The 56,880-nt window shown below is 64.7% G+C and carries 55 protein-coding genes and 1 riboswitch (2 of these 56 only partly in view); of the genes, 36 read left to right on the top strand and 19 right to left on the bottom strand.

The window, feature by feature from the left end; translation table 11 throughout:
- The 3 genes in view from CH291_RS00615 to CH291_RS00605 are tightly spaced (at most 52 nt apart) and all read left to right on the top strand, a layout consistent with a single transcriptional unit that may run on beyond the window.
- A protein-coding gene (locus CH291_RS00615; RefSeq protein ID WP_373455096.1) for a sensor histidine kinase crosses the window boundary here: on the top strand, positions 1-1,249 show its 3' portion. The gene continues 104 nt to the left of window position 1, outside the view; 1,249 of the gene's 1,353 nt are visible here — the last part of the coding sequence; the start codon falls outside the window, past its left edge; the stop codon is at positions 1,247-1,249.
- Positions 1,246-1,893: a response regulator gene (locus tag CH291_RS00610; RefSeq protein WP_068051262.1), complete on the top strand. Its 648-nt coding sequence runs from the start codon at positions 1,246-1,248 to the stop codon at positions 1,891-1,893. Before CH291_RS00615 ends, CH291_RS00610 begins: the two co-directional genes overlap by 4 nt.
- 52 nt (positions 1,894-1,945) lie before the next feature.
- Complete coding sequence (locus tag CH291_RS00605; RefSeq protein WP_094686458.1) at positions 1,946-2,950, top strand: MerR family transcriptional regulator; 1,005 nt, start codon at positions 1,946-1,948, stop codon at positions 2,948-2,950.
- 150 nt (positions 2,951-3,100) lie between these two features.
- On the opposite strand, the gene CH291_RS00600 is transcribed toward CH291_RS00605, so the two are convergent.
- Positions 3,101-4,330 (bottom strand): serine/threonine-protein kinase, encoded by a 1,230-nt coding sequence (locus tag CH291_RS00600; protein WP_094686457.1) that lies wholly within the window; start codon positions 4,328-4,330, stop codon positions 3,101-3,103.
- 199 nt (positions 4,331-4,529) lie between these two features.
- On the opposite strand from CH291_RS00600, the gene CH291_RS00595 reads away from it, so the two are divergent.
- The 4 genes from CH291_RS00595 to CH291_RS00580 are packed head-to-tail and all read left to right on the top strand — an operon-like array spanning position 4,530 to position 8,235.
- Positions 4,530-5,342: a hypothetical protein gene (locus tag CH291_RS00595; protein ID WP_179272074.1), complete on the top strand. Its 813-nt coding sequence runs from the start codon at positions 4,530-4,532 to the stop codon at positions 5,340-5,342.
- A complete protein-coding gene (locus CH291_RS00590) occupies positions 5,339-6,928 on the top strand; it encodes a DNA polymerase Y family protein (RefSeq protein WP_094686456.1) in 1,590 nt (529 codons plus the stop codon). Before CH291_RS00595 ends, CH291_RS00590 begins: the two co-directional genes overlap by 4 nt.
- Before the next feature lie 22 nt (positions 6,929-6,950).
- Complete coding sequence (locus CH291_RS00585; protein ID WP_373455095.1) at positions 6,951-7,715, top strand: alpha/beta fold hydrolase; 765 nt, start codon at positions 6,951-6,953, stop codon at positions 7,713-7,715.
- Between the two features lie 10 nt (positions 7,716-7,725).
- The gene (locus tag CH291_RS00580) at positions 7,726-8,235 is read left to right on the top strand and encodes a hypothetical protein (RefSeq protein ID WP_094686455.1); all 510 of its coding nucleotides are present in this window, start codon (positions 7,726-7,728) and stop codon (positions 8,233-8,235) included.
- A 9-nt stretch (positions 8,236-8,244) separates the two neighbouring features.
- Here CH291_RS00580 and CH291_RS00575 read toward each other — a convergent pair whose 3' ends face one another.
- A complete protein-coding gene (locus tag CH291_RS00575) occupies positions 8,245-10,245 on the bottom strand; it encodes an SDR family oxidoreductase (protein ID WP_094686454.1) in 2,001 nt (666 codons plus the stop codon).
- A gap of 34 nt (positions 10,246-10,279) precedes the next feature.
- Positions 10,280-12,409, bottom strand: coding sequence for an MMPL family transporter (locus CH291_RS00570; protein WP_094669641.1), 2,130 nt, complete (start codon positions 12,407-12,409; stop codon positions 10,280-10,282).
- A gap of 124 nt (positions 12,410-12,533) precedes the next feature.
- On the opposite strand from CH291_RS00570, the gene CH291_RS00565 reads away from it, so the two are divergent.
- The 6 genes from CH291_RS00565 to CH291_RS00540 all read left to right on the top strand — a co-directional run bounded on the left by CH291_RS00565 (position 12,534) and on the right by CH291_RS00540 (position 20,146).
- Positions 12,534-15,809, top strand: coding sequence for an error-prone DNA polymerase (locus CH291_RS00565; protein WP_094686453.1), 3,276 nt, complete (start codon positions 12,534-12,536; stop codon positions 15,807-15,809).
- 77 nt (positions 15,810-15,886) lie between these two features.
- Positions 15,887-16,855 carry a siderophore ABC transporter substrate-binding protein gene (locus CH291_RS00560; protein ID WP_094639165.1) on the top strand — a complete coding sequence of 323 codons (969 nt, stop codon included), beginning with the start codon at positions 15,887-15,889 and terminating at the stop codon, positions 16,853-16,855.
- 33 nt (positions 16,856-16,888) lie between these two features.
- Complete coding sequence (locus CH291_RS00555) at positions 16,889-17,857, top strand: ABC transporter permease (protein ID WP_068051775.1); 969 nt, start codon at positions 16,889-16,891, stop codon at positions 17,855-17,857.
- Positions 17,844-18,863: an iron chelate uptake ABC transporter family permease subunit gene (locus tag CH291_RS00550; RefSeq protein ID WP_256980677.1), complete on the top strand. Its 1,020-nt coding sequence runs from the start codon at positions 17,844-17,846 to the stop codon at positions 18,861-18,863. The genes CH291_RS00555 and CH291_RS00550 overlap by 14 nt, the downstream gene beginning before the upstream one ends.
- Entirely contained in the window at positions 18,860-19,618 is a 759-nt protein-coding gene (locus tag CH291_RS00545) for an iron ABC transporter ATP-binding protein (RefSeq protein ID WP_094686452.1), read from the top strand. Before CH291_RS00550 ends, CH291_RS00545 begins: the two co-directional genes overlap by 4 nt.
- A 27-nt stretch (positions 19,619-19,645) precedes the next feature.
- Entirely contained in the window at positions 19,646-20,146 is a 501-nt protein-coding gene (locus CH291_RS00540) for a metallophosphoesterase family protein (RefSeq protein ID WP_094686451.1), read from the top strand.
- 15 nt (positions 20,147-20,161) lie between these two features.
- Here the strand turns inward: CH291_RS00540 and CH291_RS00535 are convergent, their stop codons facing one another.
- Positions 20,162-20,887, bottom strand: coding sequence for an SDR family NAD(P)-dependent oxidoreductase (locus CH291_RS00535; RefSeq protein WP_094686450.1), 726 nt, complete (start codon positions 20,885-20,887; stop codon positions 20,162-20,164).
- 78 nt (positions 20,888-20,965) lie between these two features.
- On the opposite strand from CH291_RS00535, the gene CH291_RS00530 reads away from it, so the two are divergent.
- Together CH291_RS00530 and CH291_RS00525 are read left to right on the top strand one after the other, a co-directional pair.
- Positions 20,966-21,805 (top strand): helix-turn-helix transcriptional regulator, encoded by an 840-nt coding sequence (locus CH291_RS00530; RefSeq protein ID WP_094686497.1) that lies wholly within the window; start codon positions 20,966-20,968, stop codon positions 21,803-21,805.
- A 120-nt stretch (positions 21,806-21,925) separates the two neighbouring features.
- Positions 21,926-22,855, top strand: a complete 930-nt coding sequence (locus CH291_RS00525; RefSeq protein WP_094686449.1) for an SDR family oxidoreductase — start codon at positions 21,926-21,928, stop codon at positions 22,853-22,855.
- A gap of 13 nt (positions 22,856-22,868) precedes the next feature.
- Here CH291_RS00525 and CH291_RS00520 read toward each other — a convergent pair whose 3' ends face one another.
- The 3 genes from CH291_RS00520 to CH291_RS00510 form a co-directional block, all read right to left on the bottom strand.
- On the bottom strand, positions 22,869-23,822 hold the full coding sequence (locus CH291_RS00520; RefSeq protein ID WP_094686448.1) for a methyl-accepting chemotaxis protein: 954 nt from the start codon (positions 23,820-23,822) through the stop codon (positions 22,869-22,871).
- A gap of 168 nt (positions 23,823-23,990) precedes the next feature.
- Positions 23,991-26,252, bottom strand: coding sequence for an HNH endonuclease signature motif containing protein (locus CH291_RS00515; protein ID WP_094686447.1), 2,262 nt, complete (start codon positions 26,250-26,252; stop codon positions 23,991-23,993).
- Between the two features lie 302 nt (positions 26,253-26,554).
- The gene (locus CH291_RS00510) at positions 26,555-27,109 is read right to left on the bottom strand and encodes a DUF6764 family protein (protein ID WP_179276408.1); all 555 of its coding nucleotides are present in this window, start codon (positions 27,107-27,109) and stop codon (positions 26,555-26,557) included.
- A 217-nt stretch (positions 27,110-27,326) separates the two neighbouring features.
- On the opposite strand from CH291_RS00510, the gene CH291_RS00505 reads away from it, so the two are divergent.
- Entirely contained in the window at positions 27,327-27,668 is a 342-nt protein-coding gene (locus tag CH291_RS00505; RefSeq protein WP_094686446.1) for a DUF4349 domain-containing protein, read from the top strand.
- A gap of 103 nt (positions 27,669-27,771) precedes the next feature.
- Here CH291_RS00505 and CH291_RS00500 read toward each other — a convergent pair whose 3' ends face one another.
- The gene (locus CH291_RS00500; protein ID WP_176460460.1) at positions 27,772-28,236 is read right to left on the bottom strand and encodes a tRNA (cytidine(34)-2'-O)-methyltransferase; all 465 of its coding nucleotides are present in this window, start codon (positions 28,234-28,236) and stop codon (positions 27,772-27,774) included.
- A gap of 33 nt (positions 28,237-28,269) precedes the next feature.
- Here CH291_RS00500 and CH291_RS00495 point away from each other — a divergent pair, with 33 nt between their 5' ends.
- Genes CH291_RS00495 through CH291_RS00485 form a run of 3 tightly spaced genes read left to right on the top strand, consistent with a single transcriptional unit; the run spans position 28,270 to position 30,120 of the window.
- Complete coding sequence (locus CH291_RS00495; RefSeq protein WP_094639027.1) at positions 28,270-28,878, top strand: pentapeptide repeat-containing protein; 609 nt, start codon at positions 28,270-28,272, stop codon at positions 28,876-28,878.
- Positions 28,879-28,934: 56 nt separating this feature from the next.
- The gene (locus CH291_RS00490; RefSeq protein WP_094686445.1) at positions 28,935-29,792 is read left to right on the top strand and encodes a bifunctional methylenetetrahydrofolate dehydrogenase/methenyltetrahydrofolate cyclohydrolase; all 858 of its coding nucleotides are present in this window, start codon (positions 28,935-28,937) and stop codon (positions 29,790-29,792) included.
- Between the two features lie 10 nt (positions 29,793-29,802).
- Positions 29,803-30,120 (top strand): DUF3017 domain-containing protein, encoded by a 318-nt coding sequence (locus tag CH291_RS00485; RefSeq protein ID WP_094639035.1) that lies wholly within the window; start codon positions 29,803-29,805, stop codon positions 30,118-30,120.
- 34 nt (positions 30,121-30,154) lie between these two features.
- On the opposite strand, the gene metX is transcribed toward CH291_RS00485, so the two are convergent.
- Positions 30,155-31,303 carry a homoserine O-acetyltransferase MetX gene (gene metX, locus CH291_RS00480; RefSeq protein ID WP_373455099.1) on the bottom strand — a complete coding sequence of 383 codons (1,149 nt, stop codon included), beginning with the start codon at positions 31,301-31,303 and terminating at the stop codon, positions 30,155-30,157.
- Complete coding sequence (locus CH291_RS00475; protein WP_094639025.1) at positions 31,297-32,646, bottom strand: bifunctional o-acetylhomoserine/o-acetylserine sulfhydrylase; 1,350 nt, start codon at positions 32,644-32,646, stop codon at positions 31,297-31,299. The genes metX and CH291_RS00475 overlap by 7 nt, the downstream gene beginning before the upstream one ends.
- A 172-nt stretch (positions 32,647-32,818) precedes the next feature.
- A riboswitch (SAM riboswitch) is annotated at positions 32,819-32,941 on the bottom strand.
- 355 nt (positions 32,942-33,296) lie between these two features.
- Here CH291_RS00475 and CH291_RS00470 point away from each other — a divergent pair.
- A complete protein-coding gene (locus CH291_RS00470) occupies positions 33,297-34,436 on the top strand; it encodes an MFS transporter (protein WP_068051784.1) in 1,140 nt (379 codons plus the stop codon).
- A gap of 12 nt (positions 34,437-34,448) precedes the next feature.
- Here CH291_RS00470 and CH291_RS00465 read toward each other — a convergent pair whose 3' ends face one another.
- On the bottom strand, positions 34,449-35,495 hold the full coding sequence (locus tag CH291_RS00465; RefSeq protein WP_094686443.1) for an ABC transporter substrate-binding protein: 1,047 nt from the start codon (positions 35,493-35,495) through the stop codon (positions 34,449-34,451).
- Between the two features lie 170 nt (positions 35,496-35,665).
- Here CH291_RS00465 and CH291_RS00460 point away from each other — a divergent pair, with 170 nt between their 5' ends.
- The 9 genes from CH291_RS00460 (at position 35,666) to yhjD (ending at position 43,620) form a co-directional block, all read left to right on the top strand.
- Positions 35,666-36,340 carry a response regulator transcription factor gene (locus CH291_RS00460; protein WP_068051735.1) on the top strand — a complete coding sequence of 225 codons (675 nt, stop codon included), beginning with the start codon at positions 35,666-35,668 and terminating at the stop codon, positions 36,338-36,340.
- Positions 36,337-37,311: a HAMP domain-containing sensor histidine kinase gene (locus CH291_RS00455; protein WP_068051732.1), complete on the top strand. Its 975-nt coding sequence runs from the start codon at positions 36,337-36,339 to the stop codon at positions 37,309-37,311. The genes CH291_RS00460 and CH291_RS00455 overlap by 4 nt, the downstream gene beginning before the upstream one ends.
- An 88-nt stretch (positions 37,312-37,399) precedes the next feature.
- Positions 37,400-38,830: a DUF4153 domain-containing protein gene (locus CH291_RS00450; protein ID WP_094686442.1), complete on the top strand. Its 1,431-nt coding sequence runs from the start codon at positions 37,400-37,402 to the stop codon at positions 38,828-38,830.
- Positions 38,831-38,870: 40 nt separating this feature from the next.
- Complete coding sequence (locus tag CH291_RS00445; RefSeq protein ID WP_068051721.1) at positions 38,871-39,155, top strand: DUF6412 domain-containing protein; 285 nt, start codon at positions 38,871-38,873, stop codon at positions 39,153-39,155.
- 62 nt (positions 39,156-39,217) lie between these two features.
- Complete coding sequence (locus CH291_RS00440; RefSeq protein WP_068051718.1) at positions 39,218-39,556, top strand: DUF6412 domain-containing protein; 339 nt, start codon at positions 39,218-39,220, stop codon at positions 39,554-39,556.
- 63 nt (positions 39,557-39,619) lie between these two features.
- Positions 39,620-40,522, top strand: a complete 903-nt coding sequence (yidC, locus tag CH291_RS00435; RefSeq protein WP_094686441.1) for a membrane protein insertase YidC — start codon at positions 39,620-39,622, stop codon at positions 40,520-40,522.
- 132 nt (positions 40,523-40,654) lie between these two features.
- The gene (locus CH291_RS00430; protein WP_373455098.1) at positions 40,655-41,401 is read left to right on the top strand and encodes an exodeoxyribonuclease III; all 747 of its coding nucleotides are present in this window, start codon (positions 40,655-40,657) and stop codon (positions 41,399-41,401) included.
- 74 nt (positions 41,402-41,475) lie between these two features.
- Positions 41,476-42,516: a tryptophan--tRNA ligase gene (gene trpS, locus CH291_RS00425; protein WP_094639022.1), complete on the top strand. Its 1,041-nt coding sequence runs from the start codon at positions 41,476-41,478 to the stop codon at positions 42,514-42,516.
- A gap of 84 nt (positions 42,517-42,600) precedes the next feature.
- Positions 42,601-43,620, top strand: a complete 1,020-nt coding sequence (gene yhjD, locus CH291_RS00420; protein WP_094686494.1) for an inner membrane protein YhjD — start codon at positions 42,601-42,603, stop codon at positions 43,618-43,620.
- Here yhjD and CH291_RS00415 read toward each other — a convergent pair whose 3' ends face one another.
- Complete coding sequence (locus CH291_RS00415; protein ID WP_094686440.1) at positions 43,621-44,931, bottom strand: D-alanyl-D-alanine carboxypeptidase family protein; 1,311 nt, start codon at positions 44,929-44,931, stop codon at positions 43,621-43,623.
- A 255-nt stretch (positions 44,932-45,186) separates the two neighbouring features.
- Here CH291_RS00415 and CH291_RS00410 point away from each other — a divergent pair, with 255 nt between their 5' ends.
- Complete coding sequence (locus CH291_RS00410) at positions 45,187-45,597, top strand: hypothetical protein (protein ID WP_094686439.1); 411 nt, start codon at positions 45,187-45,189, stop codon at positions 45,595-45,597.
- 36 nt (positions 45,598-45,633) lie between these two features.
- Here the strand turns inward: CH291_RS00410 and CH291_RS00405 are convergent, their stop codons facing one another.
- From CH291_RS00405 to CH291_RS00395, 3 genes are read right to left on the bottom strand one after another with little or no spacing between them, the layout of a single operon-like run.
- Positions 45,634-46,296, bottom strand: a complete 663-nt coding sequence (locus tag CH291_RS00405) for a response regulator transcription factor (RefSeq protein ID WP_094686438.1) — start codon at positions 46,294-46,296, stop codon at positions 45,634-45,636.
- Positions 46,281-47,750 (bottom strand): sensor histidine kinase, encoded by a 1,470-nt coding sequence (locus tag CH291_RS00400; RefSeq protein WP_094686437.1) that lies wholly within the window; start codon positions 47,748-47,750, stop codon positions 46,281-46,283. Before CH291_RS00400 ends, CH291_RS00405 begins: the two co-directional genes overlap by 16 nt.
- Positions 47,751-47,774: 24 nt before the next feature.
- Complete coding sequence (locus CH291_RS00395; RefSeq protein ID WP_068051693.1) at positions 47,775-48,095, bottom strand: hypothetical protein; 321 nt, start codon at positions 48,093-48,095, stop codon at positions 47,775-47,777.
- Between the two features lie 118 nt (positions 48,096-48,213).
- Here CH291_RS00395 and CH291_RS00390 point away from each other — a divergent pair, with 118 nt between their 5' ends.
- The 4 genes from CH291_RS00390 (at position 48,214) to CH291_RS00375 (ending at position 52,390) form a co-directional block, all read left to right on the top strand.
- Entirely contained in the window at positions 48,214-49,215 is a 1,002-nt protein-coding gene (locus CH291_RS00390; RefSeq protein ID WP_094686436.1) for a substrate-binding domain-containing protein, read from the top strand.
- 29 nt (positions 49,216-49,244) lie between these two features.
- Positions 49,245-50,303, top strand: coding sequence for an ABC transporter permease (locus CH291_RS00385; RefSeq protein ID WP_094669656.1), 1,059 nt, complete (start codon positions 49,245-49,247; stop codon positions 50,301-50,303).
- A 2-nt stretch (positions 50,304-50,305) separates the two neighbouring features.
- Entirely contained in the window at positions 50,306-51,088 is a 783-nt protein-coding gene (locus CH291_RS00380; RefSeq protein WP_068051706.1) for an ATP-binding cassette domain-containing protein, read from the top strand.
- Positions 51,089-51,184: 96 nt separating this feature from the next.
- Positions 51,185-52,390, top strand: coding sequence for an acyl-CoA dehydrogenase family protein (locus CH291_RS00375; protein ID WP_068051685.1), 1,206 nt, complete (start codon positions 51,185-51,187; stop codon positions 52,388-52,390).
- Positions 52,391-52,452: 62 nt separating this feature from the next.
- Here the strand turns inward: CH291_RS00375 and CH291_RS00370 are convergent, their stop codons facing one another.
- The 4 genes from CH291_RS00370 to sdhC are packed head-to-tail and all read right to left on the bottom strand — an operon-like array spanning position 52,453 to position 55,867.
- Complete coding sequence (locus CH291_RS00370) at positions 52,453-53,235, bottom strand: succinate dehydrogenase iron-sulfur subunit (protein WP_008718029.1); 783 nt, start codon at positions 53,233-53,235, stop codon at positions 52,453-52,455.
- 1 nt (position 53,236) lies between these two features.
- Positions 53,237-54,988: a succinate dehydrogenase flavoprotein subunit gene (gene sdhA, locus CH291_RS00365; protein WP_032397463.1), complete on the bottom strand. Its 1,752-nt coding sequence runs from the start codon at positions 54,986-54,988 to the stop codon at positions 53,237-53,239.
- Between the two features lie 16 nt (positions 54,989-55,004).
- Positions 55,005-55,457, bottom strand: a complete 453-nt coding sequence (locus tag CH291_RS00360; protein WP_032397462.1) for a succinate dehydrogenase hydrophobic membrane anchor subunit — start codon at positions 55,455-55,457, stop codon at positions 55,005-55,007.
- Complete coding sequence (gene sdhC, locus CH291_RS00355; RefSeq protein WP_082898767.1) at positions 55,457-55,867, bottom strand: succinate dehydrogenase, cytochrome b556 subunit; 411 nt, start codon at positions 55,865-55,867, stop codon at positions 55,457-55,459. Before sdhC ends, CH291_RS00360 begins: the two co-directional genes overlap by 1 nt.
- Positions 55,868-56,132: 265 nt before the next feature.
- Between sdhC and CH291_RS00350 the strand changes: the two genes are divergently transcribed.
- Positions 56,133-56,546: a cytidine deaminase gene (locus tag CH291_RS00350; protein ID WP_094669665.1), complete on the top strand. Its 414-nt coding sequence runs from the start codon at positions 56,133-56,135 to the stop codon at positions 56,544-56,546.
- On the top strand, positions 56,539-56,880 hold the start of the coding sequence (locus tag CH291_RS00345) for a thymidine phosphorylase (protein WP_068051666.1). Its footprint extends 942 nt past the window's final position; only the first 342 of its 1,284 coding nucleotides appear in the window; the start codon lies at positions 56,539-56,541; the stop codon falls past the right edge of the window. The genes CH291_RS00350 and CH291_RS00345 overlap by 8 nt, the downstream gene beginning before the upstream one ends.

Here is a 56,880-nt window from a genome sequence, read left to right as displayed (position 1 = left end):
TGCAGGCTCCGCTCCTGCCCCCTATCAACGACGCGGCGGCGGACGCATCGTCGGCGGCGTCGCAGGCGGTCTCGCCGATCATCTCGGCGTCGACGTGTTCAAGGTTCGGGTCGCATTCGCACTGCTCGCGGCGTCCGCCGGTGCCGGAATTGCCGCCTACGGACTGATCTGGATGTTCACGCCCGCGGGCGAGGACACTGCGCACCCGAGTGCCGCCGAACGTCAGCGTGCGCTCGGGTTGGCTGCCATCGGTCTCGGCCTCGCCGTCGGGCTCGCCTGGCTGCTCAGCGGCACAGCTGCTTCGGTCATCGTGCCGGTCATCGTCGTGGTGATCGGTGCTGCCCTGGTATGGCGCGAGTTCGACTCGGAGGGGCCGCGAACGGCTCTGGGGCTCCCCAAGCATCCGACCGTGTTGAGTTGGGCGAGGGTCGTCGGCGGAGCGACGTTGATCGTGCTCGGTCTCGCCGTGGTCGTGCTCGCCCGGGTCGATCTGGCGGCGCTGCGCTCGTCCCTGCTGGCGGTGGTGGTCACTCTCGTCGGCGTCGGCCTGTTGACGGTTCCCATCTGGCTGCGCACCTGGCGTGCGCTCGGTGCCGAGCGGTCTGCGCGCATCCGCAACGACGAACGCGAGGAAATCGCGTCGCACCTGCATGATTCGGTGCTGCAGACACTTGCCCTGATCCAGAAGCAGTCCGATCATCCACAGGAGGTGATGCGGTTGGCGCGCGGCCAGGAGCGTGAACTACGCAAATGGCTGTTCGACGGCGGCGACACCGACAACTCGAACTTGTCCGATGCGCTCGAGACAATCTCCGGCGAGGTCGAGGATCAGCACGGTGTCACCGTCAGACCGATCACGGTCGGTGACGTGCAACTACTGCCCGACGACGTCGAATCCGGCCTGTCCAGAGAAAGTTTCACGGCTCTGCTGGGTGCAACCCGAGAAGCATTGGTCAACGCGGCCAAGCACTCCGGTGAGACCAATATCGACCTGTACGCCGAAACCGAACCGGACCAGGTCAGTGTTTTCGTTCGCGACCGCGGTGCCGGATTCGACGAGTCCGCGGTACCCGAGGATCGACAGGGCCTGGCGAAGTCCATTCGGGGACGTATCGAGCGTCGCGGCGGCACCGTGCAGGTACGGTCGACCGTCGGCAAGGGAACCGAAGTGCGAATCTTCATGCCGCGCAACGGTGCCTCCGTGACCACGGAATCATCCGAATCCACTCAGCAGGAGCAGCCGACGTGACCGAACCTTTCCGCGTTTTCCTGGTCGACGACCATGCGGTGTTCCGTTCCGGTGTGCGAGCCGAACTCGGCCGCGAGGCGGACATCGAGGTCGTCGGGGAAGCGGGAGGCGTCGCCGAGGCGGTCTCGGGAATCGAATCGACCAAGCCGGACGTGGTGTTGCTCGACGTGCACATGCCCGACGGCGGCGGCGTGGCCGTGTTGAACCGCATCTCCGAGGGGCCGGTGTGTCTCGCCCTGAGTGTGTCCGATGCCGCCGAGGACGTCATCGCCGTCATCCGCGCCGGGGCGAGGGGATACGTCACCAAGACGATCTCCGGCTCGGAGCTCGCCGACGGTGTTCGACGCGTCGCCGGGGGAGATGCCGTGTTCAGCCCTCGCCTCGCCGGGTTCGTCCTCGATTCGTTCACCGGTCGCAGTGCCGCCCCGGAGCCCCCGCTGGATCCGGAACTGGATTCGCTCACGCCCCGCGAACTGGAGGTGCTGCGGTTGTTGGCGCGCGGGTACACCTATCGTGAGATCGCCGAGGATCTGTTCATCTCGGTCAAGACCGTCGAGACGCATGCCTCGAACGTTCTCCGAAAGACTCAGCAGTCCAACAGGAATGCGCTCACCAGATGGGCGCACAAGCGTCGAATCGACTAGGTGACCGGATCTCGCTTGACCTTCGACCTACCCGAAGCCTCAGGATTTCCCCATGACTGATTCGGCCGAAGAATTCCTGACCATCGGTGTGTTCGCTCGCGCGAGCGGGCTGACCCCCAGTGCCCTTCGCTTCTACGACGACTGTGGATTGCTCGTGCCGGCATCCATCGACGCCAGGTCCGGTTATCGCTACTACACCCGAGCACAAGCGAAGCGAGCGAACATCATCCGCCAACTCCGCGAGATCGGGATGCCACTCGATAAGGTGGCCTCCGCCCTCGACGGCGACGGAGCTGCAGCGGTGGAGATGGTGGATCGGCACGTCGACGAGCTTGCCGCACGCGCCCGGGCAGCGGCCGAGGCTGCGGTGTCCATTCGCCGATTGTTCGACGAAAAGTACTGCACAGCAACGGTATCTGCCGCCGACTTCGCGTCGGCGGTGGAACAGGTCGCGTCGGCGGCCGGAACGAGCGAGGAGTTCCCGGTGCTGCGGGGCGTGTTGGTCGAGGTGGACGGTGGCACTGTCACGCTCACCGCGACGGATCGGTATCGACTCTCCACCCGCAGCCTCGTCGCACAGAGCTCGCCCGGGGCATCCTGGTCGCGTATCGCAGCGGTCGGCTCCCTCGGGTCTCTACCCGCGTCGAGGAACTGTGCGTTGACGGCAACCGACGCGATGATGCTCGAGTCCGAAGGCGTCCAACACACCGTGGATCTTGTCGACGGCGACTTCCCCGACTGGCGGACGATCGTCGACGGTCTGGCTCCGACCGCGACGCGGGTTGTGGTGCAACGAGATTTCGTTCCCCTCGACAGCGGCACGCTGCGGATCGACGCAGGCCCGGACGGCCTGACGGTCGAGGGTGTTGTCGTCCCCGCACGGGTCACCGGTTCCGAGATGACGGTGTTCTTCGATGCGGCCGTCCTGCAGGCTGCCGTCGCGTCGGCCGTCGGGCCGGACCTGATGCTCGATATCGCCGCGCCGGATCAGCCGATGCTGGTGCGGTCGGCAGTCGACGGCGCTCTGACGACGCTGGTGATGCCGGTTCTCGGCTGAGCCATGGGTGACGTGCCCGAAAGTTCTGGGCTACATCGTTCTGGGCTACATCGACTTTCGATGGCGGGTACTTGCCGATCCCCATCGTCGACGCGTGGTTGCGGGTGCTGTCGGGGCGGGGAAATCCGATGCGGAGATCGGTGCCGAGGGTCAGATCACAAGCATGATCACCAGAACGAGAACGATCACGACGGCGAGCACGAGTCCTGCGAGGATCGCGGTCGACGGAATCGACGTTCGGTCACCGATGACGTCCTCGATGCGCATCAGAACGTCGTCGATCGGGTTCTTCTTCTTTTTCGGCAGGTCGAACGGTGGTGGCGAATACGTGGACGGGACCGGATTGGCTTGGCTCTCACCGGGTTGCACGGCCGGTAGGCCCGCGATGGTTCTTCCGAATTCCCGCGACGGACGGCGAGATTCGGAGACCGGTGTCGAGCGCCTGGCCCATGCCGGGACCACACCGTCCGCAGATGTCAGCGGCGCCCCGCGCAGTTGAGCTATGGTGCCGCGCTTGCTGATCGCGGCGACGATGATCTCGTCGCGGGCCTGCGCCATGGTGGGGCGTCGGGCAGGATCGGGCCTTAGCATGTGCAGCAACGGTCCCGTGAGATCGCCACTGCGGGTGGGAGCGATGATCTGCCCCTTGGCAACTCGGTGCAGCAGTGCGATCGAATCGTGATCGATGTCGAACGGCGGTTTGCCTTCCATGGCCGTGTACAGCGTTGCGCCGAGGGAGAACACGTCGCTGGCCGCGGTGGGGTCCTGTCCGCGCGCGACCTCGGGTGCGAAATAAGCCGGGGTACCGGTGATCACGCTGTCGTCGGCTTCTTCGACGTCTCCCTTGGCGCGGGAGATACCGAAGTCGCTGATCTTGACGATGCCCAGATCCTTGCCGCGATCGGCGATCAGAATGTTGCCCGGCTTGATGTCGCGGTGCACGATTCCGGCCTCGTGTGCCTCGGTCAGTGCATCGGCGATCTGTGCGCCGATCTGTGCGACCTCGAACGGTGGTAGCGAATCGGTGGTGCCGAGGGCCTGCGCGAGACTGCGCGAGGACAGGTATTCCATGACCAACCACGGCTCACCGTCGACGAGAGCGACGTCGTGCATCGCGATGGCGTGCGGGCTGGAGAGTCGGGCAGCGATGCGACCCTCGCGCATGGCCCGGTTGCGTACTTCCTCGGCCTGCTGAGGGGTCAGTCGAGTGGTGGACGTGACCTGCTTGACGGCCACCTGACGGTGCAGAAGTGTGTCGGTGGCGAGCCATACCGCGCCCATGCCTCCACCGCCGAGTTTGCCGGCCAGGCGGTATCTGCCTGCCAGGAGGTAGTCGGGCCCGACGCCCCGTCGAACACGCTGCTGATCCGTCACGTCCACAGGTTAGTTGACGATGGCGGGACGTGCCTGCAGCCACGGAAGGGAGGCATCTACCAGGGGCTTCGGCATCACCTTGACGAGTTGCCGTCCGAGCGGCTTTACTGAGTGCAGATCGAAATTGTGTTCGAATGCGCCACTTCCCGCGTCCGTCGAACACCGAAGTTTCGGCTCGATTTTCTACGCCGCGAAGGGGAGTGACATGACTGTATCGGGAGCTTCTGTCACGCCGGATGTGCTCGACGGGTTGTCGCTGCCGGAGCGCGTGGCGTTGCTGCGTAGCCGGATGGCTGCCGTGCCTTCTCGGGGCGAAACGGCGTCGGTGCGCATCGAGAATTCGGACCCTGTCGAGCCCGTGATTCAGGAACCGTCGACGCAGCGTCCAACCCGTCAGCGGCCCGTTCTGCCGGTGCCGTCCGCGCTGATCGAGGTACTACCGCACGGCGGCCTGGTGCGTGGAACGGTGGCCTCGGTATCCGGTGCCGGCTCGCTCCTGATCGGGTTGGTGGCTGCGGTGACCGGTGCCGGTGGGCATGTCGCCGTCATCGGGCAGCCCCGTTTCGGGATTCTGGCCGCGGTCGAGATGGGTGCACAGTTGAGCAAGCTTGCCCTGATTCCCGATCCCGGTCCCGATCCGGTGGAAGTGGCGGCAATTCTGCTCGACGGTGTCGACCTCGTCGTGCTCGGTCTCGGGGGTCTGTCGGTATCGCCCACTCGGGCCAGGGCCGTGGTGGCCAGAGCGCGTAGCAAGGGCTCGACGCTGCTGGTGACCGATGGGCACTGGGACGGGGCAGAGTTACGACTGGACGCATCGGTCCACGGATACGACGGCCTCGGTACGGGCCGGGAGCTGGGTCGCGGCAGACTGCGCGGCGTCCGTTTGTCGGTGTGCGCTCGCGGCAAGGCGATGCGGCCCCGCACCGTTCGACTCGACCTGCGTTCGGAGAACGGCCGCATCGAGTGGCATGCCGAGGGGCGCGAACAGAATCCGTTGTCGATCGCGGTCTCGACATGAGCATCGACCGCTCCAGCCGTGTTCATGCCAACCGTGTTCTGGCACTGTGGTGCCCCGATTGGCCTGCCGTTGCAGCAGCTGCCCAGGCCGATCTCCCTGCGACGCATCCTGTGGTCGTCACCTCGGCCAATCGGGTCGTCGCGTGCTCGGCGACGGCACGCGCATCAGGCATCAAGCGTGGCCTGCGCCGTCGGGAAGCGCAGGCACGGTGCCCGGAAGTGCATGTCGCTCTGGCCGATACCGATCGTGATGCGCGACTGTTCGAGCCCGTGGTCTCGGCGATCGCCGCCATCGCACCGGGAGTGGAAGTGCTGCGACCGGGCCTGCTTGTTCTTTCTGCCCGCGGCGTCGGACGGTATTTCGGTACCGAGCATCGGGCCGCGGAACGGCTGATCGACGAAGCGTCGGCTGCCGGTGTTGAATGTCAGATCGGTATCGCCGACGAGCTGTCCACCGCGGTCGTCGCCGCGCGGTATGCGCAGGTGGTGCCGCGCGGCGGGGGTGCAGGCTTTCTCGCGCCGTTGCCGGTGGCGGAACTCTCGGCGGAACCGAGCATGTCTGCTGCCGATCGCGGTGAGCTGGTGGATCTGTTGCGGCGCTTGGGTCTACGAACCATCGGCGACTTCGCTGCACTGTCTCCGGGGGATGTGGCGTCCCGGTTCGGTACCGACGCGGTGTTGGCGCATCGCAGTGCGCGAGGCGAGCCCGAGCGTCCGCCGTCGGCCAGGGCTCTTCCACCCGACCTGGATGTGGAGTACCTGTGCGACCCGCCGATCGATCGGGTCGACGCCGCTGCCTTCGCCGGGCGCGGCCTGGCCGAGCAGCTGCACACCAAGCTTGCCGCCGCTGCCGTTGCGTGCACTCGGCTGCTGGTGCATGCCAGTACCGGTAACGGTGAGAGCCTGTCGCGGATCTGGCGCTGCGCGGAGCCGTTGACGCCGGAAGGAACAGCCGATCGTGTGCGGTGGCAACTGGACGGCTGGATCACCGGGCGCAGCGAGAACAAGCCGACGTCCGCGATCACCGTGCTGCGGCTCGAACCGATCGAAGTGGTGGCCGCAGGTGAGCTGCAACTGGGTTTGTGGGGCAGTGTCGGCGACGAGGACGAGAGGGCGCGTCGGGCGTTGGTGCGCGTGCAGGGTCTGCTCGGTGGCGAATCGGTGCTCGGTGGTGTGCTCAGTGGTGGTCGTGGGCCGGCCGAGCGGATCACGTTGCGTCCGCTCGGCGACGAATTGGTGCCGATATCCGATCCTTCGGCTCCTTGGCCGGGACGGCTACCCGAGCCTGCTCCGGCGGCAGTGATCGAGACACGTCCGACAGTGACGTTGATGAATCGAGCAGGAACCGGAATCGGCGTCACCGATCGTGGGGTGTTCGATGCGCCCCCGTCGCGGTTGCGCTGGGGCACCAAGGAATGGGAGTTGACGGGTCTGGCGGGACCGTGGCCGGTGGACGAGCGGTGGTGGGACAGTGGCCACGCGGCGACGGGTCCGACGGCGCGAGCCCAGGTGGTGCTCGACGACGAAAGGGCCTTGCTGCTGGTCTTCGACGAGGGTCGGTGGCGGGTGGAAGGAATCTACGAATAGCGGCACCGCTACCGTCGAAGGAATGCAGATGATGTCCGAGACGGTCGACCTCGATGGCGTCGATATCGCGTATCGCTCGTTCACCCCGCTGGGGCACGCGAACTCGAATGCGGCACCGGTGATGCTGGTGCACGGCATGGGCGGTGACAGCACAACCTGGGATCGGTTCACCCGTGCACTCACCGCGCAGGGCAGCCGGGTGATCACCGTCGATCTGCGCGGACACGGCAAGAGCGCGCACACGTCCACGTACGAGTTCGATTCCTTCGGGGCAGACCTGCTGGCGCTGATCGACCACCTCGGGCTGAACGAAGTCGATCTCGTCGGACATTCCCTCGGCGGATACGCGGTCTCGCTCGTTGCGCAACGTCGCCCGCAGCTCGTTCGTCGTCTGGTACTCGAAGAGCTGCCGATACCGATCAGGCCGGGGGACGCTCCGCCGACCCTGACCGGCAAGATGCCGTCGATCACCGAGCTCTGGCACGCAGCGACCAGCGTCGTTCTGCATCCCCGCGCGGTACTCGCCTTCGATCGCTCGATGACCGCCACTGCTCTCGAACAGTTCCGTCGTCCGAATCCGAAGTGGTGGGCGTCGTTGGCAGACATCGCTGCTCCGACGTTGGTGCTTCGCGGCGGTCCCGGCGGCATGGTCGATCCGGAACGACTGGACGCGATGGTCTCCGAGATCTCGACCTGCCGCGTCGAGGCGTTTCGCACCGGACACAGCATTCATCGCGACGGCTACTCGGCGTTCGAGGCCGCAGTTCTCCCGTTCCTGACGCATTAGGGTCTCGGACATGACTATCGGTGCGCTCGATCGCAGAATGCTGGGCTGGTCGGCACTGTTCGTCGTATCCCAGGCCAACATCGCCCGACTGCTCGGCCCCGCAGCTTCGAAAGTGCTCGCCGTGCAGACGACGTGGTCCGCCGAGCGCTATCGGCAGATCCTGGCGAGCATGGACGAGACCGAGATCGCCCGGTTCCGCAGCCACTATCTACCCGATTTCGTCCATCCGGCGATCTACGCCGTTGCATTGCGTGCCGGCGCGAGGAGCCTGGCGGACAAGACCCCGCTGAGCCCTGCAGCGACGACTGCATTGGCCGTCGCACCCGTGGCCTCTGCTGCCGGCGACTACATCGAGAACATCGTCGGACTGATTCTGGTCGACAACCGCGAACAGATCACCGACACCGTCGTCCGCGCCACCACCGTGGTCAGCACCGTCAAATGGGTACTGGCCATCGGCACTCTGACATACCTGAGTCAGGGATTCCTGCGTGTCTGGGGAAAGGCACTGCTGCGCTGACCCCGCCGGTCACCAACTGGTGCCGGGAACCAATCTGCCGGCGCGACGGATCACTTTGCCGATGCGTGCGCTCGGAGCTTTCGGATCGTAGGGCCGGACTCGGTAGGGCACCATTCCGTCCTCGAGAGGTACCTGCGCTTCTCCTTTGGCAGCCGCGGACTCGGCGAACGTGCGGTAGTGCTGGTGCATCGTGCGGTCCTTGCCCTTGGGGGCGAAGATGGCTCCGAACTGTCCGAGCGTTCCCAGCGGCGTATCGATGCGTTTGGGCTTGTCGCTCAATGCGCGGATCACCATGGCCGCGGCCTTCTCCGGTGAGAACACCGGGCCGACGTTCTTGTCGCCCGTCGGGGTGATCATCGGAGTGTCCACCAGCGGCATGTGGATCGTGGTGTACGTAATTCCGTCCGAGAGTGTTTCTGCCGCAGCAACATCGGTGAACCCGTCGAGCGCTGCCTTGCTGGCCACATAGGCCGAGAACCGCGGGGGGTGTCCCAGGACGGCAGCGCTGGAGATGTTGACCACGTGCCCGAACTGACGTTCGCGCATGTGTGGCAGCAGCGCCAGCACCAACCGAATTGCCCCGAAGTAGTTGACGGCCATGGTGCGCTCGTAATCGTGCAACCGATCGGTGGAACGGTAAAGCGAGCGGCGGATGGATCGCCCGGCATTGTTGACCAGCATGTCGACATGACCGTGTTCGCTCAGAACGGTTTTCACGGTGTGCTCGACCGACTCGCTGTCGGTTACGTCGCACGGGTAACCGTATGCGGTGCCACCTGATTCGCGAATTCTCTCGACCACGTCGTCGAGTTGATCCTGCCCGCGTGCGAGAAGAATGACCACTGCGCCCTTGCGTGCGGCCGCCTCGGCGCTGGCCCGGCCGATGCCGGAGGAGCCGCCGGTGATGATGATGTGACGACCGAACAGTGATCCGCGCGGATCGTTTCGGCGATTGCGCTTGGGATCGAAGTTCTCCCGCCAGTAGGTCCACACGCGATCGGCGTACGTGCGCAGTGGAGGCGGTGCAATCGAGCTGCCCTGCAATGCTTTCTGTGTCGCTGCCGACTCGAACACCGTGGGCAGGGTCAAGTGGTCGAGCATCACCGGAGGTACGCCGAGATCACGGAGGGCGGCGTCGCGTTGCTTACGTACGGCTCGGTATTTGGGTGAGACGACCGGAGCGACCAGTGCACCCGGTACGTCGACGATCTTCGCTCGCGATCCGGCTGCCGACGAGAATGCGGAATACACCTCGGCCATGGATTGCGGACTCGTGTTCACCAGATGGAACACGCTGCCGGACGAAGTGTCTCGATGTACGAGCTCGACGATGGCGTCGGCGACGTAATCGACCGGAACGAGGTTGGTGGAGCCCATCTTCGGCACCGTGATCGGTATGGACGAAGGCAGCTTGGCGAGTTCGGCGAAGAACGGGAAGAAGTAGTACGGGCCGTCCACTTTGTCGATCGCACCGGTCTCCGAGTGGCCGATGATCGCGGCGGGCCGGTAGACCCGCCAGTCCGCAGCGCTCTCTCGCACCAGCTTCTCGGACTCGAATTTGGTGCGGTGATATGCCGTCGGAAAGGCTTGACCGAGGTCGAAGTCGTTCTCCGAGAACGTTCCTCGGTGGTCGCCCGCGACGGCGATCGACGAGATGTGGTGCAGGCGAGCCCCCGTCTTCTCGGCGAGACGAATCACCGAGGCCGTTCCGGCGACATTGGTCGGGGTCTGCTCGTCGCCCGCGGTCAGATCGTAGACGGCTCCGAGGTGGAGGATGTGGTCGATGTCGGAAGGCACGTCTCGGAGTCCGAGCTCCGGCTCGGTGAGGTCGCCGACCAGCGGGTGAATTCGGTCGCCGCCGTCGAGGTGCTGTGCCAGTCGCTCGAGCCGCGCCACCGAACTCGGACGCACCAGCACGTGGATTGCCGCGAGTGCATCGCGTTCGAGCAATCGGGGCAGCACGTTCTTCCCGAGAAACCCGGTACCGCCGGTTACGATGAAGTTCGCCATGCGAGCCGACCCTACTCCGAAGTAAGTTCCGGTGCTAGTGCCCGATACCGGCTTTTTCGTGCACTTTCTTCATCCAGGCGGGTGCCCACCAATTGGCCTCGCCCATGAGTTTGACCAAGGACGGAACCAGCAACATCCGGATGATCGTCGCGTCGATGATCAGGGCCAGAATGACTCCGACGCCGAGGAACTTCATGATCGACAGACCCGAGATGGTGAAGGCACCGGTGACGACGATCAGAATCAACGCCGCCGCAGTGACGATGCGTCCGGTGCGTTGGGCCCCGAAGATCACCGCTTCCTCGGTAGTCGCTCCCGCCGCGCGAGCCTCGACCATGCGCGACATCAGGAACACCTCGTAGTCGGTCGACAAGCCGAAGATGACCGCGAGGATGAGAACGACGAACGTCGACTCGAGCGGTCCTGGGGTGACGCCGAGCAGGGATGCTCCGTGGCCTTCCTGGAAAACCCACGTGAGTGCGCCGAAGGTTGCGCCCAGGCTCAGTCCGGCCATCAGTACGGCCTTGACGGGCAGCACGATCGAGCCGAACGCGAGGAACAGCAACACCAGCGTCGAGACGACCATGATGGCGATCATCACCGGTAGCCACTTCGCGATGGCAGCATTGCCGTCGTCGACGTTGGCTCGTCCGCCGCCGACGAGGATCTCGGTGCCGTCGGGCGGGGCGATCGAGCGCAGTGCAGACACTGCCTCGGATTGAGATTCGGCCTCGGTCAGGCCGCCGGTCGGCTCGCTGTAGGACGCCTGAAGTGTCACGAAATCGTCCTTGGAGCCCAGGAATTCGGCGCGAGCGATACCCGGTGTGGATTCCACAGCCGAGGTGAGGGCTGCGATGGGTGCGCCCTGAGGCTTGACGCCGTCCAGGCCGCGAAGAACCACGGTGGCACCCTCGCCGGTGGATTCGAAGTCGGTGCCGAGCGTCTCGAACGCCATGCGCGCAGGATTGTCCTTCGGCAGCGCCGTGTAATCGACCTCGCCGAGCGAGACCTTGAGAATCGGGGTGGCGATGATCAGCAACCCGGCGACGATGACGGCCGCGACGATTCCCGGATGCTTCATCACGCGGGTGACGACGCCGCCCCAGAACTTGTGTGCCCGTGCATCGCTGCGATCGGACGCGGTACGCGACCACGTCCAGGAGTTGATGCGGGGGCCGAGAATCGCGAGCAGCGCCGGAATCACGGTCAGGGACAGAACGGCCGCGCTCGCCACCGCCGCCATGGCCCCGAACCCGAGGGATCGGATCACCGCCTGCGGGAAGACGAGCATGCCCGCGAATGCGCAGATCAGCAGCAGTCCGGAGAAGACGACGGTCTTGCCTGCGGTGGACACCGTGCGGACGGTCGCGTCGAACGGCGTCGACCCGCCGCGTAGTTCCTCGCGGAATCTGCTGACGATGAACAGTCCGTAGTCGATGGCAAGGCCGAGCCCCAGTAGCGACGCGACATTGATGGAGAACGAGCTGACTTCGGTGAACTCGGTGAGCACCCGCAGGATGGCCAGGGAACTGAGCACGCTGAGGATGCCGACGAACACCGGGACCGCTGCGGCGACGACCCCGCCGAAGATGAATATCAGCAGCAGCAACGTGATGGGAACAGCGATGATCTCGGAGCGGACGAGGTCGCGTTCGAGGGTCTCGCTGAGCGATACCCCGACCACCGATGCGCCGGCGAACTGCGATTCGACGCCGGGTACTTCGAGCTGGGGCGGCAGGTCGCCGAAGGTGTTGAACGTGACGCCCGAGTTCGCCCCGAGGGACACCGTCGCCAAGGCCTTGGTTCGGTCTTTCGAGATCAGAAATTCTCTGCTGACCGGGTCTGCGGTCCAGTACGAGTTGACGTTGCCGAGGGTGTATCGACCCGTGAACTCGTCGATCGTCGCTTGCACTCGGGGGCCGATGTCGTCGATCGTCTCGCCCTCGGGTGCGGTGTAGATCGCCACGATGTCGGGAGTCGGTTGGCCGATGCCCTGTACGAGCCGTGCCACCTCGGACGATTCGCTGCCTGCGTCTGCGTAGCCGCCCTCGCTCAGTTTCGAGAAGACGCTCAGTCCCAACACCCCGCCGACCGTGACGACGGCGACGACGACAGCCAGCACCCATCGTTTGTGCGATACGACGAACGAGGCCCAACGGGTCACGACGGTGCTCCGGCTCTGTGGAAGGGGTCAGTGGCGACTCGACTGTAGTTGATCGTGTCGGACCCTCGTGCTCTCATTAGAACAAGTGTTCGATGCAACGGCGATGCGGTGAGGGGAGGGCTCGATGGGATGGAACGACGGACCACCCACGTGGTCGGAGATGGAGCGCGTCCTGTCCGGACGTCCCAAGCCGGCGGCCGAGGGCGACGGCGGCGACAGCCCGGCTTGGTCGCGAAAGAGGGACGTCTACGACCGCACCATCGACAAGCCCGCGCTGCCCACGACGCCGTATGCAGAATTGCATGCGCACTCGGCGTTCAGCTTTCTCGACGGTGCCTCGCAGCCCGAGGAGATGGTCGAGGAGGCGGTACGCCTGGGCCTCGAGTCCATCGCCATCACCGATCACGACGGTTTCTACGGGGTCGTGCGCTTCGCCGAGGCAGCCAGAGCTCTCGGCATCGGAACCGTGTTCGGTGCCGAACTCTCACTGGACACACATCGATCCCGAGCCGGGGAGACCGATCCCGACGGCACTCATCTACTGGTGCTCGCTCGCGGCCAGGAGGGGTATCGCCGGCTCTCGCGTCGGATCGCGGCCGCACACCTGGCCGGCGGGGTCAAAGGCAAGCCGCAGTACGACATCGACGAACTCACCGAATCAGCGGGCGGGCACTGGCAGATTCTCACCGGTTGTCGGAAGGGCCATGTTCGGCAGGCACTCTCGCGCGGTGGTCCGGAGGCGGCCGAGTCCGCGCTGCGCACTCTCGTCGACCGCTTCGGGGCCGATCGCGTCACCGTCGAACTCACCCGGCACGGAATTGCCGACGACGACGAGCGCAACGACGCGCTCGCGGCACTGGCTCGCAAGTACGGTCTTCCGACGATCGCAACCACGGCCGCGCACTACGCCAGTCCGCGCAGCAGGAGATTGGCCATGGCGATGGCCGCTGTGCGCGCTCGGAGCAGTTTGGACGAGGCTGCCGGTTGGTTGGCACCGACCGGCGGCGGACATCTACGGTCCGGATCGGAGATGGCGGAACTGTTCGAGCACTATCCCGGCGCGGTGCGCGGTGCCGTCGAGCTCGGTCGTGAGTGCTCGTTCGATCTGAAGCTGATCGCGCCACGCCTCCCGCCCTTCGAGGTGCCCGACGGGTACACCGAGATCAGCTATCTGCGTCGACTCACGTTCGAGGGGGCCGCCCGTCGGTACGGCTCGCAGTCGGCGAACGCGGCGGCGTACTCGCAGCTCGAGTACGAGCTCGACATCATCGAGAGGCTCGAATTCCCCGGCTATTTCCTGGTGGTCCACGACATCGTCCACTTCTGCAAGACACACGACATCCTCTGTCAGGGAAGAGGTTCGGCGGCCAACTCGGCTGTCTGCTTCGCGATCGGCATCACCAACGTCGACCCGGTGGCGAACAAGCTGCTGTTCGAGCGGTTCCTCGCACCCGAGCGCGACGGGCCGCCGGACATCGACATCGACATCGAATCCGATCGTCGAGAAGAGGCGATCCAACACGTCTACGCCAAGTACGGCCGCACTCATGCCGCTCAGGTGGCCAACGTCATCACCTACCGCGGCAAGTCGTCCGTGCGAGACATGGCCCGTGCGCTGGGCTTCTCACAGGGGCAGCAGGACGCATGGAGCAAGCAGATCACCCGCTGGTCCGGAATCGGTGATCAGGAGGGCGACGGTATTCCCGAATCGGTTCTCGAACTCGCGCGGCAGATCGAGGGCTTCCCGCGGCACCTCGGCATCCACTCCGGTGGCATGGTGATCTGCGATCGGCCGATCGCGGACGTCTGCCCGGTGGAATGGGCGACGATGGAGAATCGCAGTGTGCTGCAGTGGGACAAGGACGACTGTGCCGCAGTGGGTTTGGTGAAGTTCGACATGCTAGGCCTCGGCATGCTCTCGGCGTTGCACTACATGATGGACCTGATCGCCGAGCACAAGGGCATCGATATCGAACTCGCCTCGATCGACCTGTCCGAGTCTGCGGTGTACGAGATGCTCCAGCGAGCCGATTCGGTCGGGGTGTTCCAGGTCGAGTCTCGCGCGCAGATGGCCACTCTGCCGCGGCTCAAGCCGCGCAACTTCTACGATCTGGTGGTCGAGGTCGCGCTGATCCGTCCCGGTCCGATCCAGGGTGGTTCGGTGCACCCGTACATCAAGCGCCGCAACGGACTCGAGCCGGTGATCTTCGAGCATCCGTCGCTGAAGAAGGCACTCGATCGAACACTCGGAGTGCCGCTGTTCCAGGAACAGCTGATGCAGATGGCCATCGACGTCGCCGGCTTCAGTGCCGCCGACGCCGATCAACTGCGCCGTGCGATGGGGTCGAAGCGATCACCGGAGAAGATGGAACTGCTGCGTGGGCGGTTCTACGACGGGATGCGCGATCTTCACGGCATCACCGGCACGGCGGCAGACCGAATCTACGAAAAGCTGTCCGCATTCGCCAATTTCGGTTTCCCCGAAAGCCATTCGCAGAGTTTCGCCTCACTGGTGTTCTACTCCTCGTGGTTCAAGCTGCACCACCCGGCGGCATTCTGTGCCGGCCTGCTGCGCGCTCAACCGATGGGTTTCTACTCACCGCAATCCCTGGTCGCCGACGCCAGGCGGCACGGTGTGCTCGTCCACGGTGCAGACGTGAACGCCAGTCTCGGCCATGCGAATCTCGAGGCGGACGGCCTCGAGATTCGCATGGGGTTGGCCGATGTGAAGTTCATCGGGACCGCAGTGGCCCAGAAGATCGTCGACGCGCGAGACGCACACGGGCCCTACACCTCGTTCCTGGACTTGACGGGACGCGTCGAACTGTCGGTGGCGCAGGCGGAGTCGCTGGCAACGGCAGGCGCACTCGGGTGCTTCGGCATCACTCGCCGAGAGGCACTGTGGGCTGCGGGTGCAGCGGCGGGGGAGCGTCCTGGACTGCTCCCCGGAATCGGAGCGTCGACGAAAGCGCCTGCGCTACCGGGAATGTCGGATCTCGACCTGGCCTCGGCCGATGTCTGGGCAACCGGTGTGTCGCCGAATTCCTATCCCACGCAGTTCTTTCGAGATCGGCTCGATTCGCTCGGCGTGACTCCCGCGAACCGGCTGCTGCAGATTCCGGACGGAGACCGAGTGCTGGTCGGCGGAGCGGTGACGCATCGCCAGCGGCCGGCAACTGCCGGAGGCGTCACGTTCATCAACCTCGAGGACGAGACCGGGATGGTCAACGTGGTGTGCTCGGTCGGGTTGTGGGCCAAGTACCGCAAGCTGGCGATCACGGCTCCGGCGTTGCTGATTCGGGGAAAGGTGCAGAACGCCGAGGGCGCGGTGACCGTGGTGGCCGATCATCTGCAACTGATGGATCTTCGAGTCGCATCCATATCCAGGGACTTTCGCTGACTCTCGAGCTAAAATTTGCATAGCCTTGCCTAAGTGCTACTTTACTGCTCAACCAAAGTTCCAGTAAAGATCGAGCAATGGAGTACACCGAAGTGAGAACGTTCCGCGCCCCCCGCCTGCTTGTCGCAGCCGCCGCGACCTCGCTGCTCGTGCTCGGTGCGTGCAGCACCGACTCGGCCACAGGTGAGTCGACCGACGCCGCAACCGTCACCATCGAGACGAACAACGGCAGCATGGAGGTTCCCGCGAATCCGGTGCGCGTGGCGGCACTGGACAACACCTCGTTCGAGACGCTTCGGGCGTTCGGTATCGAGCCGGTCGCTCTGCCCAAACCCATCATGCCGTCGACGGGCTTCGAGGAGTGGATCGACAACGATGCCATTCTCGACGTCGGAACACATCGCGAACCGAACCTCGAAGTGGTCAGCGAAGCAGAACCCGATCTCATCATCGGCGGCTACCGATTTCAGGAGTACACCGACGAGCTCGGCCAGATCGCGCCGACCATCGACATCTCGCCCGACGACGAGAACTTCGTCGACACTCTGAAGACCCAGACCGAGACACTCGGCGTCATCTTCGACAAGGAGGACCGGGCGGCCGAGATCATCGCGGCCCTCGACGCCGCGGAGGCTTCCGCCGCAGCGCAGACCACCGGGCAGACGGTGTTTCTTGCCAACGTCAACGGCGGCAAGATCGACAACGGTGCCGCGCGCATCGGTCGTCTCCTCGAACCCCTCACACTGACCGACGTATTCGCAGGGCAGGCGGGCGATGTCCATGGTGACTCGGGTCTGGCACCGGAGACCATCGCTCAGGCCAACCCCGATTGGGTGATCGTTCTGGACCGCGACGCCGCAGCGGGTGAGCCCGGTTCGTCCCCCGCCAAGGCCGTCTTCGATGCACAGGAAGCCTTCGCCGACACCACCTTCACCACCGAGGACCAGATCATCTACCTCGATCCGTTCTTCTACACCCGCGAGGGAATCCAGGCGTACACCGAAGCATTCCAATCGATTTCGGACGCGTTCGAGAACGCCGCGTAGGCCCCGGCGAACACCGTTCGACGCATTGCCGACATGACGAACAAGAGACTCCTGCTTGCCGCGATCGTGGTGGTCGTGACGCTGTTGACCGTCGCGTCGCTACTCGTCGGTGGATACGACATCACCGTCGCCTCGATGGTCGACGATCCCGCGGCCAGAAACATGTTCCTGATCTCGCGGGTTCCGCGCACGCTGGCGTTGATCTTCGCAGCCATGGCCATGAGCATCTCCGGGGTGATCATGCAGATGATCACCCAGAACAAGTTCGTCGAGCCCACCACCGCCGGTACGGCGCAGTGGGCCGGCCTCGGCGTTCTGGCCACATTGATCGTGTTGCCCGACGCACCGCCGATGACCAAGATGCTCATCGCCACGGTGTTCGCTCTGGTCGGCACGCTGCTGTTCGTCGGCGTGCTCCGGCGGCTGTCGGTCCGGACGACGTTGGTGGTCCCGCTCGTCGGCATCATGCTCGGGGCCGTCGTCGGGGCCGTCACCACGTTCCTCGCCGGGACTTTCGATCTGCTGCAGGCGATGTCGGCCTGGCGGTCCGGCGGGTTCAGTGGCATCGTGCGCGGGTTCTACGAACCGATGTGGGCGGTGATCGTCATTGCGGTGCTGGCGTACCTGCTGGCGCATCGCTTCACAGTTGCCGGGCTCGGTAAGGAGCTCGCGACCAACGTCGGTATGAGGTACGAGCAGATCGTTCTGGTCGGAGTCGCCATGGTCGCCGTGGCGACCGGCGTCACCACGGTCGTCGTCGGGTTCATTCCGTTTCTCGGACTCATCGTGCCCAACCTGGTGTCGATGATGCTCGGCGACGACGTTCGCAAGAACCTCCCCTGGGTGGCGCTCGTCGGCGCCGGTCTGCTGCTGGCATGCGATCTCGTCGGTCGAACAGTTGTGGCACCCATGGAAATTCCCGCATCGGTCGTTCTCGGAGTTCTGGGGGCAGTCGTGTTCGTCGTTTTGATCGTGAGGCAGCGCCGGTATGTCAGTGCTTAGATCCCGAGTGGCCCCGCGCATCGCCGGTCCGGTTCTGGACGGACCCAAGGCCTCGCGCTTCACTCCGAGGATGCGGTTGGCGGTGCTCTCGGTGATCGTGGCGATCGCCATCGTGTGCTTTCTGTTCCTGTTCGTGCGCGGATCGTTCGCATTCGCGTTCCCTCGGCGGCTGAACATGGTGGGAGCCATGGCCGTTGCGGCGTTCACGCACGGCCTCGGCACGGTGGTCTTTCATACCGTCACCGACAACCGCATTCTGACACCGTCCATCATCGGGTTCGATTCGCTCTACACGCTGATGCAGACACTGATGGTGTTCGTCTTCGGCGGCACCGTCATCGCGAACACCGAAGGGATCCCGAAGCTGTTGGCACAGACGGCATTGATGGTGGCACTGGCCACCGTGCTTTACGGCTGGCTGTTCTCCGGAAAGCTCGGCAGCCTGTTCCTGATGCTGCTGGTCGGCGTCGTGCTCGGGTTGGCGTTCGACAGTATCTCGACGTTTCTGCAACGCCTGCTCTCACCCACCGAATACGACATGCTCTCGGTCGAGCTGTTCGGCCGACTGAGCGCAGTGAAGGGGGACTACCTGCCGTTGGCGTTCGGGGTGTGCCTGTTCGCCGGAATCGTGCTGTGGAAGCGACGACACCACCTGGACGCACTGTTGCTCGGGCGGGAGGCAGCCATGGGGATCGGGGTGTCGTACAAGCGCGAACTGACGTCGATGCTGATGCTGATCGCTCTACTGGTGGCGTTCTCGACGGCGCTCGTGGGACCGATGACGTTCTTCGGTTTCATCGTGGCGACGCTGGCCTACCAGGTCACCGGCAGCTACAAGCACATCTACGTCCTCCCGATGGCGTTCCTGCTGGGCTTCCTGACGTTGTTGCTCGGGCAGTTCGTCATGCAGCACATCTTCTACGCCGGCGGATTCCTCACTGTCATCATCGAATTCGCCGGTGGCATCCTGTTCTTGATCATGATTCTTCGTAGGGGCACGCTGTGATCGACTTTCGTGATGTGACCAAGTCCTATCAGGACGTGGTCGTCCTCGGTCCTGTCACCGGTGCCATTGCCGAAGGCGGGATCACCTCGCTCGTCGGGCCGAACGGTGCAGGAAAATCCACCTTGCTGACGATCATCGGGCGATTGCTCGATCCGACCTCGGGCACGATCACCGTGGGCGGGATGGATGTTCGCGTCACGAAGTCTCGGGAACTCGCCAAGCACCTGTCGATCCTGCGTCAAGAGAACCACATCACCGCGCGGTTGACGGTCCGTGAGCTGGTCGGGTTCGGCCGGTTCCCGCACTCGAAGGGCAAGCTCGGTCCCGAGGACGAGGCGCACATCGACGACGCATTGGAATTCTTGAACCTGAAGGCCCTCGAAGGGCGATTTCTGGATCAACTCTCCGGTGGGCAGCGGCAACGAGCGTTCGTGGCGATGGTGCTGGCTCAGGACACCGAATATCTTCTGCTCGACGAGCCCTTGAACAATCTCGATCTCAAGCATTCGGTGTTGATGATGAGGCAATTGCGTCGTGCTGCAGACGAACTGGGCAAGACGATCGTGCTCGTAGTGCACGACATCAACTTCGCAGCTGCCTACTCCGACAGTATCGTCGCCATGCGCGACGGCGGCATCGTGAACACGGGCACCGCCGAGGAGATGATGCAGGACGACGTGCTGACCGAGGTGTTCGATACCCCGGTTCGCGTCCACGTCGTCGAGGGGCATCGCACTGCCGTCTATGTGCGGTAGTGGATCGGCGACGTGCACAATCGAGTGGTGAAGTTGCTGCTGATTGCCGACACTCATCTCCCGAAGCGCGCCCGTGATCTCCCCGCCGAGGTGTGGTCGGCTGTGGACGACGCCGACGTGGTGATCCACGCAGGCGACTGGGTGGACCTGGCTGCGTTCGAGGCACTCTCGCAGCGCTCTCGTCGACTGGTCGCGTGCTGGGGCAACAACGACGGCGAGGAACTGCGAGCTCTGATGCCCGAACGCGCCGACGTCCTACTCGGCGGGGTGCGGTTCACCGTGATCCACGAGACCGGTGCCGCGACGGGGCGGGAACGACGAATGGCGGAGGCGTACCCGGAAACGGACGTGCTCGTGTTCGGTCACAGTCACATACCGTGGGACACGTTCGCAGACAACGGTCTACGGCTGCTCAACCCGGGATCGCCGACGGATCGGCGTCGGCAACCGTTCTGTACGTACATGACGGCCACAGCCGAAGACGGTGCCCTCACTGATGTGGAGCTGCACCGCATCGCCCCTCGCTAGTGGCGACCGAAGTAATCACATTCCGCCGGCCACCCTGATGACGGTTCCGGTCGCGTATCGCGCATCCTCGGACAACAACCACGCCACGGCCCCGGCGATCTCGTCCGGCACACCGGGGCGACCGAGGGGAATGCTCGACGCCATCTTCCGTGGCCGCTCACGATCTCGGTGGAAGTCGGTCTCGATGATCCCGGGTGCCACGGCATTGACGCGGATGTTCTGCGCAGCAACTTCTTTCGACAGTCCGACCGTCAGTGTATCAACGGCGGCCTTGGCTGCCGCGTAGTGGACGTACATGCCCGGACTGCCCAGGGTCGCGGCGGCGGAGGAGATGTTGACGATAGAGCCACCTGATTCGGCCATCGCCGCAATCGCGTACTTGCAGCAGGTGATCACCCCGACCAGGTTCACATCGAGATCCGCTCTGATGGTCTCGATGTCGTTGTCCACCAACACCCCCACGGCGCGCGCCGAACCGGCGTTGTTCACCAGACCGGTGACGGTGCCGATCTCAGCGGCTGCGGTGAACAGATCGATCACCGCCTGCTCGTCGGTTGTATCGGCTTGCACGGCAATCACCGTTCGGCCGTCGGTCGACAATTCGGCGGCCAACGCTTCCGCGGCAGTGGCGTCGGAGCGATAGCCGATCACCACATCGTGCCCGTCGGCCACCAACCGCCTGGACACCGCCGCGCCGATTCCGCGACTACCGCCGGTGACGACGGTCAAGGGAGCATTCATCTCTCGACAATAACCATCGCGCAGCAGGCACAATGCACTGGAGACGCGATGCGCACGCACGGGAAAGAAGGAACCGACGTGATCGATCGACCGGAATTGGCGGCGTTTCTCCGGCAGCGACGGCAGTCGTTGCAGCCGGAGGACGTCGGTCTGCCACGGGGGCAGCGCAGACGCACGCAAGGCCTCCGTCGCGAGGAGGTCGCAGAACTGTGCCACATGTCGACCGACTACTACGCACGACTCGAACGGGCCAGCGGACCTGCCCCGTCTACTCAGATGATCGCCTCCATCGCGCAGGGATTGCATCTGTCGCTCGGCGAGCGTGATCACGTGTTCCGGCTCGCCGGGCACAATCCTCCCGTGCGCGGGTCGTCGAGCGACCACATCAGCCCAGGACTACTGCGCATTCTGGATCGAATGAACGACACGCCCGCCGAGATCGTGTCCGAACTCGGAGAGACGCTCCGTCAGACGCCGCTGGGTGCGGCCCTGACCGGCGATGCCTCGCAGCGCACCGGCCCCGAGCGAAGTCTGGGGTATCGCTGGTTCACCGACCCCGGGGCCCGGCAGTCGTATCCGCCCGAAGAGCGTGCCGCGCTGTCTCGGGTGTACGCGTCGGGTCTGCGCGAAATCGTCACTCTTCGCGGACCCGAATCGACAGCTGCGCAGCTGTCCACAGAGCTACTCGAGGTCAGCGAGGAATTTCGAACCCTGTGGGCGAAACGCGAAGTGGGGGTTCGCCCGCCCGATTCCAAACGATTTCTGCACCCGACGGTCGGTCTGCTGGAGCTGAACTGTCAGACCCTTCTGGAACCCGAGCAAGCGCATCGGCTGCTGGTGTACACGGCAGTCCCCGGCAGCGAAAGCTACGCCAAGTTGGAGCTGCTCGCGGTGGTGGGAACCCAGGTTCTGTCCTGACGTGATCCATGGGCTCGGCCGTATCAGTGGATCGGGAAGTCCTGGATGAGCTCGGGGTAATCGTCGAACATGGGTTCTGCAGATCGAATCCGCAGATCGACACCAGCACAGGAGCTTGTCATGGGCCGCGAAACACACACCTCACTTCCCGATCTGACGGGGAAGGTTGCCGTCGTCACGGGAGCAAGCGACGGGATCGGAACGGTCATCGCCACGCAACTCGCCCGCTCCGGAGCCGAGGTCGTCATGCCGGTCCGCTCGGCCGCCAAGGGTGAGCGTGCTGCGGAGTCGATCCGGACTGCAGTACCCGGCGCACAGATCAGCACCCGCACGTTGGATCTGTCGTCACTGAACTCGGTGGCAGCGTTAACGAGCGAACTCGTCTCGGAAGGCCGGTCGATCGACATTCTCGTCAACAACGCAGGCGTCATGCAGCCGCCCGAGCGTCAGGTCACCCGGGATGGGTTCGAGCTGCAGTTCGGTACCAATCACCTCGGCCATTTCGCGCTCACCCTCGGTCTGTTGCCGCTGCTGCGGAAGGGTAGTGCGCGGGTCACCCATCAGACGAGCATCGCGGCGCGATCGGCGACCGTCAATTGGGACGACCTCAATTGGGAGCGTTCCTACGACGTCATGAAGGCCTACAGCCAATCCAAGCTCGCGGTGGCCCTGTTCGCACGTGAACTCGAGGCTCGTAGTAGGGCAGGCGGCTGGGGAATCACCAGCAATATCGCTCACCCGGGTATTTCGCCGACCAATCTGCTTGCGGCACAACCGGGATTGGGGCGACCGAAGGATTCTGCCGGCCGACGATTGATCGGCGTTCTTGCCCGCCTCGGCATTGCCGGCACTGTGGACAGCGCAGCTCAGCCGGGATTGGTTGCGGCCGCTGGTAGCGACGCAGGTGGGGATCAGTTCTTCGGCCCCAAGCGAGTCATCGGCGGGCCACCGACCGAGGTCGGCATGTGGAAGCCGATGCGCAGGATGGACGATGCGCGTCGCCTCTGGGACGCCTCGGAACACCTGACCGGCGTGCGACTCTCGTCCTGAAAGTTCTCGGCCGTCACCGAGGGGTCGGCGAGGGCTCCCGGGCATGGTCGACCAAGTCGTGCACCAGCCCGTTGATGACGTCCATCTGAGTGATGACTTCGACGCGCAATCGGTCCTGCTCGTCCTCCGGCATGTCCGGGGTGTCCGGCCGGTCGAGTGACATCAGTAGATCGATGTTGGTGCGTAACGCCGTCAGCGGCTCCATCAGTTCCGCACCGGCATCGATGATCAGCTGACCCTGCCGCGCTCGTGAACGAGACAGGGAAGCCAACATCTCGTTGAAGCTGTTGGCAAGTGACGCCAGTTCGTCGTCCCCGTTGACGTCGATGGGCTCGAAAGCTCCCGTGCGGGCAACACGTTCGGTACCGGCCCGCAGTCGCCTGACCGGGCGGAGTCCGGTGCGTGCCACGGCCGCACCCGCGACACCTGCCAGTGCGACGAGAAACGCACCGACGAGGACCAGGGCGAGCGTGAGTTTGCCGAGCAGCGGTGACGCCGCGCTGAGCGATTCGGCCACCAGGATCGTTTCGCCTGTGTCGGTGCGCTTGGCCGAAATGTAGTAGCCCCGCGCCTCGCGCAGGGACTGATCGGTGTCGCCGTCGATGACCGATCTTTCCGCGGCGTCCAGAACGCCGTCGGAATTGGTGAACGGCTCGGAGCCGTTCGTCGACGTCACCAATGCGCCGTCAGTCGTCGCGAAGGCGACCTTCACCGCGGTGCCCTCGGTGTCTCCGATGGCGAAGCCGAGCAGATTTGCCGGAACCCCCGTTGCCGCGCTGGCGATGATGGCGTCGCTGTTGCGTTCCACGCGGTCCGCGATCTGTGAGCGGAGGGCCTGCTCCGCGACGAGATAGATCGCGAGAGCACTCACTGCGACCGCCAGGGCTGCCACGCTCATCGTCAACACTCTGATGCGGCCGTGCAACGTCAGTGCTCTGGGGCGAGCGGTTGCACGTGGATTGCTCATTTCTCGAGTATGCCGGTCGGTGAGCGAGCGCCACTCTGCAGGCCGCGTGGGCCGACGTCGACGTTCGGCGACGGTCGGGTCCGAGCGGGTTCGTGCAGCGGGGTTCGGCTTCCCGACCCTGGTGCACGCGCGGCATGGGTTCGCCGTACTTCCGTGAAACTCCGATCTTCAGAAGGGTGGGGTGTCGGTGTCTTCGGCTGTGGGTTCTGTTTCGGGGTCGTGGTTGTCGGGTGGTTTGGGGTAGGCGATATGGCCGGATCGTTTCGGTGTGGTGGGGATGTGTGGTCTGAGGTCGTTGCCGAGGATGGGTACGGCTGTTGCGTTGGTGGGCAGGGTGATTCGGGTGGTCTTGGATGTCGATGTCCACAGGATCGCCCCGCCGGGGAGCATGGTGGCGGTCCAGTAGCCGGCGGTTTTGACGGTGTGGTGATAGTCGCAGAGGCATTGGAGGTTGTTGACGGTGGTCCAGCCGCCGCCGCGAGGGTTGGCGTGGTCGAAGGCCACGATGTGGTCGAGTTGGCAGCGTGCGGCTGGTCGGTGGCAGCCGGGGAATCGGCAGTGTTTGTCGCGGAGTCGGACGGCGGCGGTGGTGAGGGCGTCGGGTCGGTAGATCAGGGCTCGGTCGGTGAGTGGGTCGCGGGGTACTGATTTTCCGAGGGTGGGGTCGGCGGCGATCGCGGCTTCGAGCGCGGCGGCAAGGGTGGCGTTGCCGAGGTAGAGGCCTGAGGGTGTGTTGATGGTTCGGTTGTCCATCCGGATTGCCGAGCGTAGGTCGAGTGCTCTGATGTTGCGGGCGGGATGTCTGATGTCGTCCAGGTCGAGGGCAGAGCTGTGCCGTGTGCCCCGGCCGAGGGGTGTGTGGGTGCAGAACAGGGCTGCGGCGGAGGTCAGCGATTGCGGGCGTCGCTGGTTGTCGCGGCTGTCAGCTGTGGGTGGGGATGTGTCTGCGCTCGGACTCGATGGTCCGTCCTCCATTGCTGGTGAAGTTTCATCCGTCGGTGCCGCCGTTGCGGTATCGGACCGTTCGTGTTGTGTTGCAGCTGAACGTGTATCGGACGCAACGCTGGGTGCTGGCTCCGCAATCGGTGCAGGTGCTTGCGCTGCATCGGCGCCACGGCCGGGATTTGTTCCCGGGCCGGAGGCCGAGTCCGCAGCTGTCGCCGGTGCTGGCGCAGTGGTCGTTGCCGTCACGCTTGTCGGCGAAGAAGCTGGGGTGGGTGATGGTGCGGTGGTTGATTCGGTGTCGGGGGCAGTGCTTGCAGCGGATTTGTTCGCCGGTTCCGTTTCCGGTGCAGTGGTCGCATCGGTATCGGTGGAAGTGCCGCATCCGGTCGCGGAGTCCGTTGCCGATGCTGTGTCTGTGCGAGTCTCGGTCCTGCGTGCTGCCGAGCCGGTGCTCGCTGCTGATGCCGATGCCGCTGCCGTTGATGCTGCCGGGTCGGTGTTCGTCGGCGGATCCGTATCTTCTTCTGTTTTCGGCGTGGGGTTTTTCGGTGTTCGTTCCCATTCCCCGGTCTCTGGGTTCTGCACAGCGAGTCCGAGTTTCTCTGCGAGGGTCACTGCTTCGGTGAGCAGGATCTGCCAGTGACTGTTGCGTGCCAACTCTCGCGCGAGGTCGGGGTCGATGGATCCGTGCCCGGCGAGGTAGGCGGGGTTGGCGAGTAGTCCGATGAGGGTGGCGATGTCGACGGTGATCATCGTGAGCGGCACCCGTCGATCCGGCAACGCTGTGTCTTTCTTCGGGCAATCGGTGCGTTGGCACAGGCATGCCAGTCGGGGTTCGCCGTGCATGCGGGCCATGAATGCATCGCACAGGCGTTCTTTCTTCCCGCGCGGATCTTTCGGGCAGAGAGTATCGGCCATCTCCTCGAGGAGCTGCCACGCGGCGGCGGCCTCGGGTGCTGTCAACTCGGCTCGAATGCGGGCGAGTTCGCCGGCGGGACTGTAGGTGACGGTGCGGAATTTCTTCGCGAACTCCCGCAACGCCGCGGCTTCCTCGGGTGCAACGCGCAGCAGGATGTCCCAGATCGCCTGTTCGAGCGGGCCCGGGGACGACCTCCGCGCCGCCTCGACCACCTCGGCTTCGACGCGGGTGACGATATCGTCGGAGAGGTTGTCGAGGATCCGACATACCGTCCGCACGCGGGGGAGGTCGATCTCACCGGCCTCGAACGCTGCCCGTAGCAGCGGCATCCGCGTGTGCAGGGCGACGCCGACGGAGACATACGCTTCGGCGACGGTCGCCGAACAGCCCAACGCCACGGACATTTCGGTGCGCCCGTACCGGCTGTAATGCTTGTGTTCGGTGTCGCGGGTGATCCAGTCGCAGTGCACGCGGTAGCAGGCGGTGATCTTGCGGGCCGCCTGTCGATTCTCCTCACGCGCGGCAGCGGTCAACGCCTCCAGTGACACGGTCGGTACAGCCCCCATTTTTTCACCCCCCGGTGAGCAACATTTCAGAACGTGCGTTCGAACTGAAAGAAGACTATCTCGACCCACCGACAAGAACGGAAAGGCGGTTCGGGACAGCTGGCTTGCTGGTCAGAGGCGGTGATCATGCAGTCGGCGTTCCGCGAGCAACCCAGCGGACCGCTCCGCGGCTCCCAGAGGGATGTGCGGAGCGGTTCAGGAGGTCCGGTCACACCGTGTATGTAGGAGGAGCCGATTACCTCGACGAGTTCGTGTCGGGGTAATCGGCTCCGTAGACCGGATTTGTGCCTGCAACCGGGCGATCAGCTACCGAGGACGCAGAACTGGCCGCTGGTGAGGTTCAGTGCCAGGGACAGGGGGCCGACGCAATCGACGCCCTGAGCCTCGGAGGTAGCGCCGGATCCCCATCCGGCGACTGCGAGTGTTGTCTGTCCGGCGTCTGCCCACGAGTGAGCGATTCCGCCGCCGAGTGCCAGTGCGTACGCCGTCCCTGCATTCTTGCTCGCTCCGAGGGCAACGCCGTATCCGTCGGCGTAGGTGGTCGTCGAGCCCGGGCCGTCGTTGACGCTGACTGCGGTGCCGCTGTCGGCAGCACCTGCGGTGGCCCGTCCGGTTCCGTTCGAGGTTGCTCCGCAGCTCGCGGTGTCGTCGACCTGGATGTCGTTGGCCGAGGGCGGAGACACACAGTTGACGGGGGCCGCCGACGCAGTGGCCGTGCCCGACAGGGCTGCAACCGTCAATCCCGAGCCCATGGCGAATATTGCTGCGGTGCGGGCAATTCGACTACCGAACCGACTGGACGTGCGCGCGGAGGAGGAGTTGGAGGTCGAGAGACGGGGGAGGGAAACAGAGAACAAAAGAAAGCTCCTTCACGAGCGAAACGGGCCGGTGCGGCACACGGTACCCCGCCCCGCGAGTCCATGGCAGCAAGCTGGTGAGGTTTGTGTAACGGTGCCGCTGGCGTCCGGGGATGAATCGTCGTAGAAGTCCGGTTCTCCGCACCCTGACTGCAGCGGTCGTGGTACCCGTATGCGCGTTCGTGCGCTGTTGTGCTCCGCTTTCGATCCATCGAATATGCCTCCACCACTTGACTTTTCGGCTTCTCTGGCAGGGCCGGCGCTCGCGTACGAGGTGGCAGGCGGCTCCGCGCGGCAGCGGGCCCCGGCACCGATCGAAGGCAAGGAAATCGTTACCGGACGGCTCTCGTTGGTTGCCGACGATCCGACCGCGGCCGCGTCGAATACTGCCGAACTCATCGAGGTGGAATCGGCGCAGTCGAGCCGACAGGGCGAGCGTGACAGTTCGGTGTCACAGAAGAACTACCTCGCGTACCGGATCGATTTGTCGACGCTCACAATCAGTTTCACCTCCGCGGCCGAAGATGCTGGCCGTCTGCGTCGATGGTCGAAGACCTGACCTCACGATCCGACGCGACAAGAGTTTCGCCCGCTGCTAACGCACCTTCGGTCAGTGCGCGCCCCGACAGTCAGGGCTTCGAACGCGCTCGAACGCTAACCCGTCAGACGCTGCCTTCGTATCCGTGCTGGCGCCATGCCTCGTACATCGTCACTGCTGCCGCGTTCGCCAGGTTCAACGATCGGCGGCCGGGAATCATCGGGATTCGCAGTCGATCGGTCACGTGCGGGTCGTCCAGAACGTCGTCGGGCAATCCGGTGGGTTCCGGTCCGAACAGGAGGACGTCACCGGGTTCGTATGCGACGTCGGCGTAGGACCGGGCCGCGTGTGCGGTGTAGGCGAACACGCGAGTCGGTGCCAGCGCGGCCCACGCCGTGGGCAGGTCATCGTGCACCGTCACCGACGCCAGGTCGTGGTAGTCCAAGCCTGCCCGCTTGAGCTTCGCCTCGGACATGTCGAAGCCGAGCGGACCCACCAGGTGCAGTTCGCAGCCGGTGCCGGCGACCAGGCGAATCGCGTTGCCGGTGTTCTGTGGGATGCGGGGCTCGAAGAACATGAGTCGAAACACCCGGTTCACTCTGCCATCTCGAGCCCGGGAAGTATGGGGCAGGTGGACGACGAACAGACGATCGGTGAGGACTTTTCCGACACGCGACTGGACGGGCAGGAGTGGACCGGTAGGCAGTTCGTTCGGTGCACCTTTCGCGATGCGGACATGAGCGGCGTCCGAACCGACTCGGTGGTGTTCACCGAATGCGACTTCACCGGCACGGACCTCACCGAATCGATTCACGCGAACTCCGCGTTTCGATCGTGCACTTTCACTCGTACCAATCTGCAGCACAGCACTTTTCGCCATGCGACTCTGATGGGATCGATGTTCGTCGACAGTCGCATGCGTCCCGCGACGTACGACGAGGTCGACTTCACCCTCGCGTCATTGGGCAGGGCCGACCTTCGCGGTCTCGATCTGACGGGGTGCCGAATGCGGGAGGCCAACCTGGTATCCGCAGACTTCCGCAAGGCCACGGTGCGGTCGGTCGATTTCACCGGTGCCCGCACCGTCGACGCGAAGTTCGACGAGGCAGATCTGCGCGGAGCCGTCGCCGACGCATCGCTGTGGGTCAGCGCGAGCGTGCGCAACGCGAAGATCGAGCTGATGCAGGCTGTCGCATATGCAGGAGCGCACGGGCTGGTAGTCGAGGGCTGACGGCGGTGATCGGACCGGTGCGCCGCTGCTGACGCAGAACCTGGAACAATGACCGGGTGACTGCAACGATTCTCGATGGCAAAGCGACCCGTGACGAGATATTCGTCGATCTCACCGCCCGCGTGGCAACGCTGCGTGAGAAGGGCATCACCCCAGGTCTGGCGACCGTGTTGGTGGGCGACGATCCGGGTTCGGCTGCGTACGTCCGGGGTAAGCACAACGACTGCGCCAAGGTAGGCATCACGTCGATTCGTCGCGACCTACCCGCGGATATCACCCAGGCAGATCTCGAGGCCGTGATCGACGAACTCAATGCCAACCCCGAATGCACCGGCTACATCGTCCAATTGCCGTTGCCGAAGCATCTCGACGAGAACGCTGCGCTCGAGCGAATCGATCCGGACAAGGACGCCGACGGTCTGCACCCGATCAACCTCGGCCGTCTGGTGCTGGGCAAGAACGCCGCACTGCCGTGTACACCTCGCGGGATCGTGCACCTGCTGCGCCGCTACGACGTTGCTCTCGACGGCGCGCACGCGGTGGTCATCGGCCGCGGCGTGACGGTCGGGCGACCCATCGGCCTGCTGCTCACGAGGCGTTCGGAGAACTCGACAGTTACTTTGTGCCACACCGGAACTCGTGATCTGGCCGCCGAGGTCTCACGTGCGGACATCGTCATCGCCGCTGCCGGAGTGCCCGGATTGATCACTGCGGACATGGTCAAGCCTGGTGCTGCTGTGCTCGATGTCGGGGTGACCCGCACCGAGGACGGATTGCGCGGTGATGTCGCCGACGGTGTCGCGGAGGTGGCAGGTTTCCTCTCGCCGAACCCCGGCGGTGTCGGTCCGCTGACGCGGGCCTTTCTGCTCACCAATGTCGTCGAGCGCGCCGAACGCGTCGCCGCCGAGAGCTGAGCGGACCGACGTGAACGATGCAGAGCACGAGCGAAGCGAGCCCGATCCGGGATTTCGTGCGGCAGTCGCGCGCAACCTACCGATCGTCGCAGTCTCGGTCGTCGTTCTCGCCGCGCTGATCCTGGTGCTGGCCGATCGCTGGCGGCGCGGCGCGTTCATCTTCGGATGCGCAGCGCTGCTGGCGGCCGTCCTGCGGCTGTGTCTGCCCGAAACACGTGTCGGCACACTGCAAGTGCGCAGTCGCGTGTTCGATGTGCTGGCGCTGGGTGGCGTCGGCGGAGCCATTGTCTTTCTGTCGCTGTCGATCGATCCGCTGGGAACCGACTGACCTCGGCGCAAGCACCCGGTGAACGAGTGCGGTGTCAGCGCCGACCGAGGCGGGCCAGCTCCATCGTCTCGGCGAGCAGCTTGGCCACCGAATCGGCCTCGGTGAGGAAGCCGTCGTGTCCGTCACGCGACTGGATCACTTCGAGTCCGCGGCACTGGGGGAGTTCGCGAGCGATCTCCTTCTGCAGTCGAAGCGGATACAAGCGGTCGGAGTCGACTCCGCCGACGATGGTCGGGACAGATGTGGACGCAAGTGCGTCGGCCACTCCGCCACGGCCACGGCCTACGTCGTGTCGGTTCATCGCTTCGCTGAGCAGGACGTACGTCGCCGCGTCGAACCGGTTGACGAGCTTGGCAGCCTGATGCTCGAGGTAGCTCTGCGCGGAGTACCTGCCACCGGCCCACGGGTCTTCGTCGTTCTGCGGTGAGTTTCCGAACCTGATGTCGAGTTCGCTCTCGGTCCGGTACGTCAGGTGCGCGATGCGCCGCGCGATGCCGAGTCCAGCCGACGGTGAGGTGCCGGTGTCGTGATAGTTGCCGCCGAGCCATCCTGGATCGGCCTTGATCGCGGCGATCTGTGTTGTCTGGGTGCCGATCTGGTCGGCAGTCGCCCTGGCACCGACCGCGAGGACCAACGCCGCCGCCACTCGGTCGGGATGGCCCACGATCCACTCGAGGGTGCGCATCCCGCCCATCGAGCCGCCGACGACGGCTGCGAACCGCTCGATTCCGAGGACGTCGGCCACGGCCGCCTCGGCAGCGACCTGATCGCGGATGGAGATGTCCGGGAAGCGAGACCCGTAGGGCTTGCCGTCGGGCGAGACGCTGCTCGGGCCCGTGGTCCCGCCGCACCCGCCGAGCACGTTCGTCGCCACGACGCACCACTCGTCGGTGTCGATGGGGCAGCCGGGACCGACCATTCCGTTCCACCACCCGGGCAGGGCGTGATCTGCGTCCGGCGGACCGGACACGTGCGAGTCCCCGGTGAGGGCGTGTTCGACGAGCACGACGTTGCTGCGGTCGGTGGCGAGTTCACCCCACCGCTGCACCGCGACGGTCACCTGGGGGATTCGCTCGCCGTTCTCGAGATCGAGACCACCGATGTCGATGGTGCCCAACCGCCCGTCCGGAGACGGAAGAACCGCCTCCGGACGAACGCCTGTGTCGCAGCTGTTGCTCAAGATGCCGCCGCGCTGAATCCGACCTCGAGATCGGCGATGATGTCGTCGATCCCCTCGATGCCCACGGCGAGACGGACCAGGCCGGGAGTGACGCCCGATGCCAGCTGCTCCTCTGGAGTCAGCTGGGAATGCGTGGTGGATGCCGGGTGGATGACGAGTGAGCGCACGTCTCCGATGTTAGCGACGTGGCTGTGCAGAGTGAGAGCGTTGACGAACTTCTTGCCCGCGTCCACACCGCCCTTCAGCTCGAACGCGATGATCGCGCCCTGCCCCTTCGGCAACAATTCCTGCCCACGCTGGTACCACGGCGACGATTCGAGTCCGGCGTAGTTGATCGAGACGACGTCGTCGCGACCGGCGAGGAAGGCAGCGACCTTCTGCGCATTCGCCACATGCCGCTCGATCCGAAGGCTCAACGTCTCCAGACCCTGACTGATGAGGAAGGCGTTGAACGGCGAGACTGCAGCACCGATGTCACGCAGCAGTTGGACGCGTGCCTTCAATGCGAACGCGGGCGCGCCCAGATCGGCGAACACGACGCCGTGGTAGCTCGGATCCGCGGTGGTGAAGTTGGGATGACGGCCCTGCGTCCAATCGAAGGTGCCACCGTCGACGATGACGCCCGCGATGGCTGTTCCGTGTCCGCCGAGGTACTTCGTCGCCGAGTGCACCACGATGTCGGCACCGTGCTTCAACGGCTGCAGCAGGTACGGCGTCGCCACTGTGTTGTCCACGATCAGCGGGATGCCGTTCTCGTGGGCCACTGCCGAGATCCCCGGGATATCGAGGATGTCGTTCTTGGGGTTCGAGATCGACTCGCCGTAGAACGCCTTGGTCGACGGAGTGATCGCGGCACGCCACTGCTCGAGGTCGTCGGGATCGTCGACGAACGAGACGGTGATACCCAGCTTGGGGAGCGTGTAGTGGAACAGGTTGTACGTGCCGCCGTAGAGCCGCGGACTCGACACGATGTGGTCGCCCGCCTCGGCGAGGTTGAGAATCGCGAACGTCTCGGCGGCCTGCCCCGACGCGAGCAGCAATGCCGCGACGCCACCTTCGAGGGCCGCGATGCGCTGCTCGACGACATCCTGTGTCGGGTTGATGATCCGGGTGTAGATGTTGCCGGGTTCGGCCAGACCGAACAAGGCGGCGGCGTGATCGGTGTTGTCGAACGTGTACGAGGTGGTCTGGTAGATGGGCAACGCACGAGCCCTGGTGGTGCCGTCCGGTGTCTGACCCGAATGGATCTGCTTGGTCTCGAAGCTCCAGTCGGCTGCGGGATCGGTGAACGGATCCTCGGTGGGTACTCCGGTGGCGTCGACGACGTCGGGGGTGGAATCGGTCATGGCTGGTGATACTCCGTTTTATTGAGACGAGTGTGTCTGAGACGAATCGAATGTCGAATCGAGCTCGAGAAGTCGAGCGCTACGGGGCGTATCGGTACAGCAACACATGGAAGAACCTCCTGACAGGCTTCGGCCCCTGGGGACCGAAGGTTCAGTGGGTCCGCTTCCTGCGGACCCGCGCTTGTCGAAACGGCACTCGCGTGCCGTATCGGCCTGGTCGTTCACCCGGGGCACCCCACCGCGGTTGGAGGGTTGCCGGCCAGCAAGCCGGGGCTCGATGCTGGCACTCATGACCTGGCGAACATCGTAGCGGGTAACGGCCACCCCACCGGAACAAGGGCATGGCGTCCGATCGGGTCGAGCTCGCGCAGATGTTCGGGTGAGGACAATCACCGTGCATCTGCGCGAAAGAATCTGCCCTCGGGAAGACAATTGACGGGAGCTACGTTGCCTTCTGGGTCGGACCCGGTGGGTCCCCGACCGCAGGCTCGAATTCCGGCCGCTTCCTCTGCCCCCGATTTGCACACGAAGGTTGTACTGCTGTGACTGTCACCGATTCCGCTCTTGCCCGAGTCAGCGCTGTGCGCGGCAAGGTGTCGAGTGGCCTGAGTGTCAGTCACCGACCGCACTCCACCCGCCGCAAGCTCGCGATGCTGGCACTGTCCATCGGCGGCTTCGGGATCGGCACCACGGAGTTCGCGTCGATGGGGCTGTTGCCGGACATCGCCACGACGATGGGGATCTCCGAGCCCTCGGCCGGCCACATGATCTCCGCGTATGCGCTCGGGGTCGTGGTCGGTGCGCCGACCATCGCAGCCCTGGCTGCTCGCGTTCCCCGGCGGATGTTGCTGCTGGCGCTGATGGTGGCCTTCACGCTCGGCAACCTCGGCACGGTGTTCGCGCCCAGCTTCAACGAACTCGTCGCCTCGCGCTTCGTCGCCGGCCTACCGCACGGTGCGTACTTCGGTGTCGCGGCCCTGGTGGCTGCTCACCTCGCCGAACCGGGCAAGCGAGCCAAGGCCGTCGCGATGGTGATGATGGGACTCTCCGTCGCGAACGTCGTCGGCGTCCCGGTGGCGACCTGGATCGGGCAGGCGTTGGGATGGCGCAGTGCATTCACGCTCGTGGCTGTCATCGGTGCCCTCACGGTCGCCGCCCTCGTCCTCTGGATGCCACGACTCGACGCGATGCCGACCACAAGCCCCATCACCGAGCTGGGCGCACTGCGCCGCAGCCAGGTATGGATGACCCTGTTCGTGGGCATCGTCGGATTCGGCGGCATGTTCGCGGTCTACACCTACATCGCGTCGACGCTGACCGACGTTGCCGGTCTCGCCCGCGCACTCGTTCCGGTCGCCCTGATGATCTACGGACTCGGAATGGTCGTCGGAAACTACGCCGGCGGCTGGCTCGCCGACAGGTACCAGCTCAAGGGCACCTTCGTCGGTTTGGCCGCTACTGCGGTAACTCTTGCGGTGTTCGTCGTGGCCGCACACAATCCGATCACCGCACTCCTGCTGGTGTTCCTCATCGGCGCGTCCGGCTCTTCTGTGGTCCCCGGTCTGCAGACGAGGTTGATGGACGTGGCCGAGGACGCTCAGACGCTCGCCGCATCGCTCAACCATGCCGCGTTCAACCTGGCCAACGCCATCGGAGCGGCAGTCGGTGGTGCCGTGATCGCCGCAGGATTCGGGTACACGGCACCCGCCGCCGTCGGCTCGGGCCTGGCGGTGGCCGGTCTCGGTGTACTGGCCACCGCCATGTGGATGGACAAGCGTTCCGCCGCGTAGGAACGCCCAGGATCAGCCGGTGATCGTTGCAGGCGTTCCACCGAGGGCCTGGTCCAGCGCCGGAGTCAGCCTGTCGATCACGTACGGCAGGCTGAGCACGCTGGTGAAGTAGATCGCGCCCGCCGTCACGCCGTCGGTGAACACGAGGGTGCCGTCCTGCACCGGCTCGAGTGCGCCGTACACCGCCTCCTTCTCCAGTTCCGTGCGGTCCCCGGGCTCCTCGGTTCCCCAGATCAACACGTCGGCGGCGTTCAGGACCGACAGATTCTCGAGCGGGATGCTCGCCTGCGCGCTGCCGTCGGCCGGAACGTAGGCGTCGATGTCGTCGGGAATGACGAAGCCCAATTCGGTGAGGAAGTCCGTGCTCAACCCGTCCTGGTACGCGATCGCCTTGCCCTCGTAGAACGCGTTCTGTAGGAAGATCGCCTTCTTGCCGGCGAATTCGGGGTGCGCGGCCGCGGCGTCGGCGAACTTCTGGTTCACGCCGTCGATCAAGGCGTCGACCTCGGTCTTCTTACCGAGTGCACGTCCGATCTTGTCGGCCTGAATGTCCCAGGGCTCGAAGTAGGCGGTGGCGGCGTCCGATTGGGCGAGCGTCGGCGCAATGTCACTGAGCGTGTCGTACGTGTCCGCTGTCAGTCCCGCATTGGTGGCGATGATCAGATCGGGCTCGAGTGCGGCGATCTTTTCGGTCTCGAATCCGTCGTCGTTCGAGAGCACCTCGGGCTCCACGTCGCCCAACGCGGCCTGTGCCCAGGGCCAGGTGGCGAAGGGCTGATCGCCGTACCACTCCGTCACGCCGACGGGTATCACGCCGAGAGCCAACACTGTGTCCTGTTCGGTGTAGCCGGCCACCACTATGCGAGTGGGTTCTTCGGGCACGACGGTCTCACCGAACGCGTGCTCGATCGTGACCGGGAAGGCCGCCGAATCGGAGGACGCACCGGCCGTCGGCGACGCCTCGTCGGCGGAGGAGTTCGAGCATGCTGTCAGCAGTCCCGCGGTGGTCAGTGCAACTGCGCACACCGCCCAGGTCCGATGAAGTGGTCGGATGTGCATCGATACGCCTTTCGGAAGGGTTGGCTAACCGCAGGAAGGGTAGCCCACCCTAATGATATTCTCGGCAGGTTCGTCTGCAGACGCGACGTGAAACGCCTGGCTCCAACCTTCACCGAACCTCCACATTTCCCGACGGGCTCCTCCACGTGCGCCCTCTAGGGTCAGTTCTCATGAGCCGCACAGTTCTCGTCGTCGACGACGAGCCCACGATCTCCGACGCCGTTGCCGCTCGGCTGCGCGGCGAAGGGTACGAGGTCGTCACTGCCGCCGACGGCCCGGCTGCCGTCGACGCGTGCGCCAGGATCGATCCCGACGTGGTGGTGCTCGATTTGATGCTGCCCGGGTTCGACGGGCTCGAGGTGTGCCGCCGTATCCAGGCGTCCCGCCCGGTCCCGGTGTTGATGTTGACGGCCAAGTCCGACGAGACGGACATGCTCGTCGGCCTGGGGGTCGGCGCGGACGACTACCTCGGGAAGCCGTTCAGTATGCGCGAGTTGGTCGCTCGCGTGCACGCCCTGGTTCGGCGTGCCGAGCGAGCGGTGGCCGCCGAACCGCAGGCGGTTCGAGTCGGTGACGTGCAGATCGATCACCGGGAACGGCGGGTGACCACTTCCTCCGGTGACATCCACTTGACCAGAACGGAATTCGACATTCTCGCCTATCTGGCTGCTCGGCCGCGCACTGCGGTCTCGCGGGAGACCCTGTTGTCCGAACTCTGGGGCTGGGACGATTCGGCCAGCAGCAGGACGGTCGATTCTCACGTGAAAGCGTTGCGGCGCAAGCTCGGTGGCGATCTCATCCGCACCGTGCACGGCGTCGGCTATGCCGTGGAGTCGCCGCGATGACGCGCATGCTGCCGCGTCCGTTGGATCCGTTGCGGTCGTTCAAGCTCAAGGTTTCCCTCGTCGTCGGTATCGTGCTGGTGCTCGCGAGCGTCGTCTTCTGGATCGGGGCGGGCTGGCAATTTCGCTACACCCTGCTCGCAGCTCTCGTCGTGTCCTTGGCCGTGACACAGTTCGTCGCCCACGGGATGACGTCGCCGCTGCGCGAGATGACCTCGGCCGCCAAAGCGATGGCGCGAGGGGACTATTCGACACGAGTGCGAGCCACGTCGAGGGACGAGGTGGGTGAGCTCGCCACGGCGTTCAACACCATGGCGAGTGACCTGGAAGCTGCCGAGAAGTACCGCCGCGAACTGATCGGCAACGTCTCGCACGAGTTGAAGACGCCCATCGCTGCGCTGCGTGCCGTGCTCGAGAACATGGTCGACGGGGTGACCGACGCGAATCCCGCAACGCTGTCGGTGGCGCTGCGTCAAACCGAACGACTCGGAGATCTGGTCAGCGAACTGCTCGACCTGTCTCGGGTGGAGGGCGGTGTGCTCACCATTGCCCCGGAGGAGTTCGCGGTGCAGCAATTCCTCGAGGACGCGACCTCCGTTCACCGAGGACGAGTGTCGATCGTCGTCTCGCCCGGAGATTCGACGGTCGTGGCCGACCGATCTCGCATGACACAGGTGATCACCAACCTCGTCGACAACGCTGTGCGGCATTCCCCCCATTCGAGCACTGTGACGCTGCGGGCTCACCGAATCGGCGGAGCCTATGCATTCGACGTCGTAGACCAGGGGCCGGGCATCGCCCTCGCCGATCGCCATGCGGTGTTCGACCGATTCACCCGCGGCGGATCCACCGACGGCGGAACAGGTCTCGGCCTCGGCATCGCCCGCTGGGCCACCGAGCTGCACGGCGGAACCATCGAAGTTCTCGACACCGAATTCGGCTGCCACATCAGAGTGGCCATCCCCGAGCACTGACTTTCCCGATCCACCCGAACCGCGACTGCTCGTCTCCGGACTGCAGCCGCCGACCTTCCATGCCCGAAACACACAACAAGGAAGTGTTATGAGCACGATCGACATTCCGATTCAGCCGAGATCGAAGCACGTGCGCTCTGTCTGGGGGCCGCGCACCTGGCCGGTGCTGCGGTATTCGCAGCCCCCGCGCGCGGCACTCCTCGGGTCGGCTCTCGCCGGACTGGTCGGAGCAGCGACGTTGGTGGACAACACGTTCGGTGTACTGGTCACTGCCGTGGCCTTCGTCGTAGTCGTGCTCGCGGTCCGCCGCGGCAGGCTCTCGCGGTGGGAATGGGTCGGCGTGGCAGGAGCGCTGGCCTTGGCGAGCGTGTCGGCACTGCGCGCGGCCGAGTGGATCGTGACGATGTCGACGACGCTGGCCATCGTGGTCGCAGTGGTGGTGCTCTCCCGTGCCTGGACGTGGACGGGAATTGCACTCGGCGGTCTCCTGCCGGTGTTGCTGCCGGTGCGGGTTGCTCGGTGGATCCGACGCGGAGCCGGTTCGATCGACCTGGAGGGGCCGCGGCCGGTGCGGGCCGGCATGGTCGCCGTTGTCACGATCGCACTCGTCGCCGTGTTCGCAGCGTTGTTCGGTGCGGCCGACAAGCGCTTCTCGGATGCACTGGGCGCGGTGACGCCCGAGTTCGATGCCGTGTCCATCTTCGGACGCATTCTCGTCTTCGTGCTCACTGCAGCAGGTGCGCTCGCGGTCTGCTACGTCGCGCTGCATCCGCCTCGATTCGATCGCCTCGCTCCGTCGCCGCGTCGATCGGTGCAGTTGTGGGAGTGGATGATTCCGCTCGGGGCGGTGGTGGCGTTGTTCGTCGTGTTCGTCGGGTTCCAGGTTCCGACGCTGTTCGGCGGGCAGGGGCATGTGGCGACCACGGAGGGGCTGACCAATGCCGAGTACGCCCGGCAGGGCTTCTGGCAATTGCTGGCAGTGACGGTACTGACACTGTTCGTCATTGCGGTGACGGTCGCCAAGGCTCCGCGAAACCGCAGAGGAGATCGAATCGCATTGCGGGCGTTGCTCGGAGCGCTGTGCCTGCTGTCGTTGGTGATCGTTGCGTCGGCCCTGCATCGAATGTCGTTGTACGAGCAGCAGTACGGCTACACGACGCTCAGATTGTTCGTCACGGCCGTCGAGTGGTGGCTGGGATCGGTGTTCGTACTGCTTCTGATCTCGGGCGCGCGGATATCGGGGCGCTGGCTACCGAGAGCCGTGGGCGTCGGTGCGGTTCTGACCGTGCTCACGCTGGCGGCTCTGAATCCGGATGCGTACATCGCACGGCACAACGTCGATCGCTTCGAGCAGACCGGACGCATCGATACGTCCTACGTCGGTGGGTTGTCGTCCGACGCCGACGCGGAGCTCGAGCGACTGCCCGACTACGTTCGTCCCTGCGTGCAAGCCCGAGGTCCGGTGTTCGTCGGGGATACCTGGCACCTGTGCACGGACCCTTCGGTATCTGTACCCTGAGCAACGACTCGGGTTCGGTGGCACACCAGGGAGGTGCGGGATGAGATACCAGCGCATGGTCGTCACCTCGCTGCTCCTCGTGACGCTGTACCTGACGATGCCGACCGCAACCGCAGACGTGGCCCTGATTCTCGTCGCGGCGCTGGCAACGCTGATGCTGCTCGCGCACCGTGTCGATGTTCCGGCACTGCTGCGCCTGCTGCCGAACGTCGGCCCCGCCGCAGAAGAACGCCATCTGCGAGGCTCTTTCCGGCGTCAACATCGCCCGGATGCTCCGGGCCGCCCACAGCCACGAGCACCCGGTGCACTGGTGGGGGCGCTGTAGCTCGACAGTTCCCCCACGCCTTCGCAATCCGTTGTCCGCGAGGCTGTCCCAAGGAACTCAAGATGCTCGATTCTCGAACCCTTCACCTGGCGATTCGACGCTACGCCGGGACGCTGGTCGGCGTCCTCGCCGTCCTGCTAGTCGTCTTCGCCGTCGTCGACGCACAACCCGCCGCACAGATAGCGATGTTCGGTGCGCTGGTCGCGGCGTCCCTGGTCGTCCTCGGTGCGCGGTGCGACCTCGCCGTGATCGCACCGCTGTCGTTGTGCGCCGCAGGCGCGGACGGGCGGCGGCTTCGGGGATCGTTCCGCAGGCAACAGCAACCCGATGCGCCCGGTCGCCCCATGCCCAGAGCACCCGGTTCGGTCCACGGACCGGACCGGTGGCTCCAGTTCTCCTGAGCCACTGCGAGATCCGGTCGAGACGCCAACCGACCGACTTCTCTCACAGTGAGGTGCTCCACCATGCTCGATGTCGTCTACTATCCCGTCTCCGCGGTGCTGTGGTTCTGGCACAGAGTCTTCGGGTCCGTGCTCGGCCCCGACAACGGCTTCGCCTGGGCGTTGGCCGTGATATTTCTGGTCTTCACGCTTCGTGCGGTGTTGATCAAGCCGTTCGTCAGTCAGATTCGTTCCCAGCTCGCGATGAAGAGGCTCCAACCACAGATCAAGGCCGTGCAGAAGAAGTACTCCGCGGACCGTGCTCGACAGGCAACCGAAATGCGGAAGTTGCAGCAGGAACACGGTTTCAACCCCTTGATGGGGTGCCTGCCCCTGCTGGCGCAGGGCCCGGTGTTCATCGGCCCGCTGCACGTGCTTCGCTCGTTCAACCGTACCGGCACCGGATTCGGTCATCTCGGTATGACGGCGCAGGAAAATGCGAACACCGCGAACTACGTCTTGAGCGCCGCCGATGTGCAGTCCTTTCTCGACGCGCGGCTGTTCGGTGCGCCGATCTCTGCTGCTATGAACAGCTCGCGCGAGGTTCTGGAGGCATTCGGCCCGTTCGGGGGAGTGCCGTCGGTGTTGAGCATCGCGCTCGTCGCGGTCCCGTTGATGATCGTCGCTGCGGTGGCCACGCATCTGAACTCGCGGGCGTCCGTCGCTCGGCAGGACGCAGCGGCGCTGGCAAACCCGCAGACCGCGATCATGAACAAGCTCGTGCTCTGGGTGTTCCCGGCAGGCGTGCTCGTCGGTGGGCCGGTACTTCCGGTTGCGGTGTTGCTGTACTGGGTGAGCAACAACATCTGGACCTACGCCCAGCAGCACCTCGTCTACCGACGCATCGATCGAGAACCGACTACCTCGCCGGAGGTGACATCGGCGGTCACCGCCCCCAAGCCCGGGGCCAAGCCGAGGCATCCTTAGCAACCTCGCCGGAGGTGCCGCCGACGGAAGGCGAGCAGCCGACTGTCGGTGGGCTCGGCTACCGTCGTCGGCGTGCCGATCACTGTTTCCACTGTCAACGTCAACGGAATTCGCGCAGCTGTTCGCAAGGGCATGCTGCCATGGCTCGAGGCCACCGATGCCGACGTCATCTGCCTGCAGGAAACCCGCGCCAACGACGGGGAACTGACCAAGGCGTTGGCCCCGGCCCTCGATGCGGGCTGGCACCTGGCCTCGGCCGAGCCGTCCGCGAAGGGACGCAACGGGGTAGCCCTGCTGTCGAAGGCGGCTCCCGATGCGATTCGCACCGGCATCGGTGCCGCCGAATTCGCCGATGTGGGTCGCTACATCGAAGGCGACTTCGGCGATGTCACCGTGGCGAGCCTGTATCTGCCGTCGGGCGAGGTGGGTACCGAACGCCAGGACGAGAAGGAACGCTTCATGGCGGCGTTCGCGAAGTATCTGGCCAAGACGGCCAAGGCCGCGAAGTCCGAAGATCGCGACGTGGTGGTGTGCGGTGATTGGAACATCGCCCACACCGAGGCCGATCTCAAGGCATGGAAGACCAACCGCAAGAACTCCGGCTTCCTGCCCGAGGAACGCGAGTGGTTGGCGCGGTTGCTCGCCGAGAAGGCACCGTGGACCGACGTCGTACGGGCTCTGCACCCGGGCGTCGAAGGTCCATACAGCTGGTGGTCCTACCGCGGCAAGGCCTTCGACAACGACGCCGGGTGGCGGATCGACTATCAGTTGGCCACGAGCGATCTGGCCGAGCGCGCCAAGGAAGCGATCACCGAGCGGGCCGAGGCGTACGACCAGCGATGGTCCGATCATGCTCCGGTGACAGTGCGCTACCGCTAGAGCGGAGCCTGCGGAGTGACCCGTGTTGGCTAGGCAGGGAGTTGGTGTCGATGGGGTCGTGAAAAGATTGCGGTATGTCTTCTTCCGACTCCATCGACACTCCGCAAGGTCCGCGTCGGAGGGTGCTCTCCGGCATCCAACCGACTGCGGATTCGTTCCATCTCGGTAACTACCTGGGTGCGGTGCGGAACTGGGTGGAGTTGCAGGACGAGTTCGACGCGTTCTATTTCATTCCGGACCTGCATGCGATCACCGTTCCGCAGGATCCCAAGGAGCTTCGCCGCCGCACCCGGGTGGCCGCGGCGCAGTTGCTCGCGGTAGGGATCGATCCGGAGAAGTCGACGCTGTTCGTGCAGAGTCAGGTGCCCGAGCATGCGCAGTTGGCGTGGGTTCTGAACTGCATCACCGGATTCGGCGAAGCAGCGAGGATGACGCAGTTCAAGGACAAGTCCGCCAAGCAGGGTCGCGATCACACCAGCGTCGGGCTGTTCACCTACCCGATTCTGCAGGCCGCGGACATTCTTCTCTATCGGCCGAATCTGGTGCCCGTGGGCGAGGATCAGCGGCAACACCTGGAGCTGACGCGCGATCTGGCGCAGCGTTTCAACACGCGATTCAAGAAGACGTTCGTCGTGCCCGATGCGCACATCATCAAGGGCACCGCGAAGATCTTCGATCTACAGGATCCCACCGCGAAGATGAGCAAGTCCTCGTCGAATCCGGCGGGCATCGTCAACATTCTCGACGATCCGAAGGTGTCGGCCAAGAAGATTCGGTCGGCAGTGACGGACAACGAACGCGACATCGTGTTCGATCCGGAGAACAAAGCGGGCGTCAGCAATCTATTGGTGATTCAGTCCGCGCTGTCGGGCGTGAGTATCGACGATCTCGTTGCCGGGTACGCGGGCAAGGGCTACGGCGACCTCAAATCCGACACCGCCGACGTTCTGACCGAGTTCGTCGTTCCGCTGCGGGAGCGGATGGACGGGTTCATGGCCGATGTGGCCGAACTCGACCGCATCCTCGCGTCCGGTGCGCATCGAGCCAGGGAAGTGGCGAGTCGAACGCTTGCTCAGGTGTACGACCGGGTGGGTTTCTTGCCGCCTGGCGCATAGCATTTTCGACACACCGGGTTTCGCTGTGCTGCGATGCGGCGACACCATCCGACAGCAGCCGACAACAGCGAGAAGGCGAGTGCCATGCCAGATTTCAAGGCGATCCTCGACGACCGGCGCAACCGGTGGCCGTGGCTCGATCACACTGTTGTCGCTGCGCAGCGGTACCAGGGTCAGAAGGGCGACTACTACGCGGCCGGCATGACGTACTTCAGTGTGCTGGCCCTGTTCCCGCTGCTGATGGTCGCATTCGCGATCGCCGGGTTCGTGCTGGTGAATCAGCCCGAGTGGCTTGCCGAGATACAGTCGCAGATTGCCGAGAACGTGCCGGGCAGCTTCGGCGAGACGATCAACTCGCTGATCCAGACGGCCATCGAGTCTCGGACGAGCGTCGGCATCATCGGTCTGCTCGGTGCGTTGTATGCGGGTCTCGGTTGGATCGCCAACCTGCGTGAAGCACTGACCGCCATGTGGGAGAGCCAGCACGAGCAGGGTGGTTTTCTGGCCACCAAGGCCAAGGATTTCGCCGCGCTGCTCGGGCTGGGGACCGCACTGGTGCTGTCGTTGGCGTTGTCGGCACTCGCCGGAGGTGGCCTGATGCGCAGCATTCTCGAGTGGGCCAATCTCGATTCCGTTCCGGGAGTGGGCGTCGCACTGCGCGTGTTCTCCGTTCTACTTGCGCTGGCGGGTACCTGGGCGTTGTTCACCTGGGTGATCTCGAGGCTGCCGCGCGAGCCGGTGTCGTGGCGCAGCGCAGCCAAAGGTGCGCTGCTCGCTGCCGTCGGATTCGAGATCTTCAAGCAGCTCGGTGCCCTTTACCTGGCTTCGGTGACGAGCGGTCCTGCGGGCGTGGTCTTCGGACCGATCATCGGTCTGCTGGTGTTCGTGTTCACGACGTCGCGTCTCGTGTTGTTCTCCACGTCGTTCGCCGCGACGACTCGAGAAAGCTTGGCCGAAGCCCACGTTCCGGCCCCGGAGCCGGCGGTGATCAACACGAGGGTCGAGGTCAGTGAGGGGCGGGGCGTCACGGGCGGTCTGGCTCTGGTGGGTGCCGGTGCCCTCGCAGCTCTCGGTTTCGCGGGACTGCGCAACCGGCGTCGCTGATCAGCGGTTGCGCGACAGACGCCGAGCGCCCCACAACAGCCCGATCACCACGATCGACCCGAGGACACCGATCGCGATGCGAACGACGGTGTCGCCCTGGGCCTGCATCTCGGACTGGCGGGAGCTCGAGCCCGACGCCGATGCGGGTGGCTGGGCAAGTGTCGGCGTGGTCTCGGGCGCGCGGGTGCTCGTCACCGCGGACGTCGATTGCGGCTCCACGAGCTCGCCGACGCCGCGGCTCGAACCGAGAGCGAACCCGTAGTCCAACAGGCGGGCCGCTTGCTCCCACGGCCGGATCGGCAGCACGTCTCCCTTCATGATCGTCACGACGAGGCGTCGACCGCCCCGCTCTGCTCCTGCGACGAACGTCTGGCGCGCATCGTCGGTGTACCCGGTCTTGCCGCCGAGTGCGCCCTCGTAGTTGTAGAGCAACTGATTGTCGTTGGAGAGGGTGAACCCGGGCCGGTCCTGGTCGTCCGGGATCGTGGGATCCTTCGGGTAGCCGGGGAACTGAACCGTCTCGGTCGAAATCAGTTGCGCGAAAGTCGGATCACGCATGGCCGCGCGGTAGATCAACGCCAGATCGTAGGCAGAGCTCGCCATGCCGGGACCGTCGAGACCCGACGGCGTGGCGGTGCGCGTATCGAGCGCACCCAGTTCTGCGGCCTTGGCATTCATCTTGTCCACGGTGGCCGCGTCCCCGCCCAGCTGCCTGGACAACGCATGCGCTGCATCGTTTCCCGATGCCATCACCAGTCCCTGCATCAATTGGAGATTGGTGTACACACCGTTTTCGCCGATGCCGACGGCACTGCCCTCTGCATCGGCGTCCTCCGCGGTCGCGGTGATCTGGGTATCCAGGTTCAGCTCGTCGAGGGCAACGAGTGCGAGCAGCACCTTGATCGTGCTCGCCGGCCGATGCCGCCCGTGCGGATCCTTGGCGACCAGAACGGAGCCCGAGTCCATGTCGGCCACCACGAACCCGGTGGCCGAGATGTCCGCGGGCAACGGGGGAGCCCCGTCCGGCAGTACCGCTCCACACTCGGCGAGCCGATCCCCGCCGACGGCCTCGGCGGGAATCGGGAGTGGTTGCGGGGCAGTGCTTCCAGGGGCCGGTACCTCGGACAGGTCGATCGCAGGGGGCGGTGATGCGGCGAAGGGGCAGCTGTCGGTGTCGGGCGTCGTGAACGGCGGTGTCGTCGTCACCACCGGTGGCTCGGCGGCAGGTTGTGCCAGAGCCGGTCCACAGCCGAAGCCGACGAGAATCATCGACACTGCCGACGCGGCCAACCACACTCGAATCCTTTTCATCGCGAATCACCATAGGCGCTCGGGGGTCGGTCGACGTGGCGACCCACCGGCGCGCGTCGCCCGAACGACCACTCCGATCCTCGTCCCGACATCGCCAGCGGCGACGACCGAATGCAGGCCCTCGCGCAGCGGCCCGCACCCGCCACCAGAATGAGAACTCGCTCATGTTGTCTTCCTTCGGTTCTCACGTTCGACAGCGATCGTTAGGTCATCACCGAAACGGTGGCCCACAGAACTCGAATCGAAGGAGCAGTCATGAGAATGCCGGCAAAGTTCATGATCGTCGGTGCAGCAGCCGTTGTCGTCACCCTCGGAAGCGTCGGCGCACTCGCGATCGCCGACGACGGCCCCGCCCAGCAGCGGCCGTCGTCGATCTCGGTGGAACAGCCTCTGTCGGAGGCAGATTCGGCCTCGAACCCGCCGGCAGCGCCCCAGCAGCCCGCAACGACCCGGATCTCGGACGACCGTTACGACGACGACTGGGACGACTGGGACGATCGCAACGACGACCTGGACGACCGTTACGACGACGACTGGGACGATCGCGACGATGACCTGGACGATCGCAACGACTGGGACGACCGCGACGATGACCGGGACGATCTGGACGATCGCAACGACGACAACGACGACGATCAGGACGACGACAACGACCGGGACGACTGAGACTCGAGCAGTGGCGTCGGCACCGGCCGACGCCATTCATGTCTCGGACAGTCGGTACCCCATTCCGCGGACGGTCTCGATTCGTGTGGCACCGAATTTCGCCCGGAGGTAGCGGACGTAGACGTCGACGACGTTGGAGCCCGGGTCGAAGTCGTAGCCCCACACCTGCGACAGGAGTTGCTCTCGCGAGAGGACCTGGCCCGGGTGGCGCATGAAGGTCTCGGCGAGGGCGAACTCACGGGCCGACAGGTCGACAGTGCGGTCTCCCGCCACAGCTCGTCGAGTACGCAGGTCCAGGGTGAGGTCGGCGACGGTGAGCTGAGTGGTGTCGACGGTTCTCTTGGTGCCCAGGCGAACTCGGATGCGCGCCAGCAGTTCCTCGAACCGGAACGGTTTGGCCATGTAGTCGTCGGCGCCGGTCTCGAGACCGGACACCACATCGTGGACGCTGGCGCGGGCAGTCAACACGATCACCGGTATCTCGCATTGCTCTCCGCGCAGTCGCTGCAGTACCTCGAAGCCGTCCATGTTCGGCAGACCGATGTCGAGTACCACCAGATCGAAGTCACCGCTGCGGGCGTGTTCGTAAGCGGATCTACCGTCGGAGACGGTGGTCGTGCTGAAGCCGCTCGCTCGGAGCCCCTTCTGGACGAACGAGGCGATGCGGGGTTCGTCTTCGGCGATCAGGATGCGGGCCATGGTCGATCTTTCTGCGAGGGAACGGAATCGGTCAGTGGGATCGTGATGGTGAACGTGGCACCGTGCCCCGGTGCGCTGCCGACACTCACCCGTCCGCGGTGGGCCTGTGCGATGGCGGTGACGATGGACAACCCGAGCCCCGCGCCCTCGGTGCGTCTGGTTCCGTTGCGCCCGCGGGCGAAGCGCTCGAAGATTCGTTCCTGCTCGTCGCGCGCGATTCCCGGGCCCGAGTCGGTGACCCAGAACCGGATGTCACCGTCGGACAGTTGGGATCCGATGCCGACGCGACTGCCGGGCATCGTGTGGTGGGTTGCGTTGTCCGCCAACGCCAGCAGCGCCTGGGTCAGCCGTTGTGCGTCGACCGGCGCGTGGACGGTCGCGCTGGCCTCGAGCACCCATTCCCGGTCGGCGAGGGAGGTCACCTTGTCGAACACGCTTCGGGTGAGCGCGTCGACATCGGTGACGACGGGGTTGACGAAGCTCGTCTGGTCGGCTCGGGTGAGCAGCAACAGGTCCGCGACGAGCCGGTTCATCCGATCGAGTTCGTCGTCGACGAGCGCGACGGTATCGCGCACGTCGACGGGGTCGTCGTGGTCGAGCACGTCGAGATGGCCGCGGACGATGGTGATGGGAGTGCGGAGTTCGTGGCCCGCGTCGTCGAGAAATCGGCGTTGACTGGCCGCGCCGGACTCGATCCGATCGAGCATCGAGTTCAGTGTGTCGATCAGGGCTCCGATGTCGTCGCCTCGACCCGTTGTTCTGGCGTCGGTGATTCGGCCGGACAGGTCGGTCTCGGTGATCGTTCTGGCGGTTGCGGTGATGTGTCTGATCGGCGACATGATGCGGCCCGCGACCAACCACGCCCCCACTGCCGCCAGCACCGAGGTGACGCCGCCGACGACGAGCATCAAGGTCGCGGTCTCGTCGGCGGAGGCGCGTTCCTGATCTGCGAAGTACGCGGCGACCACGACCCCGGTCACCGGGTCGCCCGCCAGCGAGACCGGCACCGCGAGGTACACCACTTCACCTGCGGCGCTCGAGTACGAACCCTCGACGGGCGCGGTGACGGTCCCGACTTCGGCGGTGAAGCCGTTGTCGTCGGACAGTCGCACCGGTGCCTGCTGCCTGCTCTGCACGGCGAACACGCCGTCCACGTAGCCCAGGAACTTCTCGTTGGGGCGGGCGAGGTTGTAGGTGATCACCACGCGGAGCACGTCGTTGATGTCGTCGAACGGTGCGCCGGTTCCGGGATCGACGCCTGCGTCGGTGAGGGTGGTGAACTCGGCGATCTCGGTGCGCAGCGATTCGCGCATGCGGTTGTCGGTGGCGCGGATCATGAGCAGCCAGGTGGTGACGGTGACGGCCGCCAGAGACGCCAACACCAGCAACAGGACCCACGAGAAGATGCGGCTCCTGGCGCTGGTCGGGCGTAGGGCAAGCAGTCGCGTCCGCATCACGTGGTCGGTCTTGCAGCAGGATCAGTCGTCGTCATCGTCATCCCAGTCGTCGTCGAAGTCATCGTCCCAGTCGGCAGGCGGCAGCGGCGGCGGGGGCACGAATCCGTCCGGTGCCACCGGCTGTGGCGCGGCGGTCGGCGCGGTGCTGGGCGCGGGCTCGCCCGGCTGTGGTGCACCGGGAACGGGTTGCGGAGTACCCGGGGCGGATTGCACGGGTGCGGCGGGTGCGACTATGGGTGCGGGCAACGGGGTCTGCTCGCCCGTCGATCGAGTCGTCAGCAATGCCACGACGAGCACGCCGAGCGTGAGCAGACCCAGGGCCGAGACGATGATGGTTCGCACACGGTCGAGTCTGACGACGGCGGATTGTGGCTACGTGAATCGGACATGAGAGTTCTCTCATGTCGTCCGAGGTCCCGTGCTGCTCCGAATACTTGTCGGCTGTTCGAGAGGAAATGCAATGAGGGTTCGGCAAAGGCGCGGACCGATCGCGGTCGGCGCGATCTGTGCGGTCGCGGCACTGACGGTCGCTGCCTGTTCGAGCACCGGTGGTGCTCCTCGATCGTCCGACGACGGAAGCAACGCGGGAGTGGCAAACACTCCGTCGGCGACGATCGCGATGATCACGCACGAGGTTCCCGGCGACACCTTCTGGGATCTGGTTCGAAAGGGTGCCGAGGCCGCCGCGGCCAAGGACAACATCGAACTGCGCTACTCCGCAGATCCCGAAGCGCCCAACCAGGCCAACCTCGTCCAGAGTGCGATCGACTCGAAGGTCGACGGTATCGCGGTCACGTTGGCCAAACCCGACGCGATGGCCCCCGCCGTCGAGGTAGCGACCGCCGCGGGCATACCGGTCGTCGCGTTCAATTCCGGTTACGAGTCCTGGAAGGACATGGGAGTCCAGCAGTACTTCGGCCAGGACGAGACCATCGCCGGCGAGGCCGCGGGTGCGCGGCTCACCGATGACGGCGCCCGCAAAACTCTGTGCATCATCCAGGAGCAGGGGGCGGTCGCCCTCGAGGCTCGCTGTGCCGGCGTGACGCAGGGCTTCGGAGGCACCACCGAGATCCTGAACGTCAACAGCGAGGACATGCCGTCCGTCGAGTCGACCATCACTGCCAAGCTGCAGCAGGATCCGACCATCGACCACGTCATTGCCCTCGCCGCTCCGATCGCGCTGACTGCGGTGCAGTCGAAGAACAACGCGGGCAGCGACGCCACGATCGTCACGTTCGACACCAACGCCGCACTCGTCGACGCGATCGAGTCGGGCGACGTGGCGTGGGCCATCGATCAGCAGCCCTACCTGCAGGGTTACCTGGCCGTCGACTCGCTGTGGCTCTACCTCAACAACGGCAACACGATCGGCGGCGGAACCCCGGTGCTGACCGGGCCCGCGTTCATCGACTCGACCAACATCGACGCGGTCGCCGAGTACGCCCGCAACGGCACACGCTGAGTGCGTCGCTTCGGCGCGGAAGGAAGAGCATGTCCACACAGGCCGATCCGGCTCTGTCCGAACACACCGTGATCACCGATGAGCGGATCAAGAAACAGAAACCGTTGCAGCGGTTGCTGATTCGCCCGGAGATCGGTGCCCTGTTCGGTGCGGTCGCCATCTTCGTCTTCTTCTGCATCGTGGCACCACCGTTTCGATCACCCGAGGCTCTCGCGACCGTGCTGTACGCATCCTCGACCATCGGCATCATGGCGATCGGGGTCTCGCTGCTGATGATCGGCGGAGAATTCGACCTCTCCACCGGAGTCGCGGTGACGTTCTCGTCGATCATGGCCTCGATGCTGGCCTACAACCTGCACCTCAACGTGTGGACAGGCTCGGCGCTGGCGCTGGTACTGGCACTGGCGGTCGGTTTCCTCAACGGATACCTGGTGATGACGACCAAGATTCCGTCGTTTCTGATCACGTTGGCGTCGTTTCTGATGCTCACCGGCGTCAATCTCGCCGTCACCAAACTCGTCACCGGCCAGGTCGCCACTCCGTCCATCTCGGACATGGAGGGATTCGACTCGGCCAAGGCCTTCTTCTCGTCCTCGTTCTCGCTGCTGGGGGTCTCGGTCCGCATCACCGTCGTGTGGTGGATCGTGTTCACGCTCGCCGCAACCTGGGTGCTGATGAAGACCCGGGTCGGCAACTGGATCTTCGCCGTCGGCGGCAACCAGGAATCGGCGCGTGCCGTCGGCGTCCCGGTCACGAGGGTCAAGATCGGCCTGTTCATGTTCGTCGGCTTCTGCGCCTGGTTCGTCGGCATGCACCTGCTGTTCGCCTTCGACACCGTGCAGTCCGGCCAAGGCGTGGGCAACGAATTCCTCTACATCATCGCCGCCGTCATCGGCGGCTGCCTGCTCACCGGTGGATACGGTACGGCTGTCGGTGCGTTCATCGGTGCGTTCATCTTCGGCATGACCAATCAGGGCATCGTGTACGCAGGCTGGAACCCGGACTGGTTCAAGTTCTTCCTCGGCGCGATGCTGCTGTTCGCAGTGATCGCGAACAGCTCCTTCCGCAACTACGCGGCGAAAAGGTGACCATGACGTCTTCCGCGAACACGCCCCTGATCGAGCTCAAAGGCGTCGGTAAGAGCTACGGCAACATCATCGCGCTGCACGGGATAGACCTGCGTGTCGGTGCCGGTGAGGTCACCTGCGTGCTCGGTGACAACGGCGCAGGCAAGTCCACTCTGATCAAGATCATGTCCGGTCTGCATGGCCAGTCGGAGGGGGAACTGCTCGTCGACGGCAAGGCGACAACGTTCGGCTCGCCGAAGCAGGCCGTGGAACAGGGCATATCGACGGTCTATCAGGACCTCGCGGTCGTTTCCCTGATGCCGGTGTGGCGCAACTTCTTTCTCGGCCAGGAGCTGCGCAGGGGCAAGATTTTCAAGACCCTGGACACCCACGCCATGCGCGCGAGAACCATCGACGAACTGCGCAAGATGGGTATCGATCTGCCCGACGTCGATGCCCCCATCGGCTCACTGTCCGGCGGTCAACGTCAGTGCGTGGCCATCGCTCGCGCCATCTTCTTCGGTGCGCGAGTGCTCATTCTCGATGAGCCGACCGCCGCTCTCGGCGTCAAGCAATCCGGCATGGTTCTCCGATACATCTCCGCGGCCAGGGAGAAGGGCTTCGGCGTCGTGTTCATCACCCACAATCCTCACCACGCGTACATGGTCGGAGACCACTTCGTCCTCCTCGATCGCGGACGTCAGACGCTGGACTGCGCGCACGACGACATCTCCCTCGACGATCTCACCAAGGAAATGGCGGGCGGCGACGAACTGGAGACCCTCTCCGACGAACTGCGTCGCTGACCGGTCGGCGGCCGCGGGCCCATGCGTGAGAATCGCGCGTGGCGGGTAGAAGACCGATAGCGGTGCCCGATGGAGGTGCCAGACGAAGGAGCCAACATGAGCGAGCACGAGCCCCTCGGACCACTGTCGCCGGACTATCTCGAATCCGATTTCTTCGGATATCAGAGCATGCTCGACGACGCCGAGATCGAGGTGGTCCTGCGTACCCGTCGGTTCCTGCAGGACGAGGTCGCGCCGAGGGCGAACGAATTCTGGGAGAAGGCCACCTCTCCGGTGCACCTGATGCCGAAGATCGCCGAACTCGAAATCGCCGGTCTCGGTTACGCATTCGAGGACCGCAAGGCCTCACGCAAGCTGCTCACCGGCTGGCTCGAAATGGAGTTCGCGCGGGTCGATCCGTCGACGGGAACGATGTTCAGCGTGCACAGTTCGCTGGCGATGAGCAGTATCTCGATTCTGGGCTCCGAGGAGCAGCGCGAACGGTGGTTGCCTGCCATGCGTCGAATGGAGAAGATCGGCGCGTTCGGCCTGTCCGAACCGCACGGTGGCTCCGATGTCGCAGGCGGGCTGGAGACCACTGCCCGCCTCGACGGTGATCACTGGATCCTCAACGGCAGCAAGCGGTGGATCGGCAATGCCACCTTCGCCGATCTGACCATCGTTTTCGCCAAGGACGAGGCCGACGGTGAGGTCAAGGGCTTCGTCGTGGAGCAAGGATTCGAAGGCTTCCGGGCCGAGAAGATCGAGGGCAAGTACTCGCTCCGCGCGGTGGAGAACGCCGACATCCATCTGGAGAACTGCCGAGTCCCGGTCGGCAACAAGCTTGCCGAGGCCAACTCGTTCGCCGACACTGCGAAGGTGCTTCGGCTGACGCGCGGGGGAGTGGCCTTTCAAGCCGTGGGCGTGATGATGGGCGCGTACGAGCGGGCCGTGGCGTATGCGCGCGAACGCGAACAGTTCGGATCTCCGATCGCCTCGTTCCAGCTGATCTCCGACCTGATCGCCCGCATGACGGCGAACATCACTGCCGCGCTCGGGATGGCGATTCGTGTCGCTCAGTTGCAGGACAACGGCGTCCACCAAGACGAGCATGCGGCGCTCGCGAAGACGTTCTGTACGACGCGGCTGCGCGAGACGGTGGGTTGGGCCCGAGAGATCCTGGGCGGCAACGGAATTCTCATCGAGCACGACGTCATCAGATTCTTCGCCGATGCCGAGGCCCTGTACTCCTACGAGGGAACCGCGCAGATCAACAATCTGATCGTCGGACGCGGAGTGACCGGATTCGGCGCGTTCGTGTGACGTAGAACGTCGAAAGGCCCCTCCGCGTGTGCGAAGGGGCCTTTCGACTGCGGGGGGAGTTGTCAGCGTGCGAAGAGCAACGCTCGCTTGACTTCCTGGATCGCCTTGGTCACCTGGATGCCGCGAGGGCATGCGTCGGTGCAGTTGAAGGTGGTGCGGCAACGCCACACACCCTCGACGTCGTTGAGGATGTCCAGACGCTCGGTTGCACCCTCGTCACGGCTGTCGAAGATGAACCGGTGTGCGTTGACGATGGCGGCCGGACCGAAGTAGCTGCCGTCGCTCCAGAACACGGGGCACGAGGTGGTGCAGCACGCGCACAGGATGCACTTGGTGGTGTCGTCGAAGCGGGCGCGGTCCGCAGCGGACTGGATCCGCTCTCGGGTCGGCTCGTTGCCGGTCGTCATCAGGAACGGCTTCACGGCGCGGAACGCGTCGAAGAAGGGTTCCATGTCGACGATGAGGTCCTTCTCCACCGGCAGACCCTTGATGGGCTCGATGGTGATGTTCAGCGTCTTCGACGAGTCCTTGGGGAGCATGTCGCGCATGAGCACCTTGCAGGCGAGACGGTTGACACCGTTGATCCGCATCGCGTCGCTGCCGCAGACACCGTGTGCGCACGAACGACGGAACGTCAGGGTGCCGTCCAGGTAGCCCTTCACGTACAGCAGCAGGTTGAGCAGACGGTCCGTGGCCAGTGTGGGGACCTGGAAGGTGTCCCAGCGCTGACCGTCACCGCTCTCGGGATTGAAGCGCGCGATCTTGAGGTTGACCATCACCGCGCCCTCGGGGACGGGTGGCAGATCGGACTCGTTGGACTTCTTGTCCAGGGTGGGTGCGCTCATGTCAGTACTTCCGCTCCATCGGCTCGTAGCGGGTTTGGATTACCGGCTTGTAATCCAAGCGGATCTCGGTGAGCAGACCTTCGCCCTCTTTGTAGGCCATGGTGTGCTTCATGTACTCGGCGTCGTTGCGCTCGGGGTAGTCCTCGCGAGCGTGTCCGCCGCGCGATTCCTTCCGGTTGAGTGCACCGACGACCGTGACCTCCGCCATTTCGAGCAGGAAGCCGAGTTCGATGGCCTCGAGCAGGTCGCTGTTGTAGCGCTTGCCCTTGTCCTCGACGGTGATCTTGTTGTATCGCTCTTTTAGGGCGCGGACGTCCTTGAGTGCCGTCTCGAGGCGCTCCTCGGTACGGAACACCGAGGCGTTGTTGTCCATCGACTGCTGCATCTCGGTACGGATGTCGGCTGCGCGCTCGTGTCCGTGGTCGGAGAGGATCAGCTCCAGCCAGTCCTGCACCATTTTCGCCGGCTCCTCGGGGAGCGGGGTGAAGTCGACCGAGTTCGCGTACTCGGCCGCCGCGATGCCGGCACGACGTCCGAAGACGTTGATGTCGAGCAGCGAGTTGGTGCCGAGACGGTTGGCTCCGTGCACGGAGACGCAGGCACATTCGCCGGCCGCGTAGAGGCCGGGGACGATGTCCTCGTTGTTGCGCAGAACCTCGCCGCGGATCTTCGTGGGGATGCCGCCCATGACGTAGTGGCACGTCGGGTAGACGGGCACCGGCTCCTTGACGGGGTCGACACCGAGGTACGTGCGAGAGAACTCCATGATGTCCGGGAGCTTCTCGTCCAGAACTTCCTCGGGGATGTGCGTGACGTCGATGTAGACGTAGTCCTTGTTCGGGCCGCCACCGCGTCCTTCGAGCACCTCGAGCACCATCGAGCGCGCGACGATGTCGCGGGGCGCGAGGTCCTTGATGGTCGGTGCGTAGCGCTCCATGAAGCGTTCACCCGACTCGTTGCGCAGGATTCCGCCCTCACCGCGCACGGCCTCGGAGATGAGGATGCCCAGGCCTGCGAGACCTGTCGGGTGGAACTGGTGGAATTCCATGTCCTCCAAGGGAAGGCCCTTGCGGAAGACGATGCTCATGCCGTCACCGGTGAGGGTGTGGGCATTGGAGGTGGTCTTGTAGATCCGGCCCGAGCCTCCGGTGGCGAAGATGATCGACTTCGCATGGAAGATATGCAGCTCACCGGTGGACAGCTCGTAGGCGATGATTCCGGTCGCGACGGGACCGTCGTCGGTCTCGGTCAGACACAGATCCAGTGCGTAGAACTCGTTGTAGAACTCGACGTCGTGCTTGACGCAGTTCTGGTAGAGCGTCTGCAGGATCATGTGGCCGGTGCGGTCGGCCGCGTAGCACGCACGACGCACGGGAGCTTTGCCGTGATCGCGGGTGTGGCCACCGAAGCGCCGCTGATCGATCTTGCCCTCGGGTGTCCGGTTGAAAGGAAGGCCCATCTTCTCGAGGTCGAGAACCGCGTCGATGGCTTCCTTGGCCATGATCTCGACCGCGTCCTGGTCGGCGAGGTAGTCGCCGCCCTTGACGGTGTCGAACGTGTGCCACTCCCAGTTGTCTTCCTCGACATTGGCCAGGGCGGCACACATGCCACCCTGGGCTGCGCCGGTGTGCGAGCGCGTGGGGTAGAGCTTGGTCAGTACGGCTGTGCGAGCACGGGGTCCGGCCTCGATCGCAGCACGCATACCGGCACCGCCTGCGCCGACGATCAGTACGTCGTAACGATGTTCCTGCATGTAAGCGTCAGTGTCCTTAGCTCGCCGTGATGTTGGGATCGAACGTGAAGATGACGTACGTGCCGACGCCCATGATGAGGATCATCGACAGCACCAGCAGCGTGGTCAGCCAGAATCGCGTCGAATCCTTGCGGGAGTAGTCCGCGATGATCGTGCGCAGGCCGTTGCCGCCGTGCAGCTGCGCCAGCCACAGCATCGTCAGGTCCCAGAACTGCCAGAACGGGCTGGCCCAACGACCGGCGACGAAAGCGAAGTTGATGCGGTGCACACCGTCGTCGAGCATCAGCATGATGAACATGTGGCCCAGGACGAGCACGACGAGTGCCAGGCCGGAGAAGCGCATGAACAGCCATGCGTAGAGCTCGAAGTTGCCCTTGCTCTGCCGCCGCGGCGAACGTGGGTTGGCCAAGCTGGCCGGACGGTCGTAGTTCGTGCCGAGGACTTTGGCCTCGGGACCCTGCGTCGACATCAGTGACCACCCGCCGTGAACATGTTGTAGAAGATTCGTCCCGCGCCGGGGATCATGACGACGAGCCAGATGACTGCGATCGCCCACAGCATCGGCTTCTGGTACTGCGGTCCCTTGGACCAGAAGTCGATCAGCATCACGCGGATGCCGTTCAACGCGTGGTACAGCACTGCCGCGACGAGGCCGATTTCCATCAGGCCGACGAGCGGGGTCTTGTAGGTCTCGATGATGGCGTCGTACGTCTCGGGGTTGACCCGAACCATCGCCGTGTCGAGAACGTGGACGAACAGAAAGAAAAAGACCAGAACGCCTGTGATGCGGTGCAGAACCCAGGACCACATGCCCGGGTCCCCGCGGTACAGAGACCGCTTGCGCTCCTTGACCGGAGCGACTTCCGTCGTGCTACTCATCGAGTGCAATGCCTCCAACGTCGTTGGTGGACGCATCGAGCCCCGGTGGCCGGTCTTGCCTGGCTCGATTTGTCGCGATTCGGCCCTAGTGCTGGTTGTACTAGCCGCTTACTGGAAACTGTAAACCCATTCGAAACACGGAACTAATTCGACTCGAGGTTCGTACGGTGCCGAAATGCGGTGTTAGGTTTGCCTTCCCAATTGATGAATGCTCATCGGACCGGATCTCTGCATCAATTCAGACACCGTGATTGGATGGTTCACCATGAACGAAATCGACTGGAAGACGTTGCGCGACAATGCTCATGAGGCAATGGGCCGTGCCTACGCCCCGTACTCGAACTTTCCGGTCGGTGCGGCGGCTCTGGTGGACGACAATCGGATAGTCACCGGGTGCAATGTGGAAAATGTCTCATACGGTTTGGGGCTCTGCGCGGAGTGCGGGTTGGTGTCCAACCTGCACTCGACCGGCGGCGGCAGACTCGTCGCCTTTTCCTGCTGCGATTCCAGGCGTGAAATTCTGATGCCGTGCGGGCGATGCCGACAGCTGCTGTACGAGTTCGGCGGCCCGGGTCTGCTCGTCGACACCGTCTCGGGACCGGCTCGACTGGCAGAGTTGCTCCCGAATGCTTTCGGCCCCGACAACCTCGACGAAGGACGCGTGAACAACCATGCCTGACGCCGTATCCATCATCAGCGCCAAGCGAGACGGGCGCGTTCTCGACGACGAACAGATCGAATGGGTGATTGCGGAGTTCACCCGCGGATCCGTCGCGCCGGAACAGATGTCGGCTCTCGCGATGGCTGTTCTGTGGCGTGGATTGTCGCGTCGCGAGCTCGGTACGTGGACGAACGCGATGATCGCGTCGGGTACCCGAATGGACTTCTCGGCACTGCCGCTGCCCACCGTCGACAAGCACTCGACCGGTGGTGTCGGAGACAAGATCACGCTGCCGCTGGCTCCGCTCGTCGCCGCCTGCGGTGCGGCAGTGCCGCAGCTGTCGGGTCGAGGA

Source organism: Rhodococcus sp. 14-1411-2a, assembly GCF_002259485.1.
Taxonomy (GTDB): Bacteria; Actinomycetota; Actinomycetes; order Mycobacteriales; family Mycobacteriaceae; genus Rhodococcoides.
Note: the sequence above shows the minus strand (reverse complement) of the source record. Positions and strands in the feature narration are given on the sequence as shown.

Coding starts and splice junctions, on each gene's coding strand:
- CH291_RS00575 (WP_094686454.1), bottom strand. CDS start 10,245: ATGGCGAACTTCATCGTAACCGGCGGTACCGGGTTTCTCGGGAAGAAC.
- CH291_RS00350 (WP_094669665.1), top strand. CDS start 56,133: ATGAACGAAATCGACTGGAAGACGTTGCGCGACAATGCTCATGAGGCA.
- CH291_RS00455 (WP_068051732.1), top strand. CDS start 36,337: ATGACGCGCATGCTGCCGCGTCCGTTGGATCCGTTGCGGTCGTTCAAG.
- CH291_RS00390 (WP_094686436.1), top strand. CDS start 48,214: ATGAGGGTTCGGCAAAGGCGCGGACCGATCGCGGTCGGCGCGATCTGT.
- CH291_RS00400 (WP_094686437.1), bottom strand. CDS start 47,750: ATGCGGACGCGACTGCTTGCCCTACGCCCGACCAGCGCCAGGAGCCGC.
- CH291_RS00465 (WP_094686443.1), bottom strand. CDS start 35,495: ATGCACATCCGACCACTTCATCGGACCTGGGCGGTGTGCGCAGTTGCA.
- CH291_RS00410 (WP_094686439.1), top strand. CDS start 45,187: ATGAGAATGCCGGCAAAGTTCATGATCGTCGGTGCAGCAGCCGTTGTC.
- trpS (WP_094639022.1), top strand. CDS start 41,476: ATGTCTTCTTCCGACTCCATCGACACTCCGCAAGGTCCGCGTCGGAGG.
- CH291_RS00580 (WP_094686455.1), top strand. CDS start 7,726: ATGACTATCGGTGCGCTCGATCGCAGAATGCTGGGCTGGTCGGCACTG.
- CH291_RS00460 (WP_068051735.1), top strand. CDS start 35,666: ATGAGCCGCACAGTTCTCGTCGTCGACGACGAGCCCACGATCTCCGAC.
- yidC (WP_094686441.1), top strand. CDS start 39,620: ATGCTCGATGTCGTCTACTATCCCGTCTCCGCGGTGCTGTGGTTCTGG.
- CH291_RS00415 (WP_094686440.1), bottom strand. CDS start 44,931: ATGAAAAGGATTCGAGTGTGGTTGGCCGCGTCGGCAGTGTCGATGATT.
- CH291_RS00375 (WP_068051685.1), top strand. CDS start 51,185: ATGAGCGAGCACGAGCCCCTCGGACCACTGTCGCCGGACTATCTCGAA.
- sdhA (WP_032397463.1), bottom strand. CDS start 54,988: ATGCAGGAACATCGTTACGACGTACTGATCGTCGGCGCAGGCGGTGCC.
- CH291_RS00605 (WP_094686458.1), top strand. CDS start 1,946: ATGACTGATTCGGCCGAAGAATTCCTGACCATCGGTGTGTTCGCTCGC.
- CH291_RS00445 (WP_068051721.1), top strand. CDS start 38,871: ATGAGATACCAGCGCATGGTCGTCACCTCGCTGCTCCTCGTGACGCTG.
- CH291_RS00560 (WP_094639165.1), top strand. CDS start 15,887: ATGGAGTACACCGAAGTGAGAACGTTCCGCGCCCCCCGCCTGCTTGTC.
- CH291_RS00585 (WP_373455095.1), top strand. CDS start 6,951: ATGCAGATGATGTCCGAGACGGTCGACCTCGATGGCGTCGATATCGCG.
- CH291_RS00550 (WP_256980677.1), top strand. CDS start 17,844: ATGTCAGTGCTTAGATCCCGAGTGGCCCCGCGCATCGCCGGTCCGGTT.
- CH291_RS00565 (WP_094686453.1), top strand. CDS start 12,534: ATGGGATGGAACGACGGACCACCCACGTGGTCGGAGATGGAGCGCGTC.
- CH291_RS00495 (WP_094639027.1), top strand. CDS start 28,270: ATGGGGCAGGTGGACGACGAACAGACGATCGGTGAGGACTTTTCCGAC.
- CH291_RS00515 (WP_094686447.1), bottom strand. CDS start 26,252: ATGGGGGCTGTACCGACCGTGTCACTGGAGGCGTTGACCGCTGCCGCG.
- sdhC (WP_082898767.1), bottom strand. CDS start 55,867: ATGAGTAGCACGACGGAAGTCGCTCCGGTCAAGGAGCGCAAGCGGTCT.
- CH291_RS00430 (WP_373455098.1), top strand. CDS start 40,655: ATGCTGCCATGGCTCGAGGCCACCGATGCCGACGTCATCTGCCTGCAG.
- CH291_RS00405 (WP_094686438.1), bottom strand. CDS start 46,296: ATGGCCCGCATCCTGATCGCCGAAGACGAACCCCGCATCGCCTCGTTC.
- CH291_RS00555 (WP_068051775.1), top strand. CDS start 16,889: ATGACGAACAAGAGACTCCTGCTTGCCGCGATCGTGGTGGTCGTGACG.
- CH291_RS00370 (WP_008718029.1), bottom strand. CDS start 53,235: ATGAGCGCACCCACCCTGGACAAGAAGTCCAACGAGTCCGATCTGCCA.
- CH291_RS00475 (WP_094639025.1), bottom strand. CDS start 32,646: ATGACCGATTCCACCCCCGACGTCGTCGACGCCACCGGAGTACCCACC.
- CH291_RS00590 (WP_094686456.1), top strand. CDS start 5,339: ATGAGCATCGACCGCTCCAGCCGTGTTCATGCCAACCGTGTTCTGGCA.
- CH291_RS00440 (WP_068051718.1), top strand. CDS start 39,218: ATGCTCGATTCTCGAACCCTTCACCTGGCGATTCGACGCTACGCCGGG.
- CH291_RS00595 (WP_179272074.1), top strand. CDS start 4,530: ATGACTGTATCGGGAGCTTCTGTCACGCCGGATGTGCTCGACGGGTTG.
- yhjD (WP_094686494.1), top strand. CDS start 42,601: ATGCCAGATTTCAAGGCGATCCTCGACGACCGGCGCAACCGGTGGCCG.
- CH291_RS00360 (WP_032397462.1), bottom strand. CDS start 55,457: ATGTCGACGCAGGGTCCCGAGGCCAAAGTCCTCGGCACGAACTACGAC.
- CH291_RS00520 (WP_094686448.1), bottom strand. CDS start 23,822: ATGAGCAATCCACGTGCAACCGCTCGCCCCAGAGCACTGACGTTGCAC.
- CH291_RS00470 (WP_068051784.1), top strand. CDS start 33,297: ATGCTGGCACTGTCCATCGGCGGCTTCGGGATCGGCACCACGGAGTTC.
- CH291_RS00525 (WP_094686449.1), top strand. CDS start 21,926: ATGGGCCGCGAAACACACACCTCACTTCCCGATCTGACGGGGAAGGTT.
- CH291_RS00450 (WP_094686442.1), top strand. CDS start 37,400: ATGAGCACGATCGACATTCCGATTCAGCCGAGATCGAAGCACGTGCGC.
- CH291_RS00385 (WP_094669656.1), top strand. CDS start 49,245: ATGTCCACACAGGCCGATCCGGCTCTGTCCGAACACACCGTGATCACC.
- CH291_RS00380 (WP_068051706.1), top strand. CDS start 50,306: ATGACGTCTTCCGCGAACACGCCCCTGATCGAGCTCAAAGGCGTCGGT.
- CH291_RS00505 (WP_094686446.1), top strand. CDS start 27,327: ATGCCTCCACCACTTGACTTTTCGGCTTCTCTGGCAGGGCCGGCGCTC.
- CH291_RS00535 (WP_094686450.1), bottom strand. CDS start 20,887: ATGAATGCTCCCTTGACCGTCGTCACCGGCGGTAGTCGCGGAATCGGC.